This window comes from Ciceribacter azotifigens, assembly GCF_048159625.1.
GTDB lineage: Bacteria > Pseudomonadota > Alphaproteobacteria > Rhizobiales > Rhizobiaceae > Allorhizobium > Allorhizobium azotifigens.
Genome location: NZ_JBLQTA010000007.1, coordinates 1 through 57,187, shown reverse-complemented (window position 1 = coordinate 57,187; position 57,187 = coordinate 1). Strand labels below are relative to the sequence as shown.

At 62.0% G+C, this 57,187-nt stretch carries 51 protein-coding genes and 3 pseudogenes (1 of these 54 cut by a window edge); 19 read left to right on the top strand and 35 right to left on the bottom strand.

Features of this window, described 5'->3' with window-relative positions:
• The 7 genes from ACM6UT_RS12135 to ACM6UT_RS12105 form a co-directional block, all read right to left on the bottom strand.
• Positions 1–497 carry the beginning of a BMP family lipoprotein gene (locus ACM6UT_RS12135; protein ID WP_416797604.1) on the bottom strand. The gene continues 532 nt to the left of window position 1, outside the view, so 497 of the gene's 1,029 nt are visible here — the first part of the coding sequence; its start codon is at positions 495–497; its stop codon lies off the left edge, out of view.
• A gap of 339 nt (positions 498–836) precedes the next feature.
• Positions 837–1,913 (bottom strand): ABC transporter ATP-binding protein, encoded by a 1,077-nt coding sequence (locus ACM6UT_RS12130; RefSeq protein ID WP_416797603.1) that lies wholly within the window; start codon positions 1,911–1,913, stop codon positions 837–839.
• A 4-nt stretch (positions 1,914–1,917) separates the two neighbouring features.
• Positions 1,918–3,006, bottom strand: a complete 1,089-nt coding sequence (locus ACM6UT_RS12125) for an ABC transporter ATP-binding protein (protein ID WP_416797602.1) — start codon at positions 3,004–3,006, stop codon at positions 1,918–1,920.
• Between the two features lie 8 nt (positions 3,007–3,014).
• Entirely contained in the window at positions 3,015–3,860 is an 846-nt protein-coding gene (locus tag ACM6UT_RS12120; protein ID WP_416797601.1) for a carbohydrate ABC transporter permease, read from the bottom strand.
• Positions 3,861–3,863: 3 nt separating this feature from the next.
• The gene (locus tag ACM6UT_RS12115) at positions 3,864–4,739 is read right to left on the bottom strand and encodes a carbohydrate ABC transporter permease (RefSeq protein ID WP_416797600.1); all 876 of its coding nucleotides are present in this window, start codon (positions 4,737–4,739) and stop codon (positions 3,864–3,866) included.
• Between the two features lie 122 nt (positions 4,740–4,861).
• Positions 4,862–6,391 carry an extracellular solute-binding protein gene (locus tag ACM6UT_RS12110; RefSeq protein WP_416797599.1) on the bottom strand — a complete coding sequence of 510 codons (1,530 nt, stop codon included), beginning with the start codon at positions 6,389–6,391 and terminating at the stop codon, positions 4,862–4,864.
• A 51-nt stretch (positions 6,392–6,442) separates the two neighbouring features.
• Positions 6,443–7,486 (bottom strand): NAD(P)-dependent alcohol dehydrogenase, encoded by a 1,044-nt coding sequence (locus tag ACM6UT_RS12105; protein ID WP_416797598.1) that lies wholly within the window; start codon positions 7,484–7,486, stop codon positions 6,443–6,445.
• Between the two features lie 290 nt (positions 7,487–7,776).
• Here ACM6UT_RS12105 and ACM6UT_RS12100 point away from each other — a divergent pair, with 290 nt between their 5' ends.
• Positions 7,777–9,651, top strand: coding sequence for a sigma-54-dependent Fis family transcriptional regulator (locus ACM6UT_RS12100; RefSeq protein WP_416797597.1), 1,875 nt, complete (start codon positions 7,777–7,779; stop codon positions 9,649–9,651).
• Between the two features lie 58 nt (positions 9,652–9,709).
• Here ACM6UT_RS12100 and ACM6UT_RS12095 read toward each other — a convergent pair whose 3' ends face one another.
• The 5 genes from ACM6UT_RS12095 to ACM6UT_RS12075 form a co-directional block, all read right to left on the bottom strand.
• Positions 9,710–10,471: an SDR family NAD(P)-dependent oxidoreductase gene (locus ACM6UT_RS12095; protein ID WP_416797596.1), complete on the bottom strand. Its 762-nt coding sequence runs from the start codon at positions 10,469–10,471 to the stop codon at positions 9,710–9,712.
• Between the two features lie 3 nt (positions 10,472–10,474).
• Complete coding sequence (locus ACM6UT_RS12090) at positions 10,475–11,293, bottom strand: ABC transporter permease (RefSeq protein WP_416797595.1); 819 nt, start codon at positions 11,291–11,293, stop codon at positions 10,475–10,477.
• Entirely contained in the window at positions 11,293–12,159 is an 867-nt protein-coding gene (locus ACM6UT_RS12085; RefSeq protein ID WP_416797594.1) for an ABC transporter permease, read from the bottom strand. Before ACM6UT_RS12085 ends, ACM6UT_RS12090 begins: the two co-directional genes overlap by 1 nt.
• A gap of 212 nt (positions 12,160–12,371) precedes the next feature.
• Positions 12,372–13,532 carry a polyamine ABC transporter substrate-binding protein gene (locus ACM6UT_RS12080; protein WP_416797593.1) on the bottom strand — a complete coding sequence of 387 codons (1,161 nt, stop codon included), beginning with the start codon at positions 13,530–13,532 and terminating at the stop codon, positions 12,372–12,374.
• 43 nt (positions 13,533–13,575) lie between these two features.
• Positions 13,576–14,649, bottom strand: coding sequence for an ABC transporter ATP-binding protein (locus ACM6UT_RS12075; RefSeq protein WP_416797742.1), 1,074 nt, complete (start codon positions 14,647–14,649; stop codon positions 13,576–13,578).
• Between the two features lie 212 nt (positions 14,650–14,861).
• On the opposite strand from ACM6UT_RS12075, the gene ACM6UT_RS12070 reads away from it, so the two are divergent.
• Positions 14,862–15,656, top strand: coding sequence for a helix-turn-helix transcriptional regulator (locus ACM6UT_RS12070; protein ID WP_416797592.1), 795 nt, complete (start codon positions 14,862–14,864; stop codon positions 15,654–15,656).
• 94 nt (positions 15,657–15,750) lie between these two features.
• Positions 15,751–15,981 (top strand): transposase domain-containing protein, encoded by a 231-nt coding sequence (locus tag ACM6UT_RS12065; RefSeq protein ID WP_416797591.1) that lies wholly within the window; start codon positions 15,751–15,753, stop codon positions 15,979–15,981.
• A gap of 52 nt (positions 15,982–16,033) precedes the next feature.
• On the opposite strand, the gene cydX is transcribed toward ACM6UT_RS12065, so the two are convergent.
• The 5 genes from cydX to cydD form a co-directional block, all read right to left on the bottom strand.
• Entirely contained in the window at positions 16,034–16,168 is a 135-nt protein-coding gene (gene cydX / locus ACM6UT_RS12060) for a cytochrome bd-I oxidase subunit CydX (RefSeq protein WP_416797590.1), read from the bottom strand.
• A gap of 13 nt (positions 16,169–16,181) precedes the next feature.
• Positions 16,182–17,333, bottom strand: a complete 1,152-nt coding sequence (gene cydB / locus ACM6UT_RS12055; protein WP_416797589.1) for a cytochrome d ubiquinol oxidase subunit II — start codon at positions 17,331–17,333, stop codon at positions 16,182–16,184.
• A gap of 4 nt (positions 17,334–17,337) precedes the next feature.
• Positions 17,338–18,939, bottom strand: coding sequence for a cytochrome ubiquinol oxidase subunit I (locus tag ACM6UT_RS12050; RefSeq protein WP_416797588.1), 1,602 nt, complete (start codon positions 18,937–18,939; stop codon positions 17,338–17,340).
• Positions 18,940–19,056: 117 nt separating this feature from the next.
• Positions 19,057–20,730 (bottom strand): thiol reductant ABC exporter subunit CydC, encoded by a 1,674-nt coding sequence (gene cydC / locus ACM6UT_RS12045; RefSeq protein ID WP_416797587.1) that lies wholly within the window; start codon positions 20,728–20,730, stop codon positions 19,057–19,059.
• The gene (cydD, locus tag ACM6UT_RS12040) at positions 20,727–22,424 is read right to left on the bottom strand and encodes a thiol reductant ABC exporter subunit CydD (protein ID WP_416797586.1); all 1,698 of its coding nucleotides are present in this window, start codon (positions 22,422–22,424) and stop codon (positions 20,727–20,729) included. Before cydD ends, cydC begins: the two co-directional genes overlap by 4 nt.
• 717 nt (positions 22,425–23,141) lie before the next feature.
• On the opposite strand from cydD, the gene ACM6UT_RS12035 reads away from it, so the two are divergent.
• Positions 23,142–23,591 (top strand): hemerythrin domain-containing protein, encoded by a 450-nt coding sequence (locus ACM6UT_RS12035; RefSeq protein ID WP_416797585.1) that lies wholly within the window; start codon positions 23,142–23,144, stop codon positions 23,589–23,591.
• A 30-nt stretch (positions 23,592–23,621) separates the two neighbouring features.
• On the opposite strand, the gene ACM6UT_RS12030 is transcribed toward ACM6UT_RS12035, so the two are convergent.
• Genes ACM6UT_RS12030 through ACM6UT_RS12000 form a run of 7 tightly spaced genes read right to left on the bottom strand, consistent with a single transcriptional unit; the run spans position 23,622 to position 31,886 of the window.
• Positions 23,622–24,545 carry an alpha/beta hydrolase gene (locus tag ACM6UT_RS12030; RefSeq protein ID WP_416797584.1) on the bottom strand — a complete coding sequence of 308 codons (924 nt, stop codon included), beginning with the start codon at positions 24,543–24,545 and terminating at the stop codon, positions 23,622–23,624.
• Complete coding sequence (locus tag ACM6UT_RS12025; protein ID WP_416797583.1) at positions 24,535–26,142, bottom strand: ABC transporter ATP-binding protein; 1,608 nt, start codon at positions 26,140–26,142, stop codon at positions 24,535–24,537. Before ACM6UT_RS12025 ends, ACM6UT_RS12030 begins: the two co-directional genes overlap by 11 nt.
• Positions 26,143–26,146: 4 nt before the next feature.
• The gene (locus ACM6UT_RS12020) at positions 26,147–26,974 is read right to left on the bottom strand and encodes an ABC transporter permease (protein WP_416797582.1); all 828 of its coding nucleotides are present in this window, start codon (positions 26,972–26,974) and stop codon (positions 26,147–26,149) included.
• Positions 26,975–26,978: 4 nt separating this feature from the next.
• Positions 26,979–27,950, bottom strand: a complete 972-nt coding sequence (locus tag ACM6UT_RS12015) for an ABC transporter permease (RefSeq protein WP_416797581.1) — start codon at positions 27,948–27,950, stop codon at positions 26,979–26,981.
• Positions 27,947–29,401, bottom strand: coding sequence for a carnitine 3-dehydrogenase (locus ACM6UT_RS12010; protein WP_416797579.1), 1,455 nt, complete (start codon positions 29,399–29,401; stop codon positions 27,947–27,949). The genes ACM6UT_RS12015 and ACM6UT_RS12010 overlap by 4 nt, the downstream gene beginning before the upstream one ends.
• Entirely contained in the window at positions 29,398–30,954 is a 1,557-nt protein-coding gene (locus ACM6UT_RS12005) for an ABC transporter substrate-binding protein (RefSeq protein ID WP_416797578.1), read from the bottom strand. The genes ACM6UT_RS12010 and ACM6UT_RS12005 overlap by 4 nt, the downstream gene beginning before the upstream one ends.
• Positions 30,955–30,998: 44 nt before the next feature.
• Entirely contained in the window at positions 30,999–31,886 is an 888-nt protein-coding gene (locus ACM6UT_RS12000; RefSeq protein WP_416797577.1) for a beta-keto acid cleavage family enzyme, read from the bottom strand.
• 124 nt (positions 31,887–32,010) lie between these two features.
• Here ACM6UT_RS12000 and ACM6UT_RS11995 point away from each other — a divergent pair, with 124 nt between their 5' ends.
• The gene (locus tag ACM6UT_RS11995) at positions 32,011–32,955 is read left to right on the top strand and encodes a GlxA family transcriptional regulator (protein ID WP_416797576.1); all 945 of its coding nucleotides are present in this window, start codon (positions 32,011–32,013) and stop codon (positions 32,953–32,955) included.
• 674 nt (positions 32,956–33,629) lie between these two features.
• The gene (locus ACM6UT_RS11990; RefSeq protein ID WP_416797575.1) at positions 33,630–33,869 is read left to right on the top strand and encodes a DUF4387 family protein; all 240 of its coding nucleotides are present in this window, start codon (positions 33,630–33,632) and stop codon (positions 33,867–33,869) included.
• 206 nt (positions 33,870–34,075) lie between these two features.
• On the opposite strand, the gene ACM6UT_RS11985 is transcribed toward ACM6UT_RS11990, so the two are convergent.
• The 4 genes from ACM6UT_RS11985 to ACM6UT_RS11970 form a co-directional block, all read right to left on the bottom strand.
• Positions 34,076–35,137, bottom strand: coding sequence for an ABC transporter ATP-binding protein (locus ACM6UT_RS11985; RefSeq protein WP_416797574.1), 1,062 nt, complete (start codon positions 35,135–35,137; stop codon positions 34,076–34,078).
• 2 nt (positions 35,138–35,139) lie between these two features.
• On the bottom strand, positions 35,140–35,988 hold the full coding sequence (locus ACM6UT_RS11980; protein ID WP_416797573.1) for a carbohydrate ABC transporter permease: 849 nt from the start codon (positions 35,986–35,988) through the stop codon (positions 35,140–35,142).
• On the bottom strand, positions 35,981–36,862 hold the full coding sequence (locus tag ACM6UT_RS11975) for a carbohydrate ABC transporter permease (RefSeq protein WP_416797572.1): 882 nt from the start codon (positions 36,860–36,862) through the stop codon (positions 35,981–35,983). Before ACM6UT_RS11975 ends, ACM6UT_RS11980 begins: the two co-directional genes overlap by 8 nt.
• Before the next feature lie 64 nt (positions 36,863–36,926).
• Positions 36,927–38,198, bottom strand: a complete 1,272-nt coding sequence (locus tag ACM6UT_RS11970; RefSeq protein ID WP_416797571.1) for an ABC transporter substrate-binding protein — start codon at positions 38,196–38,198, stop codon at positions 36,927–36,929.
• A gap of 216 nt (positions 38,199–38,414) precedes the next feature.
• Here ACM6UT_RS11970 and ACM6UT_RS11965 point away from each other — a divergent pair, with 216 nt between their 5' ends.
• Genes ACM6UT_RS11965 through ACM6UT_RS11945 form a run of 5 tightly spaced genes read left to right on the top strand, consistent with a single transcriptional unit; the run spans position 38,415 to position 45,322 of the window.
• The gene (locus tag ACM6UT_RS11965) at positions 38,415–39,173 is read left to right on the top strand and encodes an IclR family transcriptional regulator (protein ID WP_416797570.1); all 759 of its coding nucleotides are present in this window, start codon (positions 38,415–38,417) and stop codon (positions 39,171–39,173) included.
• Entirely contained in the window at positions 39,154–40,239 is a 1,086-nt protein-coding gene (locus tag ACM6UT_RS11960) for a Gfo/Idh/MocA family protein (RefSeq protein ID WP_416797569.1), read from the top strand. The genes ACM6UT_RS11965 and ACM6UT_RS11960 overlap by 20 nt, the downstream gene beginning before the upstream one ends.
• The gene (locus ACM6UT_RS11955; RefSeq protein WP_416797568.1) at positions 40,236–42,128 is read left to right on the top strand and encodes a thiamine pyrophosphate-dependent enzyme; all 1,893 of its coding nucleotides are present in this window, start codon (positions 40,236–40,238) and stop codon (positions 42,126–42,128) included. Before ACM6UT_RS11960 ends, ACM6UT_RS11955 begins: the two co-directional genes overlap by 4 nt.
• A gap of 10 nt (positions 42,129–42,138) precedes the next feature.
• Entirely contained in the window at positions 42,139–43,578 is a 1,440-nt protein-coding gene (locus ACM6UT_RS11950) for an NAD-dependent succinate-semialdehyde dehydrogenase (RefSeq protein ID WP_416797567.1), read from the top strand.
• Positions 43,579–43,588: 10 nt separating this feature from the next.
• A complete protein-coding gene (locus tag ACM6UT_RS11945; RefSeq protein WP_416797566.1) occupies positions 43,589–45,322 on the top strand; it encodes a dihydroxy-acid dehydratase in 1,734 nt (577 codons plus the stop codon).
• 118 nt (positions 45,323–45,440) lie between these two features.
• Here ACM6UT_RS11945 and ACM6UT_RS11940 read toward each other — a convergent pair whose 3' ends face one another.
• The 7 genes and pseudogenes from ACM6UT_RS11940 to ACM6UT_RS11910 form a co-directional block, all read right to left on the bottom strand.
• A complete protein-coding gene (locus tag ACM6UT_RS11940) occupies positions 45,441–45,683 on the bottom strand; it encodes a type II toxin-antitoxin system VapB family antitoxin (protein WP_416797565.1) in 243 nt (80 codons plus the stop codon).
• A gap of 111 nt (positions 45,684–45,794) precedes the next feature.
• Positions 45,795–46,048: pseudogene (locus ACM6UT_RS11935) on the bottom strand (type II toxin-antitoxin system RelE/ParE family toxin).
• Positions 46,049–46,094: 46 nt separating this feature from the next.
• Positions 46,095–46,370, bottom strand: coding sequence for a ribbon-helix-helix domain-containing protein (locus ACM6UT_RS11930; protein ID WP_416797564.1), 276 nt, complete (start codon positions 46,368–46,370; stop codon positions 46,095–46,097).
• Positions 46,371–46,692: 322 nt separating this feature from the next.
• A complete protein-coding gene (gene arsK, locus ACM6UT_RS11925) occupies positions 46,693–47,919 on the bottom strand; it encodes an arsenite efflux MFS transporter ArsK (protein ID WP_416797563.1) in 1,227 nt (408 codons plus the stop codon).
• Positions 47,916–49,319, bottom strand: a complete 1,404-nt coding sequence (locus ACM6UT_RS11920; protein ID WP_416797562.1) for an FAD-dependent oxidoreductase — start codon at positions 49,317–49,319, stop codon at positions 47,916–47,918. Before ACM6UT_RS11920 ends, arsK begins: the two co-directional genes overlap by 4 nt.
• A 59-nt stretch (positions 49,320–49,378) precedes the next feature.
• Complete coding sequence (locus ACM6UT_RS11915; protein WP_416797561.1) at positions 49,379–49,699, bottom strand: ArsR/SmtB family transcription factor; 321 nt, start codon at positions 49,697–49,699, stop codon at positions 49,379–49,381.
• Between the two features lie 392 nt (positions 49,700–50,091).
• Positions 50,092–50,550, bottom strand: coding sequence for a universal stress protein (locus ACM6UT_RS11910; protein ID WP_416797560.1), 459 nt, complete (start codon positions 50,548–50,550; stop codon positions 50,092–50,094).
• Positions 50,551–50,648: 98 nt separating this feature from the next.
• Between ACM6UT_RS11910 and ACM6UT_RS11905 the strand changes: the two genes are divergently transcribed.
• From ACM6UT_RS11905 to ACM6UT_RS11870, 8 genes and pseudogenes are all read left to right on the top strand, one after another.
• Positions 50,649–51,104: a MarR family winged helix-turn-helix transcriptional regulator gene (locus tag ACM6UT_RS11905; protein WP_416797559.1), complete on the top strand. Its 456-nt coding sequence runs from the start codon at positions 50,649–50,651 to the stop codon at positions 51,102–51,104.
• Positions 51,097–52,185, top strand: a complete 1,089-nt coding sequence (locus ACM6UT_RS11900; protein WP_416797558.1) for an HlyD family secretion protein — start codon at positions 51,097–51,099, stop codon at positions 52,183–52,185. Before ACM6UT_RS11905 ends, ACM6UT_RS11900 begins: the two co-directional genes overlap by 8 nt.
• A 237-nt stretch (positions 52,186–52,422) precedes the next feature.
• Entirely contained in the window at positions 52,423–52,878 is a 456-nt protein-coding gene (locus ACM6UT_RS11895) for a MarR family winged helix-turn-helix transcriptional regulator (RefSeq protein ID WP_416797557.1), read from the top strand.
• Positions 52,871–54,157: an HlyD family secretion protein gene (locus ACM6UT_RS11890; RefSeq protein ID WP_416797556.1), complete on the top strand. Its 1,287-nt coding sequence runs from the start codon at positions 52,871–52,873 to the stop codon at positions 54,155–54,157. Before ACM6UT_RS11895 ends, ACM6UT_RS11890 begins: the two co-directional genes overlap by 8 nt.
• The gene (locus tag ACM6UT_RS11885) at positions 54,144–54,752 is read left to right on the top strand and encodes an MFS transporter (protein WP_416797555.1); all 609 of its coding nucleotides are present in this window, start codon (positions 54,144–54,146) and stop codon (positions 54,750–54,752) included. Before ACM6UT_RS11890 ends, ACM6UT_RS11885 begins: the two co-directional genes overlap by 14 nt.
• A pseudogene (locus ACM6UT_RS11880) lies at positions 54,733–55,485 on the top strand (MFS transporter); the annotation flags it as partial. The gene ACM6UT_RS11885 and the pseudogene ACM6UT_RS11880, both read left to right, overlap by 20 nt.
• Positions 55,486–55,771: 286 nt before the next feature.
• Positions 55,772–56,713 (top strand): MFS transporter, encoded by a 942-nt coding sequence (locus ACM6UT_RS11875; RefSeq protein ID WP_416797554.1) that lies wholly within the window; start codon positions 55,772–55,774, stop codon positions 56,711–56,713.
• Between the two features lie 111 nt (positions 56,714–56,824).
• A pseudogene (locus ACM6UT_RS11870) lies at positions 56,825–56,956 on the top strand (IS5/IS1182 family transposase); the annotation flags it as partial.
• Positions 56,957–57,187: the final 231 nt, after the last annotated feature.

The following is a 57,187-nucleotide window of genomic DNA, read 5'->3' as shown; positions in this document are numbered from 1 at the left end:
ATCGTCACCGGCGGAATGTTGATGCCTCCGAAGACGCCGATCGTGCCGGACTTCGAAACGCCGGCGGCAAGGTAGCCGGCGAGAAACGCTGCCTCGTCGGTGGCGTAGACCTGGCCCACCACATTGTTGAGTGGCGGATCATAGGAAAAATCGACGATGGAAAACTTCTGTTCCGGATTGGCCTCCGCGGCCTTCTTGGTTGCATCACCAAGCAGGAAGCCAACCGTGATGATGACATCGCACTGCCCGCCAAGCAGGGAATTGATATTGGCTTCGTAGTCGGTTTCGGCCTGCGATTCCAGGTATCTGGCTTCGACGCCAAGCTTCTCCTTCGCGTCCAGGACGCCTTTCCATGCGGTCTGGTTGAAACTGTTGTCATCAATTCCGCCGGTATCAGTCACTTCACAAGCTGTGAACGCCGCAGCAGCAGAAACGGAGCCCAGCAATAACGATGCCGTTACCGCAGCACTCACGAAGAATTTCTCACTGTAGAGCATGATGGTAACCTCCCTGGTTTGATCGCACGATCGAGATTGTCATCGGTAAATGCAATTGTATCGGAAGAATTTCATCTTGTTAGAAATAGCATCATTCGAGATGCACGACTTGATACATATCAATGAAGAGTGCGCATGGTTGCTGCTTTTTTTCGCGAAGTAAGCAGCGCTCACTTTAACTCTGGTACAACCTACTTAGGTGCTCCACGCAAGCGTCGAGGAAATCTCCATGTTTCCGCTCCCTTCGGAGTCCGAAAAAGGCAAGCTCTGCTGGTGAAGCGTTTCAAGGAGAAGGTTACCGCCGGCAACGCCGAGGCTCTCTTTGCATAAGAGTCCGGCTCAACCCACCAGCCAATTGTCCCTGTAGAAGCGCACCTTGTCGCACTCGAAAACAAGATGAGTTGGGGCGCCGACGGCCGGAGCGCGATCGGGCGTGCGGAGTTTCACTATAGTGCCGTTGCCGAGGTCGACGCTGACAATCGCGAAGCAGCCCATGTCCTGCACATCGGTGACGGTTGCGGGCAATGTGCCCGCTTGCGGGGTGTTGACGAGCGTGACGAATTCCGGGCGAATGCCGACCACCACCTCGCTCAGCGAACGGCCTTCGGCAGAACGGAGCGTTCCGACCTCACGTCCGAGGATCGACACTGTGCCCGCCTGGACAGTGCCGTCGAGAAAATTCATCGCCGGCGAGCCGATGAAATAGCCAACGTGCCGATGCACTGGTTCCTCAAACAGAATCTGGGGGCTCCCGATCTGCACGACGCGACCATGATCCATGACCACGACCTGTTCGGCCAGCGTCATCGCCTCGTTCTGGTCATGCGTCACATAGACCAGCGTGTGCCCGTGCCGGGCGCTGATGTCCCGCAGCTTGCGCCTGAGGCTGAACTTCAGCTGAGGATCGATCACGGTCAGCGGTTCGTCCATCAGAATGACCGCGACGTCGTCGCGCACCAATCCGCGCCCGAGCGAGATCAGCTGCTTAAGGTCCGGTGTGAGCTTTCGTGCAGGCTTCCGTAGCACTTCGTCCAGATTGAGCAGGCTTGCCACCTCGTTGACGCGCCGGTCGATCTCGGCTTTCGGCCTGTTGCGGCAGCGCAACGGAAAGGCGAGGTTCTCGAACACCGTCTTCGACGGATAAACCACCGGAAACTGGAAGACCTGGGCGATGTTGCGCTTCACCGCGCCGACCGAGGTCATGTCAACACCGTTGATCAGCACCCTGCCTTCGCTAGGCGTCAGCAGGCCGGAAATGATGTTCAGCATCGTGCTTTTGCCGCAGCCTGAGGGGCCCAGCAGGGCATAGGTGCCGCCGTCCTCCCAGGTCAGGTCGAGCGGATGGAGGGCATAGTTCGGCTTGCCGTCGACGGTATTGTAGGAATGCCCAAGGCCCCTGAGTTCGATCTTCGCCATGCAATCAATCCTTCTGGCCGGAGACGCTTCTGCGCGGCGGGGCGGCGATCAGCGTGCCCCTCGTCGCATCGAAGGCGTAGAGGCGTGCGCTGTCCGCGGCGAAACCGATCCTGTCTCCGGGCTGGAAGAGATGTACGCCCTCCTCCTCCAGTACGAGATTGCGACCGTCGAGATCGAGATGCAGCACGGTCAGCGAGCCGTTGACCTCGGCGAGCGCCACGGTTGCGGAAAAGTCTCCGTGAAGTGCCACGTCCGCCGCCCTGAGGCCGAAGGTGTAGCGACCCGGCGCAAGCGTCGAAAAATGCTCCGGCAGCGGCGTGTTGAACGATGGCCCGAGGATCAGGCGCCCGCCCGCGATCTCGCCTTCGAGCAGGTTCATCGGCGGATCGTTGAAAACCTGTGCTGCGATCGTGTTGGCGGGATAATGGAAGACGTCGCGGTAGTCGCCCGTCTGGATCACCTTGCCTTCGTGCAGGACGATGACATGCCCCTGTAGGATCATCGCCTCGGCAGGCTCGGTCGTCGCGTACACGACCAGCCGGTCCTTGCTGTCGCGGAAGATGCGGCGGAACTCGTCGCGCAATTGTTCGCGCAGCTTGTAGTCGAGGTTGACCAGCGGCTCGTCGAGCAGCAGGAAATCGGTGTCCTTCACCAGCGCCCGGGCAAGCGCCACGCGCTGCTGCTGGCCGCCGGAAAGCTCCGCTGGGCGCCGGTCGAGATAGGGGCGAAGGCCAAGCAAGTCGCTCACATAGGTGAGTTTCGCCTCGATTTCTGACGACGTGCAGCCGCCCCGCTTCAGCGGAAAGACGATATTGTCGCGCACGTTCAGGTGCGGATAGTTGACGAACTGCTGGTAGACCATGCCGACCCGGCGCTTCCAGGCGGGGATTTTCAGGAGATCGACCCCGTCACGCACGAGGCTGCCCGAGCGCACGGCCTGCAGCCCGGCCAGCACCTTGAGGAAGGTCGTCTTGCCGGAGAGCGTGCGGCCGATGACGGTGACGACGCCGGAGGCCGGCAGATCGACGTTCAGCCCGTCGACATGGATGGCACTACCCTCTGCGACGGTCAGATTGCGTATTGCGTAAGTCATCATACCTCCTATTTCCGTGCGCCGGCGAGGCTGCCTTCTTCGAGGTAGCGCTCCACCAGGAAGGCCACCACGACCAAGGGCGCCACCGAGACCAGCGCCGAGGCGGAAAGGCTCCACCAAGGCGTCACCGAGGCGTTGAGCGAGACGATTGCCACCGGCAGCAACTGCGTCTCGGTGAAGGTCAGCGTGAAGGCAAAGAAGAAGTCGTTCCAGCCGAAGACGATGCAGAAGATGCCGGCGACCACCAGGCCGGGCAGCGAATTCGGCAGGATCACCCGCCAGAAGGTCTCGATCGGCGTGCAGCCGTCGATCATCGCCGTCTCGTCGAGCTCGCGCGGAATATTGTTGAAGAAGTCGACCATCACCCAGACGGCGATCGGCAGGAGCAGGGCGATGTAGACAATGACCAGACCGAGGATCGTATCGAGCAGGCCGAAGAAACCGAGCATCAGGAAGAACGGGATGGCCAGCACCACCGGCGGCATGATCCGCTGCGAGACGAAGAAGAAAGTGAGGTCGTTGTTGCCGATCGGCCCCGCCTTGTAAACGAAGCGCGACAGGCCATAGGCGGCGAGCGTTCCGAGGATCAGGCTGATCGCGCTGGCCGACAGTGTGACGATCATGCTTGCGGCGAACGGCTGGACGATGTCAATGCTGCCGGCACCTGATCCGAACAGACCTTTCCAGGCGGCGAGCGAGGGCTCGTAGTCGACATAGGGCAGATAGGTCGGCCCGGCAGTAACCCCGTTGGTGGTCTTGAACGAGGTTGTCAGCGCCCACAGGAAGGGCGCGATGACGAAGGCGCTCCATGCGAGGATCGCCGCCGTCTTGATGATGCGAAGAAGGCGCGGCATGGGTCAGGCTCCCGATTTGACGAGGTATTTGGCGAGAAGCTTGGCGATGACCGTCAAGAGTACGATCATGATCACCAGATAGGTGATCGACAGCGCCGCCGCGTAGCCGATCTGGAAGTCGCGCAGCCCCCGGATGAAGATGTAGTAGCTCGATGTCTCGGTGGCCGTACCGGGTCCGCCGGAGGTGACGACGTAGATCGTTTCCATGATTTTCGAGGCCTCGATCAGACGGATGATGACCGCGCCCGCCGAAATTGGCGCCATGGCCGGAAAGGTTACGTTGAAGAAGGTTCGGATCGGTCCGGCGCCATCGATCGCGGCCGCCAGGAACGGCTCCTTCGGCAGGGATAGCAGGCCCGCCATCAGCAGCAGGAACATGAACGGCGTCCACTGCCAGACATCGACGAGAATGACGACCACCGTCGCCCAGCCGGCGCTTGTCAACCAGGCGACACTGCCGATGCCGAGAAGCTGCATCAGGTCATTGGCCGGACCGAGGGATTCGTGGAAGATCGTGCGCCAGATCACCGCCATGACCACCGGTGTCGTCATCATCGGGATGAGAAACAGGACGCGCGTCAGCCGCCTCAGCCGCACCTGATGCCAGACGAGCAGAGCGAGCGCGAAGGCGATGACATATTCGAGCAGCACGCAGGCCGTGGCGATGAAGCCGAGCCGGACGAGGGATTCCCAGAAGCGGGCATCGCTGAAGATGCGTCCGTAGTTGCCGCCGCCGATCAAGTTCAGGCCCGGGCTTGCGGCATCCCATCCAGAAAAGCTCACGCGGATGGTGAAGATCAGTGGAAACAGGATGATCGCCAGCAGGGTGAGAAGTCCCGGCAGCAGGAAGAAAAGTTTGTAGCGCGACAGCCCATACACGCGGTTCGTTCCTTCAGTTCGCGGTCACGTCCGCTCCCGGTCGACGGACACGGGACCACGGCATGCCTTTTCCAGGAGAAGGGCGCACCGCTTCCGATGCGCCCCCTTCGACGATCCTGGAGTTACTGGTTGTCTTCCAGCGCGACGACGCGGGCATAGGCCTCGCGTACCTTGTCGACGCCGATCCGGTCGACGATGTCCTTCCACTCCTTGGCCACCTGGTCGAGCGCCGCCTGCGGTGTTGCCTGACCGGCGATCGCGGAGGCGACGCCCGTTGCCATGGAGGTCATGAACTGGTTGACGCCTGGAACGCGCAGGTCGAAGACGCGATTCTGGCTGGTGTCCATGCCTGACAGCGTTTCGACATAGCTCTTGGCAAGATCGGCATCCCAGCCGAGCTTGTCGGTCCACATCGCCGGATCGAAATGGCTGGTGCGGTAGGGATTGACGCCGAAGCGACCGACCTGGAGGTCGGACAAGGTGTTGGCTTCATTGGAAAAGAAGCACAGATAGTCGAAGGCCATGTCCTGGTTCTTCGATTTTGCCGACACTGCCGAGGTCCAGCCCCAGGTGATGTAGGGCGCGCGGTTTGGCTCCTCGAACTTGTCCCACTGCTTGGTCTTGCGGTTCCAGACCTCGCGGGCGCCCGGAAGCGGAGCCGCGGCCACCTTGTTGCGGATCGGACTGTCGGCCTGCTGCGCCTGGACGAACGCATCGTCCCAGGAATAGCTCATCAGCGACTGACCGCCGCCGAAGGCAAAGATTTCGTCGCCGAGGCCGAAATTGGCGCCGCCCGGCGCCCAGTCCTTCGAGGCCGCGACGAACAGTTCGAGGCCGCGCACGAAGCCGGGCGAATTGATCAGCGGTTCCATGGTCTCGAGGTCGAAGAAGAAGCCGCCCTTGACGTTCGGGTTCTTGGCATAGGGAGCCGCGCGGCTGATGAAGGCCGAGAACATCAGGTCGTCGCGCTTGGCGACTTCGGCCGAACCGAAATTGGGATTGCCGTCGCCGTCCCAGTCCCAGCCGGAGAATACCTTGGCAACTTCGTTATATTCTTCCCAGGTGGCGGGCACGGTCAGGTCGCGACCTGTTGCTTCCTTGAACTTCGCCTGCATCTCAGGGTTCTCGAACATGTCGGCGCGGTATTTCAGATAGTGGCGGTCGCCGTCGATCGGGTATTGCACCATCTTGTCGCCCCATTTGGCGACGTCGATGTAATTGCGGGTCACGTCCTTCATACCTGTCGACTCGCGATAGGCATCCGGAACGGGGGCGAGGAAGGGATTGAGGTCGCCGATCCACAGCGAGCCGTAGAACAGAACGTCATAGGCATTCTGTCCCGTCTGGAATGGGATCAGGATGCGCTGAAACAGGTCGCCGAACGGCACGTGCACGACGCTCACCTTGGCACCAGTCAGTTCCTCGAACTGTTTGGCATGAAGCGCCGTCGGCTCGCCGATCACCGGAACGGCATGGGTGATAATGTTGAGTGTGCGGCCGGAATAGTCCTTGGCGTCGATCGCCTCGTAGGAGCATGTTCCCGGCAAGTCGGACGGAATGCCGAAGCGGCTATAGTCCGCCGCCATAGCGGGTGCCGCGGCCGCCGCCAGTGCGAGCGTGCTGGCGGTCAGAAGCAAGGTCTTCAATGTCATTTTTCTCTCTCCCAGGTTTAAGAATTCACGCCGGCAAAAGCCGGCTCCTCCTCAAGGAATAAGCACCGCGCGGCCATGAATCTTGCCGTGGTGAAGGTCGAGCAGGGCGCGGTTGGCATCGGCCAGCCGGTATTCCGCCGTCGCAAGATGGACCTTGCCCTGATCGGCAAGTGCCATGAGTTCGACCAGTTCGGGATAGGTGCCGACGAGATTGCCGATGATGCGCTTTTCCGAGGTGATCATGTCGATGGTGGGAATTTCGAGCTTTCCACCATAGCCGACGATGTAATAGGCGCCGTCACTTCGCGTCATTTCCAGACCTTCGGTAATGGCGCTGCCCTCGCCGACGAAGTCGATGACCGCCTCCGCCCCCCAGCCGCCGGTCAGCGCCAACACCTTGTCGACCTGTTCGCCGTTGGCGAGCACCAGTTCGTCGGCGCCGCACTTGGCGGCAAGTTCCAGCGCTTCCTTCGACCGGTCGACGGCGATGACCTTCGCCGCACAAAGCGACTTCAGTACCTGGACGCCGATATGACCAAGCCCACCGACGCCGATCACTACGACATATTGGCCCGGCAGCAGATGTTGAGCGGCCTTCTTGCAGGCGCGGTAGGCGGTGAGGCCGGCATCGGTGTAGGGTGCCACATCCTTTGGCGCGAGCGTCTTCGGCAGCTTGATCAGCGAGCGTGCGCCGGTCCGCAGGTATTCGGCATAGCCGCCATTGGCGTTGATGCCGGGAAAGGAACTCTCCTCGGCGTGCATGTCGTTGCCGCGCCGGCAGGCGAGGCAATGGCCCGAGGTGACCAGCGGATGGCAGATCACCGCATCGCCCGGCTTGAAGTGTGTGACGCCCGGACCGACCTCCTCGACCCATCCGGCGTTTTCGTGCCCCATGATATAGGGCAGCTGAACGTCGGAATTGTTGCGCCACAGACCTTCGATGACGTGCAGGTCGGTGCGGCAGACGCCCGCCCCGCCGACCCGCACGATCACATCGTTTGGCCCCTCGATACGGGGATCGGGAACATCCTCGTAAACTACGAATTCACTCTTCTCGAGCTTCTCGTCATATTCGTGCAGAACTGCTGCCTTCATTCCTAAGCCTCCTCAGTCGGCGCATTGTCATTTCGCCTTTCTCACTGCAGTTGCCGTGCCAACTGCCTGTTCATCTGAGAGAGATGAGCAAAATCAAAGAGATGAGGTTTTTGTGCAGCGCACTCGCGGCTGCGCGTGATGTTCAGGCCCGCAACACCGGCGAGACTTCACCTGTTCAAATCATGAACACTTGCCAGCGGGAACGAAAATTGGTCCACTGAGGTCCGGACAGAAAGGGATAAAACCCTTGAAAAGCCTGAGGAGAGGCCTTGTCCGGGGGGAACAGACAGATGCTTTCACGGACTGAGCGCCTGAAGAGGCTCAGGATCACGTTGATGCAGGGTGGTCAGGTCGACGGCAATCTCGTCAACCCGCAGATCGCCGAGAGTTGGCAGCGCTGCATCGAATCCGGGCTCGATCCGCGGGTGACGCCGCCACCGATCCAGATTGGCACGCGAGAACTCAAGCAGTTGCGCGAGCGCGAGGAGCTGACCCATCGCTTTGCCGTGGCCGAAATGCACTCGCTCTATCAGCAGATCGCCGGGAGCAATTTCCTGATCGCCTTCGGCAATGCCGAAGGAACGGTTCTCGACACCATTGCCGACGGCGAGTTTCAATCCAGCAGACCGGGCAGGGGAATCGTGCCAGGCGCCGTCTGGAAGGAAAGCCTGCGCGGCACCAATGCGCTCGGGACTTGCGCGGCTGGTCGCCAGCCACTGATCGTTCACGGCGAGGAGCACTTCTTTGCCGCTTATTCCGACGTCAGCTGCTTTGCCGCGCCGATCCTGCATTCCGACGGTGAACTTGCTGGCGTGCTGGACGCCTCGTCCGATTGCAGTGCGCGCCACAGCCATACCTTGGCGTTGATGCGCATGGCTGCCACCCATATCGAAAACTCGCTGTTTCTCGCCCAACAGGAAAAGCACATTGTCGTGTTGTTTCATTCGCGCTGGGAACTCTTGAATTCCGTGAGCGGCGGGCTTGTTTCCTTCGACGCCAACGGACAGCTGGTGGCGGTCAACAAGCGCGCACGGGAAATCCTGCGCGGTATCTCGCTACGCCCCGGCACGGAATTCAACGCCATTTTCGACACCCCGTTCGACCTGGCTCTGGCGGAGATGTCGAACAGCCGGCAGCCGACGCTGCGCGATGGTTTAGGCAGCCGTTACGCCGTCCACTGGCGCAATCGTCACAGTTTTGAGAGGCGCTTGCCCCAGGCCGGAAAAACAGCCAGCGCCAACACTGCCGGCGGGGGTCTGCTACCTCCGACGAAGCCCGATTTCATCGCCACCGACGCTGTCGTGCGCCAGCAACTGGACAAGATAGCCCGCGCCGTCCGCTTCAAGCCACCTTTCCTGATCCGTGGCGAAAGCGGCACTGGCAAGGAAATGCTGGCCCGACACATTCACAAGGTGAGCCGCCGGCAAGGTGCCTTTGTTGCAGTCAATTGTGGCGCCTTGCCGGAAAATCTCCTCGAAGCCGAACTGTTCGGCTATGTCGGCGGTGCCTTCACCGGAGCACAGCGCGCGGGCTCGGAAGGGCTTGCGGTGGCCGCTGATGGCGGCACGCTGTTCCTCGATGAGATCGGTGACATGCCACCGTCTAGCCAGGTCGCGCTGTTGCGCTTCCTCGACAGTTCCGAGGTGCGCCCAGTTGGCGGTTGTCAAGTACGAAAGATCGATACACAGATTGTGGCTGCCACCAATGTCAACCTTGAGGAGGCGATCGCCGCCAGGCGCTTCCGGGAGGATCTGTTCTATCGTCTTGGCGTCATACGGCTGGAGTTGCCGCCGCTGCGCGAACGGACCGATTTCGGCGCGGTGCTCGACAGCATGCTGGTGGAGATTTCGCCGGGGGCGCAGATCGATCCCGCCGCCACGACGCTGATGGCGGCATTCGGATGGCGCGGAAACATGCGCGAATTGCGGTCCGCCCTGCTGCAGCTGGTGATGGCCGCAGACGGAAACAGGATTGCACCTTCCGATGTTCTCGATTTGCTCGGCCACCCAGTAGAAGACGTCGGCCGCCAGACCAATTCCCTGCGCACCAAGATCGGCCGGGAAGTCACGGAAATGCTACGCAGCAACGGCAACAATATCAGCCTTACGGCACGAACGCTCGGCGTCTCGCGCAACACCGTCTACAAATACGCCAGAGATTTCTAGACAAGTCCGCAACCGGACTTCTTCCGCTGCGGTTTCGTCACCATGCGCGCGCTTCTCGTCAGACGACGGTTTCGCCGCCGTCGACCACCAGGATCTGGCCGGTCATATAGGAGGAGCGCGACGACACGAGAAAGAGGATGGACTCGGCGATTTCCTCGACACTCGCCCAGCGTCCCATCGGCACCTTTTCTCGGACATAGGCTTCGATCGCCCCCCTGCCGCCCATCTGTTCGATGAAGGGTACGTTGAAGGGCGTGTCGACCCAACCGGGACAGAGCGCGTTGACGCGAATGCCGAAGCGCGCGTAGTCGCCGGCCATCTGGCGGGTCATGGCGATCACGGCGTGTTTGGTGGTCGTATAGGCGATCATCTCGCGGTCGAAGAGCACGCCGGACGATGACGAGGTATTGAGAATGACGCCGGATCCCTGACGTTTCATCATCGGCATGACCAAGCGAGCAGCCATAAAGTGCGCCCGGACATTGAGGCTCCACGAGCGGTCGAAGCCCTCGATCTCGACCTGCTCGAGATCGCCGGCCACCTGTGCGCCGGCGTGATTGTGCAGGATGTCGATGCGTCCATGACGGGTCATGAACGCCGACAGGCCGGCTTCAAGGGCGACATCGTCGGTCACGTCGAGCCCGAGCGCCTCGGCGCTGCCACCCGTCGCGCGGATTTCGGCTACGACGATCTCCGCAGCGTCGGCGTTGCGGTCGACGACGCAGACATGGGCGCCTTCGCGCGCCATGATGGCGGCACCCGCCCGGCCGATGCCGGAGCCGGCGCCGGTGACGATCGCGACGCGGTCTTTCAGGATCATGGTTTACTCCACGGCATGCGTTTTTTTGTCCCGCATCAACGTGCGGGCTGTCAGGATGAGGAACAGCGAGGCGACCAGCACCAGCGTCGCAATCGCGTTGATCTCCGGCGTGACGCCACGGCGGATCGATGCGAAGACATAGATGGGCAGGGTGGACTTGGAGCCGGCCACGAAGAACGCGACGATGAAATCGTCGAAGGAAAAGGTAAAGGCGAGCAGGAAACCGGCAAGGATCGAGGGCAGGATCTGCGGCAGGACGATCTCGCGGAAGGTGGTGAACGGGCTCGCGTAAAGATCGCTTGACGCCTCGACGATGTCGCGGCCCAGGCTGGCGATCCGCGCCTTGACGATCATCGTCACCAGCGCCAGTGAAAAGAGACCGTGGGCGGCGATGATCGATCCGTAGCCAAGTCCGAGCTGCGGCGGCTTTTCGCCGGGCCAGATCGCAGCGAGCGCCGGGTTGACGAAGGAGAAGACCTCAACCAGCGCAACCAGGGTGGCGATGCCGATCACCACGCCCGGCACGACGATGGCCGCGGCGAACAGGCCGTCGAAGATGGCGCGCCCGCGTGGGCCGAGCCGTTCCATGCCGAGTGCCGCCATGGTGCCGAAAACGGCGGCCAGCCCGGCACTGGTGAACGCGATCAGCAGGCTGTTTTGCAAAGCCGAAATCAGGAAGGTGTTGGAGAGCGCCTTGCCGTACCAGATGGTGGAGAAGCCGGTGAACTCGGAAGCATTGCGGCCCGCATTGAACGAGAACAGCACGACGAGCGCGATCGGTGCATAGAGGAACAGGTAGACGAAGGTGACGAGCGCGCGCATCAGACGAGATCCACCTGTCTTGAGCCGGAGATCCTGAAGGCGATGCGCATGGCGACGGTGAGAACGATGACGACGACGACCACCAGCGTCACGGCAATCGCCGAACCGAACGGCCAGTTTCGCGATTGCAGGAAGAGGTCGACCAGGGCATTGCCGATGAAGAATACCTTGCCGCCGCCGAGCAACTGCGGGATCAGGTATTCACCGAGAAGCAGGATGGTGACCAGAGCGACGCCGGTCATGACGCCCGGGAGCGATAGCGGCAGAGTGATGCCGAAGAATGTCGAGACCGGTTTTGCGCCGAGATCGGCCGAGGCCTCGAGCAGCCGGCGGTCGAGTTTTTCCAGGCTCACATAGATCGGCATGATCATCAGCGGCAGGTAGCCGTAGACGATGCCGAGCAGCACGGCGCCCGGCGTATTCAGCAGCCGCACGTCCTCGATGCCGATCATCGACAGGAGGTTCGGGATGCCGCGCGAGCCGAGGATATACATCCAGGCATAGGTGCGCACCAAAAGGCTCGTCCAGAATGGCACGACGACCAGCGAAACGAGCAGCAGCCGGTATTGCGGACTGGCCTTGATCGCCAGGTAGTAGGCGACCGGATAGGCAACAATCAGACAGAGGAAAGCCCCGAGGGGGGCGATCAGCATCGTGTTGCGAAAGGCGGCCGCGCGTGACCCGAGATTGGCGAACTGGGCGAAGGTGAAGGCGGCCTGATAGCCGCCTTCGGGAGCCCGCTCGCCGACCGAGAAGACGACGACGGCAATGAAGGGCAGGACGAGGAAGACGAACAGCCAGATCGCCGCGGGGGCGACCAACGTGGCGGTGACCAGTCTCTTTCGTGTGTCCGTCGTAAAGGCCATGCCTTGGTCCTGGTTGCGTTCAAACATTGGGCATGAAGCGAGGATTACCCCTACCCTGGCCCTCCCCTGCAGGGAGAAGAGGGGATCTTGAAGCCGGGCGCATCCAATGACCTGGAACGCGCTGTCGGCTGCCTTTTCATTCTCCCCGCCAGCGGGGAGAATGAAAAGGCAGGCCGGATGGGGGGTCTTACATTCCCATCCGGCCAAGACCGTCAGGCCGATTTGAAGCGGGCCATCAATTCGGCACGGGCCGGGTCGGTGAGCGTCACGGCCGCACCGAACTCGAGAGGGGTGAGCGAGGCTTCGTCGGGATAGACGATCTTGTTGGACGTCACGTCGGCCGGCAGCAAGGCGAGTACCCGGCTGTCGGTCGTCGGGGCGCCGTTGGCGATGTGTTCCTTGACGGCATTTTCCGGCGTCATCAGGAAGTCGAGCAGGGCATAGCCCGCCGGCTTGTTGGCGGCGCTCTTCGGGATGGCATAGAAGTCGGTCCAGATCTCGCCGCCGTCGGAGCCGAGGCTGAAAGCGATTTCCGGCATGTCGCGGCTTAGCTGCGCGCCGTCATTGGTCCAGCACATGGTCATCCAGGCGTCGGTAGCGCGCATGCCGGGCTGATAGTCGCTGTTGATGCCGTAGAGATGGGGCTTGACCTTGATCAGCAGTTCTTCGGCCTTGGCAAGCTCGTCGGGCTTGACCGAATTGAAGGAGTAGCCAAGTGAGACCAGCGCGCTGCCGATGGTCGTCAGCTGATAGTCGTGAACCATGGCGCGGCCATCGGCCTCGGTCATTGCGACCTCGAAGAAGTCCTTCCACGAGGTGATCTTGCTCTTGATCTTGGCCGTGTTGACGGCCATGCCCGTCGTACCCCAGTTCTTCGGCAGGGCGTAGGTCACGCCGTCGACGGCGCCTTGCGAAGTGAAGCGCGGCGACTGGCTGGCCTGTGAGAAGGCCGGCACCTTCGACATGTCGAGGGGATCGATCAAGCCGAGCTTCACATAGGTCGAAATGGTGTAGTTGGTCGGTACGAAGAGGTCCCATCCGGTGCCGCCGGCCTGCAGCTTGGCGAGCATCTCCTCGTTGGACCCGAAAACGTTGACTTCGACAGCAACGCCGGTCGCAGCGGTAAAGGCTTCGAAGGTCGCCGGATCGTGATAGTTCGGCCAGGTGGCAAGCGACATGGTCGTGCCGAGGTCTTCGGCATAGGCGTTGGCGTTGAAGACGCCGGGCTGGCGGCCGAGCACCGCTGCAGCAAGGCCCAGGCCGGTGACGCCGAGGAAGTGACGGCGCGAAACCGAACCGCGTTTCAGGCGCATCCATTCGTCGCTCAATTGTTCGGCGGTCACCGGGGCATTTTCTCTGTACCACTTTGTCATGACGCTGTTCCCTTTTTTTTGTCTTGACGAGTACGACCGTTCCTCAGGCCGGAAAAACATGCATTTTGCCGGGATCGAATTTCAGAACGACCCGTTCGCCCGGTGCGACGAGATCGCTTTCCTGCACGCTGCGCCGGTCGGCCGTTACGAGAAAATCGCCCAGTCCGTCGACGTTGATCTGATATTCGGCGGTCGAGCCGAGAAAGATGCGGTGAGTGACGGTGCCCGCGAGTCCATCATCATGCATCGGCTGTTGGCGAACGAGGTCGATGGCCTCGGGGCGCAACGCAACAGTCACGGCACCGGGTGCCATCGCTCCCTTGCCGTCGCGTGCCAGCGCCGTGCCGTTCGAGAGGCGGATCGTCGTTCCATCGGCCTCCAGAGTGGCGGTGATGCGGTTGGTCTTGCCGACGAAATCGGCCACGAAGAGATTGGCCGGGTGGTCGTAGATTGCTTGTGGCTTGTCCACCTGGACGATGCGGCCGGCGTTCATCACGCAGACCATGTCGCTCATCGACAGCGCCTCTTCCTGGTCATGGGTGACGAGAACGAAGGTAATGGCGAGCTCGCGCTGCAGGGTCTGCAGTTCGATTTGCATGGCCGTGCGCAGTTTCTTGTCGAGAGCCGCCAGTGGCTCATCGAGAAGCAGTACCGAGGGCTTGTTGACGATGGCGCGGGCCAGCGCCACACGCTGCTGCTGACCGCCCGACATTTCGTGCACGCGGCGTTTCTCGAAGCCGCCGAGGCGCACCATTTCCAGCGCTTCGCGCGCCCGGCTGGCGATCTCGGCGGCGCCAAGCCTCGGCCGCAACTGCCTCAAGCCGTAGGCGACGTTCTGCTCGACGTTGAAATGCGGAAACAGCGCATAGTGCTGGAAGACCATGTTGACGGGGCGGCGATAGGGCGGCACGCCGTTCATCTCGCGGCCGTTGATCAGCACGGTGCCCTCGCTCGGTTGCTCGAAGCCGCCGATCATCCTCAGGCACGTGGTCTTGCCGCCACCCGACGGTCCGAGCAGGGCTACGAACGCACCCTTCGGCACGGCCAGATTGATGTCCGAGACGGCCGTCACGCTGCCATAGCGCTTGGCGACCGAACGGAACTCGATGTCATTCATCGAAGGCGCTGTCACAACATATTCCCCGCGGTTGTTTTTGATGCCGGGCCTTCTCGCGATCGCCCGGCTTCACACCGTCTGCGTCAAGCCTATTCAAGCTGGTCGATTGCGGTATATACCCCGAAAGAGGTATTCCAAGCCGTTTCCGGATGTGGAGGGTGTATACCCCGGGAGCATTTGCTGCTCTTTTTTGCAATCGGGTGAATGTCGGCATGGATCTTGAAGCCTTGTTCAAAGCCATGGGGCGGATGGTGGGCCAGAGTGCGCCGCGCGATGCGGCGGCGGGCCCCGCCTTCCATGCGCTGATGAAAAGCCTGCTCCGCTTCGATTATGTCGTCGTCTTCGCCTATCGCGGACAGGCACGGCCCATCGATCTATACAGTACGTTCACCGACAAAGAGCACGTCGTCTTCGTCAGCATGTACCAGGCCGGTCCGTATCTGCTCGATCCGTTCTACAGGGCAGCGCGGGAGCCGAAGCCCGGCGTCTGGCGCATGCGAGAGCTGGCGCCAGACCGGTTCTTCTCGAGCGAATACTTCCGCAGCTACTATACCCAGACGGGACTGGCCGAAGAAGTCGGCTTCTTCGTCGCGCTCGACAACGGCATCACGGTCGTTCTCTCGCTGATGCGGCGCGAGCAATCCGGGGTATTCTCCGCTGCCGAATTTGCCCTGCTGAAGAAGGCGGAGCCGGTGGTGGCCGCGCTGGTCCGCCATGCGTGGCCCGATCTCGGTCGCCGCTTCGACATGGCGATTGCCAAGCGCAGCGGAAGGGGGCGCAAGGCTGCCCAACCCGCCGCGGAACGGGTGTGGCGCGATCTCAATCTGACCGACCGTGAAGCCGCCATCGTCGAACTCGTCCTGCAAGGGCACTCGTCGGAATCCGTCGGTCTTCGGCTCGGCATTTCGACGGGAACCGTCAAGGTTCATCGCCGCAACGTCTATCGCAAGCTCGGCATTTCCTCGCAAACGCAATTGCTGTCGATCTATCTCAAGAGCTTGGGGTAGTCGCCCGGCTCTTTGAGATTCGCCCGAGCCTCCAAGCGACGGTGCCGGCAGCAATCGACCACCATGACCGCATCGCCGCATCGTTCCGTTCATAGTGGCGGAACATGCAGCTCTCTACATAAGCGGCGGATCGAATACTCGCAGGATCAGGTCGCGCTGGTGCGCAGGCGTGGGCGCCTTTTCTCTCACCGAAGCCGTTACGCTGGACGGTATCGACCCAGAGACCTACCTGCGCGGCGCCCTCGCCCGCATCGCAGACCATCCGATCGTTCGGTTCGATCACCTGTTGCCCTGGAACTGCCAGGTCACGCCGAAAGTCGCCTGAGAGACGCTTGCTGCGAAAGCGGGACGGCAGGCGCCGTCCCGCCCTCAGGGCATCACAGCGTGGTTTCCGCGTCTTCGGGCGAGTTGCCCATGATCGCACGGTCTTCCTGCATTTCGAGCCACATGGCGTTGACGACCGCGAAGATCGCGGCGAGCGGCAGGCCGAGAAGCCAGGCGAAATACCACATCGTTCTTTCTCCCTCAGTAGACGGTGCTGCTGTTTTCGGTCACGTCCGCTTCGGTCACCTTGCCCCACAGGACCTTGTAGACCCATGCGGTATAGGCAAGGATGATCGGCACGAAGATCACGGCCATCACCAGCATGACGAAGAGAGTCTGGTGCGACGACGACGAATTCCAGACCGTCAGCGACGACTTCGGATCGAGCGAGGACGGCAGGATGAACGGGAACATCGTCAGGCCGACCGAGGCGATGATGCCGGCGATCGAAAGTTTCGAGAACAGCAGCGTTGACACCTCGCGACCGGCCCGGAAGCCGAGATACACGAGGATCGCGCCGGCAAATCCCAGAACCGGAGCAACCGCAATCCACGGCCTCACAGCGTAGGCCGCAAACCACGACGGCGAACGCGCGACCTCGCCGAGCAGCGGGTTGGACGGGCCATCGGTGACGGGGACGCCAACGGTTGCGTAACCGGCGATCCCCGACGTCATCCAGGCGCCGGCGGCCGCATAGGCGACAATCGTCACGACCGCGGCGACGGAGCCGTACATGCGGGCACGCTCCCGCACTGGACCCTCGGTCTTGAGCTGGAGCCAGGCGGCACCGTGCATGACGAGCATCGCCAGCGATACGAGGCCCGCAAGCAGCGCGAAGGGGTTGAGCAGACCGAAGAAGGACCCTTCGTAGAAGATCATCAGGTCCTCGTTGAAGCGGAACGGCACGCCCTGAAGCACGTTGCCCATGGCAACCCCGAAGATCAGGGCCGGCACCGCGCCGCCGACGAACAGCGCCCAGTCCCACGCCGACCGCCAGGTCGCGCTGTCACGCTTCGACCGGTATTTGAAGCCGACCGGCCGCAGGATGAGCGCCGCAAGCACGGCGAACATGGCGAGATAGAAGCCGGAAAAACTGACGGCATAAAGAGGTGGCCAGGCCGCGAAGATCGCCCCGCCGCCGAGGATGAACCAGACCTGGTTGCCTTCCCAGACCGGGCCAATGGTGTTGATGGCCACACGCCGCTCCGGGTCGGTCCTGCCGACGAAGGGCAGGAGGGCGCCGACCCCCATGTCAAAGCCGTCGGTGATCGCGAAGCCTCCGAGCAGCACGCCCAGCAGCACCCACCACATGACGCGTAGCAGTTCGAAGTCGAGGAGTTGATAGAGGATCATGATCTTACTCCGCAGGTTGGGTGAGAGCCGACGAGCTTGTCAGCCGATCGCGGTGTCGTCTCTGCCACTGATCCGTTTCCGGCACGTCGAGGTAGGGTCCCTTGCGGATGTATTTCAGCATCAGGCCCATCTCGATGACGAAGAGCACGGTGTAGAACAGCACGAAGCCTGCGAGCGTGATCGAAAGCTCCGTCACCGAGAGATGCGAGGCGGAGAGCGCCGTCGGCAGCACACCGTCGACGGTCCAGGGCTGGCGGCCGAATTCAGCGACGAACCAGCCGAGCTCCGCGGCAATCCACGGCGTCGGGATGATGATGACCGCGAGCCACAAGGCGACACGCGGGAACTGCATCCTGCGGAAGGACGCCATCCAGAAGAACCAAGCCATGACCGCGATGAAGGAGAAGCCGAGGGCGACCATCAGGCGGAAGGCCCAGAAGAGCGGCCAGACCGTCGGCACGGTGTCGTTGGCCGCCATCTTGATCTGGTCGTCGCTCGCCTGGCGCGGATCGTCTACGTAGCGCTTCAAGAGCAGGGCGAAGCCGAGATCCTTGCTGTGCTCTTCGAAGGTCGTACGGACTTCATCCGAAACCACACCCTTTTCGGCGCGGTAGGTCATCAGCGCGTCATAGGCGATCTGACCGGAACGGATACGATCTTCCGCCTGCTGCACGAGCTCGGAGATGCCGGGGATTTCACCGGTCAGCGAGCGCGTGCCGATCAGGCCCATCACATAGGGGATGTGGAGGGCGTAATGGGTTTCGCGCGCTGCCTGGTCGGGAATGCCGACGAGCGTGAAGGATGCCGGCGCCGGCTGGGTTTCCCACATGCCTTCAATGGCCGCGAGCTTCATCTTCTGGTCATGGGTGACCGAATAACCGGATTCATCGCCGAGAACGACGACGGAGAGTGCCGAGGCGAGGCCGAAGGAGGCCGCAACCGCGATCGACCGGCGGGCAAGGTCCGTGTGACGCCCCTTCAGCAAGTACCATGCGGATACGCCGAGCACGAAGACCGAGGCGGTGACATAGCCGGCGGAGACGGTGTGGACGAATTTCGCCTGCGCGACCTGGTTGAAGACAACATCGAAGAAGGAGGTCATTTCCATCCGCATCGACATCGGGTTGAACTCAGCGCCGACGGGGTTCTGCATCCAGCCATTGGCGATGAGGATCCAGAGAGCGGAAAGGTTCGAACCGATGGCTACAAGCCAGGTGACGACCAGGTGGGCACGCTTGGAGAGTTTGTCCCAGCCAAAGAAGAACAGTCCCACGAAGGTCGCCTCGAGGAAGAAGGCCATCAGCCCTTCGACCGCCAGCGGCGCACCGAAGATGTCACCGACATAGTGGCTGTAATAGCTCCAGTTCATGCCGAACTGGAATTCCATGGTGATGCCGGTGGAGACCCCCAGCACGAAGTTGATGCCGAACAGCGTTCCCCAGAACTTCGTCATCTGTCGCCAGATCGGACGGTTCGTCATCACATAGACCGTTTCCATAATCGCGACGATGATGGAAAGGCCGAGTGTGAGGGGGACGAAGAGGAAGTGGTACATTGCCGTCATCGCAAATTGCAGGCGTGACAGCTCGACTACGTCGATTTCCATGATCTTGCTCTCGGTTGACTAGAACATTCAGCTCAGAAGCATGGTAGGCATGATATGTGTGATCCGAGCGGTACCGTCCATGAGGTGGATCAACGTCGTTTATCGGCCGGACCGCTGCTATCGAAGTGGATTCGGAGGACCGATTTCAAGCTGGCGATCGGCCCAGGCACGTTCCTCCGCACGATGGGCAGCGACCACTATCGCGGCCCGCGGAAATGCCGAACGCAGCCGTGCAAGTATATCGCACGCGGTCTCGACGTCCAACCCTTCGGTCGGCTCGTCCAGAAGGATGATCGAGGGCCGGCGCAGCAGCATCCGGGCGAGTGCGAGGCGGCGCCTTTCGCCGCCCGAAAGACCCTGCCCGCCCTCGCCGAGCGGATACCGCAGCCCACCTTTGGCAGTCACGACCTCGTCGAGGCAGGCGATCCGCAGGCTCTCCCAAAGCATGTCATCACCGGCCGCGGGCGCCGCAAGGCGCAGATTGTCGGCGATCGCGCCACTGACGAGTGCGGCGCGTTGCGGCAGGTAGCCGATAAAGCCCGCGCGCTCCGCCTCCCCGCAGGCGGCTATCGGCCGACCCTCCAGACTAACGGTACCTTCCGTGGGTTCGACGAGGCCACGGATGATGTTGAGAAGAGTGGTCTTTCCAGAGCCGCTTTCGCCGACGAGCGCCAGCGTCTCGCCGCGGCCGACGGAGAAATCCAGACCTTCGAAAAGCGCGCGGTTCCCCCGGCGATAGACCAGTTCGTGGCCTGAAAGTACCGCCGAGTCGCTGGAGACGACCGGCGACGACGCCGGTTCTCGCGGCACTGCCCGGGGCGCCCCCGCGAACTGGGCCTCGATCCGCCGCGCCGCTTGCGTCATCTTGCCAAGCTCGGCGATGCCGCGCGCAAGCGGGGCTGCGGTCTCCACCAGCGCGAGTGCCACAAAGAAACCCAGCGCCGCGCTCGCCGGATCGATGCGTCCCTGCCCCGCAGCCAGACCACCGACGAGCAGTGCGCCGCCAGCCGCGACGCTGCCCGCGAAACCGAGAAGCAGTGTCGACGTCCGCTCGACCACATCGATCCGCGATTGCGCATGCTGCATCCGGCGATGGGCATCGAGGACGGATCGGCGATAGTCCTCCAGACGGCCGCTGACTGCGAGCTCGGTGCGGCCGCGCATCATGTCGATGAAACGCATGCGCAAGGCTTGCGCCGATCGCTGCCCGAGCCGGGAAGGCTTTCGCGAAGCGCGTGCCCCGACGATCAGCGCGGCGGCCAGACCGACGAGATAGCTACCGATCTCGAGAACGGCGACCGACGAGAGGACGAGCCGGTCGATCAGGAAGAAGGTGGCGGCAAGCACAAATGCCGCCGCGACCGCCGGCATCACGAGCCGCAACGCGACGCCGTCAAGGGCGTCGACATCGATCGTCAGGTGGTTGAGCCGCTCGGAGCCACGCAGACGGGACAGAAGAATGGCCGGCTTGCGGAGCATGGCCTCCAGCAGGGCCACACGCAGATCGGCAAGCCCCTTGAGGGTGGCATCGTGCGTCGCAAGCCTCTCGCCGTAACGAGCGACCGCACGTCCAAGCGCGAGAAAGCGCACGCCGGCACTCGGCCGGAACACATCGAAGGTCAGTCCGGCGCCGGCCAGCCCCGCCATGCCGGCGGCAGTGATGAACCAGCCGGAGAGACCAAGTAGCGCCAGACCGGCTGCGAGCACGCAGACGGAAAGCAGGATGCCGACGGCGAGAGAGCCCATGCGATCTCGCCAGACGCGCCGAAAAACCCTGATTAGTGCCGTCATCTTCCGGCCTCCAGGGTAATCACTCGGTCGAACCGGGCGATGAGACGCGGATCATGGGTCGCAATCACGAGCGTCGCACCCTGCCGGCCGATGTTTTCCAGCGCTTCGGCGATCCGGCCGGCCGTCGCGGTGTCGAGGTCGGCAGTCGGCTCGTCGGCGAAGATCACCTTTGCGTCCGCATAGACGGCACGGGCGATCGTCAGACGACGGGCCTCCCCGCCCGAAACGCCGCTGCCGTTTTCGCCGAGACGGGTGTCGGCGCCCCGGGCCAGGGCGGCCACGACACCATCGGCAGCCGCGTCGGCGAGCGCGGCATCGAACCGGTCTCTGTCGATCCGGTCACCTGCCAAGGCGACGTTGGCGCGCAGGCTTGCGTTCAGCATATGCGGATGCTGGCCAACGAAACCGGTCATGCCTCTCCACGCATCAGCCAGATCGTCATCGAGCAGATGCCCGCCGATCTCGACGCGGCCTGAGGATGGGCGCGCGAGTCCGCAAAGCAGGCCGATGAAGGTCGTCTTGCCGGCCCCGCTCGGGCCGCAGATCGCCACCTTCTCGCCCGGCATGATCTCAATGTCGGGGAAGGCTATCTCCCGTCCGCCTGCCTCGTAACGGAGCCCCCTGGTTGCGATCGTCAACGCACCCGCGAGACGGCTGTCGGCTCTTGCTCCGCGTCCGAGGATGCGCGGGCGCGGATTGATTTCGCGCTCGGCGAGCTCGCCCGCGACTGCCAGTGCAGCGGCCTTGTCGTGCCAGGCGGCGGCAAGATCGCGCAACGGCTGGAAGAAGTCGGGAGCCAGCAACAGGATGAGGATACCTTCCGCCACCGTCAGAGGCGTTTCGTAGGCACCGAACGTAAAGGTTCCGAGCAGCGCGAAACCGACATAGACGGCGACCAGCGCAATGCCGATCGCCGAGAAGAGTTCCAGGACGGTCGAGGAAAGGAAGGCGATCCTCAAAACCCCCATGGTCTTCGCCCGCAATGTCTCGGCCGACTGGCGGAAGCGTTCGACAGTCAATGCCTCGGCGTTCAGCAGGCGGATGTCCGATGCGGCATTCAGCCATTCGAGCAGCGTGGAATTGAGGGTGCCGGTGGCGGCCATCTGTTTCTCGCTCGCCTGCCTTGCCGCGATCCCAATCAGCGCCATGAACACCGGGATCAACGGTCCGGCGACGAGAAGCACCACGCCGGCGAGCCAGGACATCGACGCGGTGACGACCAGGATGACGGCAGGGACCGTCGCGACCTTGACCGCGGCGAGACGATAGCGGCTTGCCCATGGCAGCAGGGCGTCGAGCTTGCCGGCAAGCAAGGTCGCGAGAGCCGCCGACGTCTGGCTGCTGCCCGCAAGGGGCGACGCGAGGCTCTCCCGTTCGACGAGGTCGATCCGCTCCCGCTCGATCAGTCGTTGCCCGATACCAAAAGCCCGCCGCCCCGCCAGAGCGTCGAGGAGGTGACGCATAAGCCCGAGAGCAATGAAGGCGCCAGTGGTGACGACCGGGCCCAGGCCCGGCGTTCTCCCCTCGACCAATGGCGCCAGGAACTGACTGACCAGCCATGCCTGCGGCAGCCAGAGCAAGGCCGCCAGAACAGACAGACTGCTGGCTGTCGCCATGGCACCGCTATCGCGGCGCGCCATTTGCATCAGCCGCCCGCGGGCGGGGTCGCTCTTGATCTTCTCGGTTCTGGACAAGGCGCGCCTAAAGGGAGGTCTAGGATGCGTTCTCGCGGCAGACTACCGGCGTAGCTGATCATGATCAAATTCCAAATTGTCGCGCTGCGGCAAATGGAGTGCCAGGCGAGCATGCCAGCGGAAGGGGAATTGGTGTAATACAACACTCGCCATCCGGACCCATCCGGCAATCAGGGCCTTGATGTTCTGCGCCTTCAATGCGCATGTCACCATACGCAAGCTGGGCATCGCCGATTTGCATCCCTCTCGGAGATTAACGTCGGTGCCGTCTCTCGGATTATCGACGCCGATCTTCCCTTCGCAGAGTGTTTCAACCCCACCATCACCCGCCCCCTGGTCGACAGCTGCTGGTTACGCAATGCCATTCACGACGCGGTGGAGGCCTTTTATGCATCACTCGACAAGATGCGCCTGTCCGATCTGGTCGAGGGCAATGACGGCCTTGTTGCGTTTGAATGGCTAGTGCGGTCCGCAAAGTGATGCACTGACCTTCCTGCCGGCACCTTATGCAACGGAAGTCGGTTCGCGACGCGCTATCTAGAAGCGGACTTTCTGCCCCTACTCGCCGAAGCAACTGTTGTCGACAAAAAAGGCGGCTCAAAAGGTTAATGCACTCGCTGCAGTTCCATATTGATCTGTCGCAAAACCGCTAGGTGATTTCTATGCGAAAATAATAAATAAATAAGTGACTAGCCGGGCGTTTGAGAGGAGTAGGCGATGGATTTCAAGATCCCTGAGCCGCTGCAAGCAGAGCACGCCGAGCTTCACGCGGAGCTGCTCGACGCGACGAGAGCAGGCGGCCGTATCGGTGAAGCGGCGGCGGAGGTCGCGAAACGGCTGCATCCGCATTTCGTTCGTGAGGAAGAGATCGCTCTACCTCCACTTTGTCTGCTTGCGCCGTTGGCGTCGGGAACTGTCGTGCCGGAGATGGCCGATGTTCTCGCCCTAACAGATAGGCTTGAGGCCGAGCTGCCCAGCATGCTGGCCGAGCATAAGCAGATCGTGGAGGCGCTCGGCGATCTGGTGGCTGCCGCGAAGGTCGAGAAGAAACCCAAGTACGCGCATTTTGCCGAGAAGCTGATCTCGCACGCCCACACCGAAGAAGAAGTCCTCTACCCGGCCGCCCTCCTCGTCGGCCGCTATTTGAAGCTCAGACTTGGAAAGTAGGCGCGCTGGAGGCAGCAATTTTTCCGCTGATCAAACCTCCAGGACGAACTCACACTTCCGGTCCGCTTTCCGTGTGTCCGCGGACACAGCAAACCGACTGATCTCCGCGATGATGGCGTGAAAGCTGCGGCGGGCCCGATCACTCGTGGTCCGCGCACGCAGATAGCCATGCGGCAGCTGGGGTTCATTGCGCCAGCTTGCCGGCACACGCGCCGCTGAAAGCCGTTCGGCATAGGCCTTGCCGTCATCACGCAGAGGATCGACGTCCGCCGTTACGATGAAGGCAGGGGCCAGCCCGGACAGATCGGAGGCCATGAGGGGCCGCGCGACCGGATCGGTCACGGGCGCGCAGCCAAAGAGAATGTCCCTATAAGCAAGCACGTCGCTTGCACGCAGCAACGGCGCTTCGGCGTTCTCTCGGTAGGACGGCGCATCGCCCTCGCCGCCAAGTCCTGGATAGATCAGCACCTGGCCAAGCGGTTGCCGCTTGCCCTTCTGCGAAAGACAAAGTGCTGCGGCCAGCATACCGCCAGCACTGTCGCCGACCACGACGGCGGCCCGGTCGAGCGCGCGCCAGACCGCCTCCACGTCCTGGATCTGGGCGGGCCAAAGGTGTTCAGGCGCAAGGCGGTAATCCACGGAGACGACCTGCAAGCCGACTGCATCGGCGATTTCCGCGCAGACATCGTCGTGGCTGTCGAGCCCGCCGACGACAAATCCGCCGCCATGTAGATAAAGGATGCAGACGGGCGTCTCGGAGCCATAAAGCCTGCACGGCACGCCACCGATCCGGCGATCCGTCACAATCATGCCGTCCGGACGCGGTGCACGGAAGCGCGCGCACATGGCATCGTAATAGGCACGGTTTTCAGCCGCACCGGCTGTGTTTGCCTCCGGCGGATAGCTGGCTTCGGTCGCGGCGATAAAGGCCAGGACCTGGCTATCATCGATCATGCCGCATGCCCTCGATGTGGCGCTTCAGCCAATCCGGATCCATCTGCGGGACAGAGGCGAGCAACTGGCGTGTGTAGTCGTGGCGCGGCGGATCCATGACCTCCCTCTTGCTGCCCTTGTCCTGCACCGTGCCGCCCTTCATCACCACCACCTCGTCGGCAATGGCGCGCACGGTATCGATGTCGTGCGTGATGAACATGTAGGAGACGCCAGTTTCATCCTGAAGGCGGCTGAGCAGGCGCAAGATCCCCTCGGCCACAAGCTGGTCGAGCGCGCTCGTCACTTCGTCACAGATGATGATTTCCGGATTGGCCGCCAGCGCCCGGGCGATGCCGATGCGCTGTTTCTGCCCGCCCGACAGTTCGCCAGGCCGCCGATCGAGAAACTGTTTTGGCTGAAGCTCGATCTGCTCCATCAATTCGAACAGGCGTCGTTCCCGTGCCTCCCCCTTGAGCCCCAGGTAGAATTGCAGCGGGCGGGACAGGATCTGGCGAATGGTCTGGCGCGGGTTCAACGCCGTATCGGCCGTCTGATAGATCATCTGGATCTTGCGCAATTGCTCGCGCGATCGGTGAGTGAGGCTCGGCGGCAGCACCTCGCCGTTCAGCGATATCGAGCCGATGCGCGGCGGCAACAGACCGGTTACGACACGGGCCGTTGTCGATTTGCCGGAGCCGGATTCCCCGACGACCGCCACCGTTGCACCACGGGGAATGGCAAAATCGACGTCACGCAGCACGTCGAGCCGGCCATAGCCCGCCGTCACGTTGCTGATGCTGACGACCGGCGCTTCCATATTTCTCAGGCGACGCTCGGGGCGCCTGAATTCGCGCACGGCCCAAAGTGAGCGGGTATAGTCCTTGATCGGCGCCTCCATGATCTGCCGGGTTGGAGCCTCCTCGACCTCGAGACCATGGCGCATGACCTTGATGCGGTCGGCCATCTGCGCAACGACGGCCAGATCGTGTGTGATGTAGATTGCAGCGGTACTGGATGTCTCAACGGCTTCGCGGATGGCAGTCAGAACGCCGATCTGGGTGGTGACGTCCAAAGCCGTGGTCGGCTCGTCGAAGACGATCAGGTCGGGCTTGCAGGCCATGGCCATCGCGACCATTGCACGTTGCAGCTGACCGCCCGAGACTTGGTGGGGAAAGCGAAGCCCGAAATTTGCCGGATCGGGCAATTGCATGCTGGCATAGAGCTGGCGGGCGAATATCTCGGTGTCCGACCGACTGGCCGTACCGTGGATTGCCGGGCCCTCACAAAACTGGTCAAGGAGCCGCCAGGCCGGGTTGAAGCTGGCGGCTGCCGATTGTGCGACGTAGGCGACACGCCGTCCGCGATAGGCTGATCTCTCCCGCTCCGACAGGCGCAGAAGATCCACGCCCTCGAAGAGGACGCGCCCGCCGGAGAAGCGAAGGCCTGCCTGGACAAAGCCCATCGCGGCAAGGCCGAGCGTGGACTTGCCGGCACCGGATTCGCCGATGAGGCCGACGACTTCGCCGCGTCCGATCTCGAGGTCGACGCCGTGCAGGATCGGAGACCATCCCGCTTCGCCCTTCGCTTCGACCTTCAGGTTCTCGATCTTCAACAACATGGCGTCAGTCTTTCAGCCCAGAGGCGCGGTGCAACATCCAGTCCACCACGAAATTGATCGCGACGGTCAATGTTGCGATGCAGGCGGCGGGCAGAAGAGGCGTGATGTCGCCGAAGGTGATCAGCGCGGCATTGTCGCGCACCATGGCACCCCAGTCAGCCATCGGCGGCGGCAGGCCAAGGCCCAGGAAAGCGAGCGCCGAAATGGTCAGGAAGACGAAACAGAAGCGCAGGCCGAACTCGGCGACGAGCGGCGCCGCGATGTTGGGTAGCACTTCCCGGATTATAATCCATGCGGTGCCGTCGCCGCGCAGCTTCGCCGCCTCGACATAATCCATCACCATGACGTTTGCCGCCGTCGCCCGGGCCAGACGGAAGACGCGTGTGGAATCGAGGATCGCAACGATCAGGATCAGGTTGACGACCCCCGGCCCGACCGCCGACAGCGCCAGCAAGGTGAGGATCAACGGCGGCACGGCCATCATCACATCGATGAGACGCGAGAGAACAAGATCGAACCAGCCGCCAAGAGCGGCGGCGAGAAGTCCGATCACGGCGCCGAGCGAAAAAGCCATGACCGTCGTGATCGTGGCAATTCCGACCGTGTTTCGCGCGCCCCAGACGAGGCGCGAGAGCATGTCACGTCCGAGCGCATCGGTGCCCAGAGGATAGGTTGCGCTCCAGGGTTCGAACTGCGCGCCGACAATTTCGGCCTGGCCATGCGGCGCAATCAGCGATGCAAACGCCGCGATGAGGATGTAAACGGTGACGACGAAAAGGCCGATGAGGGCGCCTGCCGGCATGGTTCTGATGGTTCGCGTGAGGCTTGCCATGACGTCACCTCGGGTGAAGGAGGCGCGGATTGGTGGCGATCGCCAGCACATCGGCCAGGAGATTGAGCAGAATATAGACGCAGGCAAAGATCAGGGCACAGGCCTGCACCACCGGCATGTCGCGATTGGTGACACTGTCGACCATCAGCTGACCCAGACCGGGATAGACAAAGACGACCTCGACGATGACCACGCCGGTGATCAGCCAGGCGATGTTGATCGCAATGACATTGGAAATCGGGGCAAGGGCATTGGGGAGCGCATGCCTGGTAATGGTCCGCCAGCGCGAAGCACCCTTGAGACGCGCCATCGTGATATAGGGCTCCGCCAGCACGTTCAGCACGGCAGCCCGTGTCATGCGCATCATATGCGCGGTGACGACGAGGACCAGCGTCATGGCGGGAAGCAGGGCGCGGCGCAGCATGTCGAGAAGGTCGGGCGCGGCACCGGGATCGGCAATCGACGGAAGCCAGCCCATATGGACCGAGAGCCAGAACATCAGGATATAGGCGATGAAGAACTCGGGAAATGAGATCGCCGACAGGGTAAGGGTGTTGGCCAGCCTGTCGAACCAACTGCCACGCCACAACGCCGTCAGAAGCCCCAGAAGGACCGCCAGTGGTATGGCGATGGCCGCCGCGTAGGCGGCCAGAAACAAGGTGTTGCCAAGACGCGCCGCAAGCAGCTCCGACACCGGCCGGCCATTCGCGAGCGAGTGGCCGAAATCGCCGGTCAAGACACCGCCTATCCACGTCAGGTAGCGAAGCGCCAAGGGTTGGTCGAGGCCGAGCTCGCGCCGGAATGCGGCAACGGTTTCCGGTGTTGCCGATTGTCCGAGAACCTGCTGGGCGATATCGCCCGGCAGCAGGCTGACGGCAAGAAAGATCAGGACGGAGATCACGAGCAGAGTGAACAGGCCGAGACCCAGGCGCACGACGATCATGCGCAGAATGGGCCGCCCTCCCCCGCTTTTCATGCCGACGCCTCCTTCAGCCTCACGGCGCGTATGCCGACGCCCGCGTGACCGGGATGCGGCGCGTGATCCTGCGCGATGATCGCTTCGAGCGCGCGCATCAACTCCCTCGGCATTGCTACAGTGCGGTTTGCCCTGGTGTCGACGTGGAGTAGCATATGCTCTCCGGTTGCGACTGTCTCTCCACTGTCGTTCATGATCGCATGGTGCAGGCGCAGCCGCTTCTCGTCATAGCCGAGAAGCCGCGTTTCCACGATCAGCCGCATTCCCCCCTTCACTTCGCCCAGGTGCCGGATATGGGTTTCGACCGTGTAGGCGGAATGGCCGCCGGCGCGGTACTCTGCGTCGAGCCCGATATGGATGAGGAATGCGTCCGTGGCATCGCCCAGGACCTGGAGATAGCGGAACTCGGTCATGTGTCCGTTATAGTCCAGCCAGCCGCCGGTCACGCGCGCTTCGTGCAGCCGGAGCGGATAGCCGGCAGCTTTCTTGCCCTCTCGCGCATAGAAGCGATTTTCCATGGTGCTGACGGTCTTGCCGACGCCCCAGTCATTGGCCTTCAGCGCGTGGAAGATGCCGATCAGGTTGCTATCCCGGATGCGCTCCAGCTCGCGGATCGAATAGGCACCCGATTGCAGGTCGGATTGCGCCGCGATGCGATCGACGAGGTCGTCATCAAGATCGGGCACGTCCATGAGCTTGGTCCAGGGCCATTTGAGCGCCGGGCCGAACTGACCAAGGAAATGGCGCATGCCGGCCTCTCCTCCGGCGATGCGATAGGTTTCGAAGAGGCCCATCTGAGCCCAGCGCAGGCCGAAACCGTAGCGGATGATGTCGTCGATCTCCTGGGTGGTGGCGATGCCGTCCTTGATCAGCCACAGGGCTTCGCGCCAGACGGCCTCCAGCAACCGGTCGCCGATATGGGCATCGATTTCCCGGGCGATCTGCACCGGCTTCATGCCGACGGATTCCAGGAGTGCCGATGCCCTTTGTGCGGCCTCACCGCCACCGACAATCTCCACCACCGGCAGAAGGTAAACCGGATTGAAGGGATGCGCGACGAGCATGCGCTCGGGGTGTATGGCTCCCTCGCGCAATTCAGACGGCTTGAACCCGGATGTGGACGAGGCGAGGATCGCCTGCGGCGGTGCCGCAGCCTCGATCTCGGCGATGATCCGGTGCTTCAGGTCCAGCCGTTCGGGAACACTTTCCTGGATGTAGTCTGCATCGGAGACCGCCTCGGCGATCGAGGCCGCCCAGCTTATCGTTCCTGGCGGGGGAAGCGGCGCCTGGTAGAGCCGTTCCCAGGCGTCGCCGGCATTGGCCATCACCTCCCCCACGATGCGTTTGGCCTCGGGATGAGGGTCGAAAACCGTGACGTCATGACCAGCCAGAATGAAGCGAGCGATCCAGCCACCGCCGATGACGCCGCCGCCAATTGCTGCGATCTTCATGCCTGCCACCACCGTTCAACGATCTTCCAGCCATCGAAGAAACGGTTGTTGGCGACGGGGCCATGGGCAACCTTGTCGTTGGATACATCGATGTAGTTGACGAAAATCGGGATGATCGTACCGCCATCCTCGCTGACCAGACCCTGCATCTCATGATACATTTCTGCGCGCAGCTTTTCGTCCAGCGTCGTGCGGGCCTTGACCAGAAGCGAATTGAAACGCTCGTTGTCCCAGTGGCTTTCATTCCAGTCGACACCCTTGGCGTAGACAAGGCTGAACATATCGTCCTCGGTCGGCCGTCCATTCCAGTAGCTGACGCAGAAGGGTTTCTTGAGCCAGACATTCGACCAGTAGCCGTCATCGGGCTCGCGCTTGATGCCGAGGTCGATCCCGGCCGCCTTCGCCGACTGCTGAAACAGCTGCACCATGGCGAGCGACCCGACGGAAGCCGCGTCCGAGGCAGCAATTTCGACTCTCAGCGCCTCCATGCCGGCCTTCTTGAGATAGTGCTTCGCCTTGTCGGGATCATAGGCATGCTGGGGCAGGTCAGCTGCATAAAACCGGTTGGCGGGAGCAATGGGGCTGTCATTTGCAATCTGACCATGCCCATGCAGAACTTTTTCCAGCACTTCCTTGCGGTCGATGGCGTATTTGAGCGCGAGGCGAACATTGGGGTCGTTGAAGGGCGCGACGTCGCAGAACATCGGCATGGCGTAATGTGCGGTGCCGGTTACCTCCGTGACCTGAATCCCCGGACGACGCAGCAGCAGGGGAAGGGTTGCGAGATCCGGTGAGTTGATCACATCGACTTCGCCCGTCATCAGAGCGTTCTGACGCGCCGTGGCATCGTTGATGGTCGACAGGACGGCTTCGTCGAACCAGGCGCGATCCGACTTCCAGTAATCATCCCGGCGCTTCAACGTAATGCGAACGCCCGGTTCGAAATCCGCAAGCGCATAGCCGCCGGTGCCGAGTTTTGACTGCCAGTTCAGCGTGCCGTCGTCATTGGCGGGCATGATGACGAAGTGGTAGTCGGATGTCAGATAGGCAAAATCCGCGTTGCCGGATTTCAGCTCGAAGATGACCACGTGATCGCCATCGGCGCGGATGTCCGCCAACTGCTCGAGAGAGCCCTTTGCACCGGACTTGGTATCCTTGCCGCGATGATGGTTGAACGAGGCGATGACGTCTTTTGCGGTCAGCTTGCGGCCATCGGAAAATGTCGCCGTCTGACGGAGCTTGAAGGTCCAGACGCGCGCCTCCGCATCGGACTCGAAGCTTTCAGCCAGTTCCGGCACCGCTTTACCTTCAGCATCGATCTCCACGAGATTGTTGCAGACCGCGAGCATCGCGGTCACGACCGGACCGGCCGCAAATGTGGCGGGGTCGAGCGTGTCGGACGTTGCGCCACCGAGATGGCCGATGCGCAAGGTGCCTCCGCGCTTGGGGTCGGCAGCTCTTGCCCCGCGAGGCAGGACCAGCCCGGCGGCAGCGAGACCTGCTGCCCCGGCCAAAAGGCTGCGACGCGTCATATCAAATAGTGCTGTGCTCATTGCAACTGTTCCTCTCTTTATGATTGTTGTCGTTGAGATGCCGGCTAGCGCCGGCGTAGTTTAAGCTTTTCGCGGACCTCCTGTGGACCGAGGATGCGGCAACCCATCGCCGTGAGGATGGTCGCCGCGCGCTCGACCAGATCGCCGTTGCGTGCAAGCACGCCCTTTTCCAGCCAGATATTGTCCTCCAGCCCGACACGAACATTGCCGCCGGCCAATGCCGCCTGTGCGACATAGGGCAGTTGCATGCGCCCGATGGAAAACATCGAATAGATCCAGCCCGGGGGGATGTTGTTGACCATCGCCATCAGGCTGTTCAAATCCGCCGGCGCGCCATAGGGAATGCCCATGCAGAGCTGGATCATCACCGGATCATCGATCAGGCCTTCGCCAACGAGCGCCTTGGCGAGCCAGAGGTGGCCGGTGTCGAAAACCTCGATCTCCGGACGCACGCCGGCGGCCTGAATGCGCCGTGCCATCGCCCGCAAGGTTCCGGGTGTGTTGGTCATCACATAGTCCGCTTCCGCGAAATTCATCGTGCCGCAGTCGAGCGTGCAGATTTCCGGCAGCAACTCCTCCACATGGATGAGCCGCTCGGTGGCCCCGACGAGATCGGACTGGGGGGAGAGAGGCAGCGGTGCTTCTGCCGATCCGAGAACGATATCGCCGCCCATGCCTGCAGTGAGGTTCAGGACAACGTCCGTGTCTGCGGCGCGCACGCGCTCCACCACTTCACGATAAAGGGCGGGGTCGCGTGCCGGTGCGCCTGTCTTAGGGTCGCGGACATGGACATGGGCAATGGCCGCGCCCGCCTTGGCAGCCTCGATACAGGCGTCGGCGATCTGCGCGGGCGTAATCGGTACGAGGTGCGATTTGGTGTGGCTCTGTCCGGAGCCGGTAACAGCGCAGGTTATGAAGACATCGCGGTTCATGAAAAACTCCGGGAGGGGACCAATTTCGAGCGGAGTGTGACAGTAATTTTTCTGTCGCGATGTGCAAAAAACGCGCTAGACTGTGCAAATGTCGCCAAAATCGCCATTTCACCTGACGTTTTTGTTGTTTGAAGGTTTCTCCAACATGGTGCTGGCAAGCGCCATCGAGCCGCTGCGTGCGGCGCGAGACTTGTCAGGGCGACGGCTGTTTTCCTGGCAATTGTGCTCGCTCGACGGCGATGCGATCGCCAGCTCGTCACGCGCGCTGATCGGCGCCGATCTGCCACTCGCCCGTGTGGGTGCGACCGATGCGCTGATCCTCGTGGCGGGATATGGAATGCGCAATCACCTGAACCACGATTCATCCGCCGCGGTCAGGCGCATGGCCCGCGGCCTGCCGATGGTTGGCGGTCTCGATACAGGTGCATGGCTCCTCGCGCAGATGGGCCTTCTCGGCGGGCGCCGGGCAACCATTCACTGGATGGAGAGACAGGAACTCGCCGAGAATTTCCCCGAGCTTGAGGTCATCGATGCGCCCTATGTCGTCGATGGAAACATCGTGACGTGCGGCGATGCGCAAAGCGTTCTGAGCTGGTCGCTCGATCTTATCGGAACATACGCCGACGAAGCGCTGCGCTTCGATGTTGCAAACATGTTCGGGCGCGTCGAGAGCCTTGATGAGAGGGCAACGGCACACGGCCTTGCCGGTCGACTGAGCGATCAGCGGCTCCCCATCGCCTTGCAACGCGCAATCATCTCCATGCGACAAACGGCGGAACAGCCACTGAGATTGCCGGATATTGCCGAACGTGTTGCGCTCTCGACACGCGGGATGGACCGCCTGTTTCACACCTATCTCGGTGTGCCGGCAGGAGAGTACTATCGCCAGATCAGACTATCGCACGCCCGCGCCCTGGCGCTTGAGACGAACCTTTCCCTCTACGAAATCGCTTCCCGGACCGGTTTTTCGTCGCCGTCGACCCTGGCGCGTGCCTATCGCATCAAATTCGGCGAAACGCTCCGCCAGAGGAAAGCCGGCGATACGTCGAGTTCCACAAGCCGGTTCTAGCCGAGGCAAAGCTGCACGAGGTTTGCAGGAGGCGGATGACTGTGCCTGGCATTGAAGCGATCATCTCGTTCACCGATGTCTCGACGGTCGATATCTCAACAGGTCTCGTCATCCTCGAACGGTCGGAGGGATGTTGGGTCTTACATTCGTACTGAATTGTCCGACGAAGGGAGCCGGTTCAGCCAAGTCTCTCTACGCGGGAATGCGATAGTGCGAAAGCCGCTCTACGAGGCCGCTCAGTCGATGATGAAGCGCGTGGCGAAATTGGTGCCGGTTGAAGGCAGGGGCAATGAAAATTGCCAGGCGACACGGCAGTAAGAAGGCAGAAGTCGCATCGGCACGCCGTCGACCATGCATCGGATGCTGTACAGATTAGTCCTCATGGGAGGGTTAAACGCCGGTCCCGGAGAGAAGCACGGGCCCCGAAAAGAGGTTGAATGCTAGACGAACTGGACGCGGGCTCTAGGTGTATCCCTGGTGGAGAGACGGTTTCGGGACCGAATGGGCCAACAGGAGACATCGCTGGCATCGCGAACCTCTTTTGTTCTGCGAGGTTGCAAAAGTCAGGAAAACAATTGCCGCTTTCCTCGGGATTTCCGCGACACGAAATCCTCTTTGAAAGCCGCTCTTGACATTGACACGAGGCTTATTCGCGTTGCGTGTTATCGTTTTTCATGAAAATGCGCATCAGTCATCATTTTTCACGGACAAGAATCGAATTTCATGCGACTTGGTCGGCAGAAGCCTTTTTCATCGATCGGGCACGGTTGACCGATTTCGTCGAATATGATCCGGCCTATGCCATCAAGTTCACGATCCTGCGCCTGCGCCCGAGCGGTAGCACCGGCGACGCCGACGTTTTCGGGGCGCAGCAATATGCTCCCTTCCTTGACATCGACGTCAGGGGAACCTGATCCGGAAGCTGCCCGGGCCCACCTCTGCCTCCCGCGGTCCGGCTGCGGGAGGTTCTTCGCATGTCCGTTTCATACAAGGCTTGCTTCGTAGAGCGGTGGTCGAGGGCCTCGCTGGGAAGACGGCAACGGCGGAGTGGAGTGATCGTCCGGCTGCGCTGATGGGCCGACCGACTACCTCTCCCGATCGCCGGGTGAAGACCGAGCTCCTAGTCCTTCAGTGCCACACCCTGTTTGTCGAAGACGTGGACCCTGTCGCCGAGGGGCTGCATCGCCACGATATCGCCTGCAGCAACGTTGCATTCGTTCGGAACCGCCAGTGTGATCGGATCGCTCGCCCCTTCTGCGTTTATATAGGCGTAGGTCTGCGCCCCAAGGCGTTCGATCAGTTCGACCCTCCCGCGAATGCCGCCCTCCTCGGGCGAAAGGATCGTCAGGTGCTCGGGCCTGATGCCGGCTGTGACGGGACCTGAAGCGTTGAAGCGGCGTGAACGCGTGACGGCCGTTCCGAGAATGGTCAGCTCTCCGCCTTCCAGGGCAGCCGGCAGGAAGTTCATCGATGGGGCACCGATGAAGCCGGCGACAAACATGTTCGCGGGGTGCTCGTAGAGCTCCATCGGCGCACCGACCTGCTCGATTTTGCCCTTGTTGAAAACGACGATGCGGTCGGCGAGCGTCATGGCCTCTGTCTGGTCGTGCGTCACGTAGATCATCGTGGCGCCGAGGCGAACGTGAAGGCGGGCGATCTCGAGCCGCATCTGGACCCGCAGCGCCGCGTCGAGATTGGACAGCGGCTCGTCGAAAAGGAAGATCTTCGGCTGGCGGATGATCGCCCGGCCGATCGCGACGCGCTGGCGCTGTCCGCCGGAGAGCTCACGCGGAAGGCGCGCGAGAAGGTGGCCGATCTGCAGGGTCCTGGCGACATCATCCACCCGGCGGGAAATCGCTTCCTGTGCGAGCCCTGAGAGCTTGAGGCCGAACCCGATGTTTTCCGCGACCGTCATGTGGGGGAAAAGCGCATAGGACTGGAAGACCATGGCGATCTCGCGCTTGGCCGGTGCGGTCGTGGTCACGTCCCGCCCAGCAATGCCGATTGCCCCGTCCGTGACGTCCTCAAGGCCCGCAATCATGCGCAACATCGTCGATTTGCCACAGCCCGAGGGACCGACGAAGACGACGAACTCTCCTGTCTGAACATCGAGATCGACCCCGCGGATGACCTCCAGGGCCCCATAGGATTTGCGGATCGCGCGAAGTGAAAGCTGTGTCATGATCAACCCTTTACCGCGCCCATGGTCATGCCCTTGATGAAGTAGCGCTGGAAAAACAGAAAGACGAGAAGCGTGGGCAGGCTGGCCACAAGCGAGAGAGCGCCCTGAACGCCCCAGGCAACGGCGTACTGACCCTTGAGATTGACAATGCCGATCATGATCGTCCGCTTGTCGTCGGACTGGGTGAAGATCAACGGCCAGAGGAAATCGTTCCAGATCCAGGTGAACTGCAGGGTCGCCAGCACCGCAAGCGCCGGCAGGCTGAGCGGCAGCACGACGCGGGTCAGTACCTGCCACTCGCTTGCGCCTTCCAGGATTGCCGCCTCGCGCAGCGCCGTCGGAACGGTCGCGAAGAAGTTGCGCATCAGAAGCGTGCAGATCGGGATGCCGAGTGCGGTGTGGACAATGAAGACCGGCCAGAGCGTATCGATCAGACCCATACCGTTGAACAGCCGGAAGAGCGGCACGAGAATGACCTGCGGCGGGAAGAACATGCCGGCCACGAGCACGAGGAACAGCATGTTGGAGCCGCGAAAGGGCAGCTTGGCGAACACATAGCCGGCCAGAACGCCGAGCGCTGTCGACGTCAGGGTGCCTGGTACCGTGACCAGGAGCGTGTTTAGGAAATAGCGATGCACAGCGGGGTTCGACAGCACCTCGACGAAATTGCCGAGATAGAAACTCGTCGGGAACGACCACAGGCTGCCGAGCGCGATTTCGCGCGTCGTCTTGACCGACGCGAGCAGCACGCCGAGCGTTGGCAGGAGGAAGAGGATCGCCAATGCCAGCAGCATGGCGAAGATCGCCCCGCGCCACGGATTGAAACGACGGACGGCGGAGTAATTAGCCATAGATCCGGTCCACCTTCTTCAACTGGCGGAAATAGATGCCGATGATGGTGAGCGCGATCAGGAACAGCACGACGGAAATGGCGCTGCCATAGCCCATCAGGTATTTGCGGAAGGACTCGTTGTACATGTGCATGGCAAGCGTATCGGAACTGTTGAACGGGCCGCCGCCGGTCATGATGTAAAGGATGTCGAAACCCTTCAGCGAATTGATCACCGAAAGCGCGATGACGACGACTGTGGAAGGGGTGAGCAATGGCAGGACGACGAAGATGATGCGCTGCCACAGTTTCGCGCCCTCGATCTCGCAGACCTCCAGGAGGTCGTCGGGGATCGCTGTCAGGCCGGCAAGATAGATCACCATGGAAAGGCCGGTCTGCTGCCAGGACCAGGCGAGGATCACCGATCCGAGTGCCGTGTCCGGCTTGGCGAGCCAGGCATAGCGGATCTTTTCGCCGGTGAGACCGGAGAGGACGGTGTTGAGCAGGCCCCAATCGGGCTGGTAGATCCAGATCCAGATCTGTCCGACGATCACGGCCGAGAGGCAGATCGGCAGGTAGAATACCGTCTTGAAGGCGCGCCCGCCCGGCACCTTGCCGTCGAGGAGAAGCGCAAGCGCAAGCCCGCACAGCGTCGGCACGACGATCGCCGCAATCATCCAGATCGTCGTGTTGATCGCCGCATTCATGAACAGCTTGTCGGTGAGGATCCGGGAAAAGTTGTCGATGCCGACGAAGTCGTAGTCGGAACCAAAGCCATTCCAGTTGGTCACGCTGTAGAAGAACGAACTCAACAGCGGCCAGATGACGAAGACGGCGAAAACCGTCAATGGCGGTGCCAGCAGCGCCACGCGCCAGAAGGTATTATGCCGCTCCATCGGTATTCCTTTCCAAAGGACCGCGGCCCGGTTGGGCCGCGGTCCTCGTTCCGTTTGCCCCGGTTTATTGCTTGAATGCAGCCTTGGCATCCGTTGCCACGGCCTTCAAGACCTCGTCCAGCTTGGACGGATCGTCGATGAAGCGCGTGAACATGGAAAGGCCGACCTCGGCGACCGGCGGCGTCGTGGCCAGGTCGTAGTTGAAGGCAAAGGCCTCCGCGTCGGCAACCGTCTTGGCAGCGCTCTGCATGACGCTGTTATAGGTCTTCGGATCGACATTGACGTTTGCCGACAGCGCGCCCTGCGCTTCTGCCCACTTCGCCTGGACATCCGTGTTGGACATCATGAAGGCAAGGAACTTCTCCGCGCCCTCGGGATTGGCGGCATTGGCGGAAATCACCAGACCGTCGACCGGGCCGACGGCGGCATTCGGAATGCCGTCCTTGATCTTCGGGAACGGGAAGAAGTCGTAGTCTTCGCCGGGTTTCAGACCGACGCCGTTCCAGTAGCCGGTGATCCAGGTCCCCATCAGCGTCATGGCCGCATCGCCGCGCGCCACCTTGTCGGCCGCGTCGGTCCAGTCGTCAGCATTGGCGTTTTCGACGAAGAAGCCCTGATCGAGAAGCTCCTTCCACATGGTCATGGCGGCCACAACCTGCGGGTCGTCATAGGAGGCCTCACCCGCCATCAGCTTGGCGCGATAGTCGGGACCGGCCGTCCGCAGCAACAGGTAGTCGAACCAGAACTGGGCCGGCCAGCGGTTCTTCGAGCCGAGCGCGACGGGGGCTATGCCTTTTTCCTTCAGCGTCTTGCAAAGCGCGATGAACTCGTCCCAGGTCGCCGGCGGCGTGGTCATGCCGGCGTCGGCAAGCACCTTCTTGTTATAGAACATGCCGGCATAGTGATAATTGAAGGGCACGAGAAAGCGCTTGCCGTCATAAAGCGTTGCGCTGTCGGCGATCGGCTTGGCGACCACGCTGTCGAAGTTCTCGCTCGCCCACATGCCGTCAATCGCGTGCAGGCTGTTGGACTTGACGATGAAGTCGACACGCGCACCGGCCCAGTAACTGAAGACGTCCGGAAGGCTGTTGCCCGCCGCCCGCACAAGAATGTCCGTCTTGAAATCCTCGTGACCGACCGGGCTTTCCTTGACCTTGATGCCGGACGCCTCTTCGAACTTCGCGACCTGCTCGTTGAAGGCCTTCAGGCCGAGCTCGCCCGTGAAATAGTGGCTGATGGTAATCTCGTTGGACTGCGCGAAGGCGGGACCGGACAGCCCCGCCGCAGACGTCATGAGCGCTGCAAGCATGAGCGAGCGCCGCGTGATGGAAAACATGAAAACCTCCCGTAGAGTTTGCGATTGTTAAACTTATATCCTCGCAAACCCAGAATTTGGCAATTTTGTTGCCGCTGTCAACATAAAAGTATTGCATTTCGCAACAAAACCGGCAATTCATCCGAATACAGGTGCTCATTACTCATTCTGTTGCCATATGCTGTACTTCTGTTTAGCATGGCGCAAATGAATGATGCCCCTGAAGGAGTTTTACCGATGCGCCTCTTGCAATCTCTCACGCGCGGCCTCGAAGCCCTCGATTTCCTCGCGGCAAGCCGCGAACCCGTCCGGCTGACCGATGTTGCCGAAGCGCTGGGCGTCGACAAGTCGAACGCCTCACATCTGATGAAGACCCTCGTCGCCGCCGGCTATGCAAGCCAGGATTCGTCTCGCCGCTACCAGCCGACGGACAAGATCGCCCGCGCTGCGGCAAGCAGCCATTCGCTGATCGACATCGTCTCCGTGAAGGAGGCGTGGCGCCCGGTGCTCGAACAACTCGTTGCCAAGACGGGCGAATGCGCGCACATGGCCGTGCTTGTCGGCAACCGCGTCTGGTACATCGACAAGATCGATTCCTCCCTGCCGCTCAAGGTGGACCATCCGATCGGGGCGCTTGCGCCGCTCTATTGCACGGCACTCGGCAAGGCTTTTCTTGCCTTCGGCAACGCCCAGGTCGAAGGGCCCTTTCCGTCGTTCACGCCGCGTACCCTGACCACCCGCCGCGCGCTCGACGACGAGATCGCAAGGACCCGGGCACGGGGCTACTCCATCGACAACGAGGAATTCGCGCCGGGCATCCGCTGCGTCGCACGCCCCGTCTATGACCAGCATGGCCGCATGATCGCCGCCATCGGCGTTTCCGGCCCTTCGGTCCGCATTACCGACGAGCGGCTTGCGGAGCTCGGCCGCATCGTCACCTCCGTTTCCATACCTGCATCACAGAAAGGCCCATTGCATGAGCACCAACCCGATTAGGGTCGCCGTCGTCGGCACCGGTCGCATCTCCGATCTTCACGCGATCGAGTATCTTCAGAACCCGTCGAGCCAGATCGTCGCGCTATGCGATCGGGATGCCGCCCTCGCCGGGGAAAAGGCAAGGCAGTGGGGGATCGAGAACGTGGCCATCGAGACCGATCTCGATGCCGTTCTGGCTAGGCCCGACGTCGACCTCGTGGAAATCCTCCTGCCGCATCATCTGCATCTTGGCGCCGCGCTGAAGGCGATGCAGGCCGGCAAGATCATTTCCCTGCAGAAGCCGATGTGCGTATCGCTGGAAGAGGCAGACCAGCTCGTTGCTGCCGCCGAGGCCTATGACCGGCCGGTCAAGATCTTCGAGAACTTCATCTTCTATCCGCCCGTCCTCAAGGCGCGTGACTTGATCGACCAGGGCGCGATCGGCACGCCTCTGTCCATCCGCATCAAGTCCAATCCGGCGCGCAGCGCCACGGCCTGGGATGTGCCGGCGGCGGCGAACGCCTGGCGCCAGAAGCACGATCAGGCCGGCGGCGGCCCCCTGGTCTTCGACGACGGGCACCACAAGTTCGCGCTCGCCTGGCATTTCATGGGCGAACCGGACGAGGTGCACGCCTTCATCGGCGACACCGAAGGTCCAGGCGGCATCCGTTTCGATGCCCAGTCGCAAATCTCCTTCCGCTTTCCCGGTAATCGCATTGGTAATCTCGAGATCGTCTATTCGCCCGAAATGGAACTGGCGACGCGACACTATGCGCAGGATGATCGCGTCGAGATCACCGGCACCAAGGGCGTCATCTGGATCAATGGCGGGCACGGACGGCTTGCCGACAGCCCACCGGTCGTGCTCTACAGCGACGCCAGGCTCACCGAATTCCGCGACATTCCGACCGGTTGGGAGCAGAGCTTCGTTCTGTCGACCCGACACTATCTCGACGCGATCCAAACCGGCGGCGCGCCCGTGCTGACGCCGCGTCAGGCCCGGCAAATCCTTCGCTTTGCCCTCGCCGCCGAGGAATCGGCTCGCATCGGCCGTCCGGTGGATCTCAGAAACGGGAGATCCGAATGACCCGTCCGACCTTTCCCGATGGGCCGACGCATACGGCTGCCGACCGCGCCGCTTGGCTGAATGCCGCCGGGGGCCTGAGGGCAGCGATCGATGCCGGCCGCCTCACCATACCCGTGACCATTCCATTGGTAGAAGCGCTGGTCATCGGCCTGATGCGCCAGGGCGTGACCAAATATCTGGCGATCTTCGGCCATGGCAGCACGGCACTTGCCGATATCCTTGATGCCTATGAGGCCGAAGGCCTGGTGCGCTGCTGGCAGTTCCGCAACGAGGTGGAAATGGCGCATGCCGGCACGGCCCTCTCCTGGGTTTATGGCGAAGTCGGCGCAGTCGTCACCTCGATCGGGCCGGGCGCTTTCCAGGCCATGGCCGCATCCCTTGCCGCCGCCTCCAACGGTGTCGGCCTCTATCACCTCTACGGTGACGAGACGACCCAGGGCGAAGGCTACAACATGCAGCAGGTGCCGAAACCGGCACAGGGCGTCTTTGCCCAGATCACCTCCCTTATGGGAAGCGCCTATACGCTGCATACGCCGGGCGCGCTGCGGGATGGATTGCGCAAGGGCGCGACATGCGTCTTCCACCCGTGGCGGCCCGGTCCCTTCTACATGAACCTGCCGCTCAATACCCAGCCGGCACCGGTCACCCTTCGCCTCGACGCATTGCCGGACCGCCCGGTATTTCCGGCGCTCGCGCCCGCGGACGACCACCCGCTGCGCACAGCCGCGGACAGCATCGAGAATTGTGCAAAGGTGGCAATCAAGCTCGGGGGCGGCAGTCGCATGGCCGCGCAATCCGTGCGGCAACTGGCCGAGGCGGCCGGAGCCCTCGTCGTCACCAGCCCCGGCGCCAGCGGCGTGATGCCGGCCGACCATCCGCAGGCCATGTGTGTCGGAGGCTCCAAGGGCTCGATCAGCGGCAACTGGGCGATGGACGAAGCCGAACTCCTCATCGTCATCGGCAGCCGCGCGGTCTGCCAGGCCGATTGCTCCGGCATCGGCTGGCCCAAGGTTCGCCAGGTCATCAACATCAACGCCGATCCGATCGATGTGCAGCACTACAACAATACGATTGCGCTCACGGGCGACGCGTCGATCGTTGCGGGACGGCTCGCCGCCATGCTCTCCGGCCGCAGGACCGATCCCGGCAAGGCGGAATGGCTGAAGGCCGGCCGTGCCAAGCGTGCGGAATGGGACGGGTTTCTCGCCCGGCAGACCTCCTCGCCGCCGCTCTACGATGCCGTCTGGCAAAGGCCGGTCATGACCCAGCCGCGGGTCATCCGGCTTGCCGCCGAATTCTGCCGCCGGCACGGCGCGCTGAAGTTCTTCGATGCCGGCGACGTGCAGGCGAACGGCTTCCAGATCGTCGAGGACCAGGCACCGTTCGAAACCTTCACCGAGACCGGCGCGTCCTACATGGGCTTTGCCGTCAGCGCGCTTCTGGCCGCCGGGATTGCCGACAAGGGACGCTATGGCGTCGCCTTCACCGGCGACGGCTCCTTCATGATGAACCCGCAAGTGCTGATCGACGGCGTCGAGCACGGCGTGCATGGCACGATCCTGCTCCTCGACAACCGGCGCATGGCGGCGATCAGCCACCTCCAGCACGCGCAATACGGCCGCGACTTCCGCACCAATGACGGCGTCGCCGTCGACTATGTGAGGCTTGCAAGTGCGGTCAGCGGCGTGCGTGCCTTGTCCGGCGGCGAGGATGAGGCGAGCCTGATGGCAGCGCTCGAGGAGGCGCGTTCCTGGCCGGGCCTCAGCCTCGTCCATGTGCCTGTCTATTTCGGCGAAGACCCGGCCGTGGGCCTCGGTGCCTATGGTCAGTGGAATGTCGGCAACTGGGTCGATGACGTCCAGCGACAGTATGCCCGCACCCTGATTTGAGAGAACGACCATGTATGAAGAATTCGGACTGCTGATCGACGGTCAATGGCGCGGCTCGTACAGCGGGCAGACCCGGCCGGTCATCGATCCCGTTGATGAGGAAATCATCGGCCACCTGCCTTCGGCCGATGCCGCGGACCTCGACGATGTGCTCGCGGCGCTTGCCCGCGAGGCCCCGCGCTGGGGCAAGGTCTCCGGCTGGGAACGCAGCGCCCTTCTCCGCCGCATCGCCGCCGAAATGCGCGCCGTCTCCGACCGTGCAGTGCGTGACATGAGTTCGGAAACCGGAAAGCCGATCGCGGAGGCTGCCGGCGAATGGAATGCCGCCATCGATCAGTTCGACTGGTATGCCGACGAGGCGCGCCGCATCTTCGGCCATGTGCTGGATGGCCGGGACCCCGGCGTGCGCCTCAATGTCCGCTTCGATCCGGTCGGCCCGGTGGCGGCCTTCACCGCCTGGAACTTTCCGGCCCTGCTTCCGGCCCGCAAGATCGCCGCCTCGCTCGCAGCCGGTTGCCCCGTCGTGGTCAAGCCATCAGAGGAAGCGCCCTCCAGCACACTCCACATCGCTTCCGCTGCCATCAGGGCCGGGCTTCCGGCCGGTGTGCTCAACGTGGTCAGCGGCAGGTCCTCCGATATTTCCGCCCACCTGATCGCCTCGCCCGTCATTCGCAAGGTGTCGCTGACCGGCTCCGTACCGGTCGGCAAGCTGATCCTCCGGCAATGCGCCGAAACGGTGAAGAAGGTCTCGATGGAACTCGGCGGTCATGCGCCGGTGCTGGTTCTGGAAGATGCCGACCCGGTTGCGGCCGCCACCGCCTGCGCCCGCGCCAAATTCCGCAATGCCGGCCAGGTCTGCATTTCGCCGAGCCGTTTCTACGTCCACCAGTCGATCTACGAGCCCTTCGCCCGCACCATGGCTGATTTCGCCAACGGCCTGAAGATTGGCCGCGGCAGCGACGACGGCATCGAGATGGGGCCGATGGCCAATGCCCGCGGCCGCGAGCGTATCGTTGAAATGGTTTCAGACGCGCTCGGAAAAGGCGCGACTCTGATTGCTGGCGGAGAGATCCCGTCGGATCGCAATCGCGGCTTCTTCTATCGGCCGACGGTCCTTGGCGACGTGCCGGACAACGCCACCGTGATGAGCGAGGAGCCGTTCGGGCCGGTCGCCCCGATCGCCCGCTTCACCGACCTCGACGATGCGGTGAGGCGTGCCAATGACGTGCCCTTCGGACTTGCCGGGTATGTGTTCTCACGCTCGCTCGAGGGTGCGAACAAGGCGGCGGAGGCGCTCGAAGTCGGCATGGTCGGCGTCAACGACATGCTGCTGGCCGCCGCCGAAATTCCCTTCGGCGGCATCAAGGAGAGCGGCATGGGGCGCGAAGGCGGCCAGCTGGGAATCTTCGACTATCTCGAAGCCAAGTACATCAAGATGCGGTTCGCGTGAGGAGCAGGCCATGAGCGAGGACGACAAGACCACCAACAAGGCAAAGGGCTTTGCGCGCGGCCTGACGAACTACGGCGACCGCGACTTCAGCATCTATCTGCGCCGCTCCTTTGCCAGCTCGATGGGCTACAGCCGCCAGATGCTCGACCGGCCGATTGTCGGCATCGCCCATTCAGCAAGCGGCTTCAACAATTGTCACCGCCACTTTCCCGAGATGATCGAGGCGGTGAAGCGGGGCGTGCTGGCCGCGGGCGCCCTGCCGGTCGAGTTTCCGACGATTTCGCTTGGCGAGGTTTTCCTTAGCCCGACCAGCCTCAAGTTCCGCAATCTGATGTCCATGGATGTCGAGGAGATGGTCCGCGCCCAGCCGATGGATTCGGTAGTTCTGCTCGGCGGGTGCGACAAGACGGTTCCCGCCCAGCTGATGGGAGCGGCCTCCGCCGGCCTGCCGTCGATCCAACTCGTCGCCGGGCCCATGTCCACCAGCCGCCATCGCGGCGAACGTCTCGGCGCCTGCACCGACTGCCGCCGTTTCTGGCAGCGATACCGTGCCGGCGACGTGGATGACCAGGGGATTAACGAGGTCGAGAAGCGCCTTGCCTCGACAAGCGGGACCTGCGCGGTGATGGGTACCGCCAGCACCATGGCCTCGCTTGCCGAGGCGATCGGCATGATGCCGGCTGGCTCGGCCGCCATACCGGCCGTCGATGCCGATCGCCTGCGCATGGCCGAGGAGACCGGTCGCATCGCCGTATCGCTGATCGGCACGGAGAAAACTCCGAAAACCATTATAACGGAAGAGGCTCTGGAGAACGGCCTGCGCGTCCTGATGGCAATCGGCGGCTCGACCAACGCAATCATTCACCTGGCAGCCATCGCCGGCCGCCTCGGGCTGAAGATCGATCTCAAGCGCATGAACGAGATCAGCGACACGACACCGGTGCTCGTCGACCTCAAGCCGACCGGCAGTGCCTACATGGAGGACCTCCACGCCGCGGGCGGCATTCCCGCCGTCATGCGCGAATTGCGGCATCTGCTGCATCTCGACTGCGAGACGATCACCGGGGAGACGATCGGCGACCGGATCGAGGCTGCAGATCCCTGGGTGGATCGAAACGTCATCCGGCCGATCGACGCACCTGTGCGCGAGAATGGCGGGCTGCTCGCCGTTTTCCTCAACATGGCTCCGCGCGGCGCCATCATCAAGCGCTCGGCGGCAGACCCGAACCTCTTTGAAAAGACTGGCCGGGCCGTCGTCTTCACGTCGCTGGAAGATCTGGCTGCCCGCATCGACGATCCCGATCTCGACGTGATGGCAGACGACTTCCTCGTGCTCCAGAATGCCGGTCCGCTCAGTGATGCCGCCATGCCGGAGGCGGGCTATATCCCGATCCCGGCAAAGCTCGCGCGTGCCGGCGTCAGGGACATGGTCCGCATTTCCGACGCTCGCATGAGCGGCACCGCTTATGGAACGATCGTGCTTCATGTCGCACCGGACGCCGCGTCGGGCGGGCCGATCGGCCTTGTCCGCAACGGCGACCGGATCGCTCTCAGCGTCAAGGACCATGCGATCCGTCTCCTCGTATCCGAAGAAGAACTGGACAAGAGGCGGGTCGAGCGGAAGATCGAGAAACGGCCGGCACCGCGCGGTTACGATATGCTCTATCGCGATCATGTCCTCCAGGCGGACGAAGGCTGCGACTTCGACTTCCTCCGAAATTCGGGGGACGGCATCATTCGATGATCCAGGGCGATGAAGCTGCGGAAAAGATTGCCGGCAATTGCGTTGCCGTCACGCGGAACGCGCTACGCTTCCGGCTCGTCGGAGAGAAGCGCGATGATGGCGCAGGCATCGACGAACGTCAGCTTTCCCATAATTCGTCGAACGCTTCGCGCGGAAGCGGGTGTCTCGCTGCGGCGCTGAGCTCGACTCCATGCTGTTCGCGCAGCCGGGCTGCGGTCTGCAGCGGGGTCTCTGCGTGACGGCGACGTTCGATCGCCTCCTTCATGGCAATCACGATCGCATCGGTAATGCTGACGCCGGCCATATGCGCGAACTTGCGCGTGAGCGCGTCGGCTTCCGGATTGTTGACGTTGATCGGCATGGGTTACTCCATGTAGATAGATTTGAGAAATACTGAAGATCGCCTTGCGCCTAATCGCAAGATTCATGCAACGAGCGACGAAGAACGTCGCACGATCGGATGGAACGCAGCTCACCGTTCCAGCCTACCATCGAAGCCTATTGCCGCGACGACGATACGGCGATCTTGCTCTGCAGGTAAGAACCAAATAGCCGCCTTGTCCCGCCGGAAAAACCGGATCCCCGGATGAATGTCGGACCGCAGAGCCCCTATATAAGGCGTCTCGCAAGTCGATCGATCTCGAGGTGCAATTTGCAGGTACGCTCAGCGGCTCGCTCCAGAGCTTCGCTGGCCGTGTCCCCGATTGCGATATATGCGTCGAACAGATGATCAAAGAAAAGCTCAACGTCGCCTACTGCATCTGCGGAATGTTCAAGAGCCCGTACGAACCGACCGCCGCTTCCGTTCGATGATGCCCGCGACGCGTCTTTCCATTTCCGTCGCCGGTATCATGGAGCCCTTCAAGCGCCGCTCGATCAATGCGCGAAGCGCTTCCGTTTCGACGGCCTCAGCATCGATTTTTTGGCGAAGCAGTTCCAGACCCTCCTGAAGAACGGAACTCATGCTTGAGTACCGGCCGCTGTCCACGAGCGAACGGGCAAAGGCGTCCTGCTGGTCACTCAGCGAGATCGACGATTTTACACTCATTACCTCTCTCCTCTGAATCAACTTTGCCACTCGGTAGCACCCATTGTCGATCCGCCTGAATGGTTCGTGACTGCGGCGACGTCATCGAACGAGGTCAGGTCGTCGAACGCGACGGACAGCCCCGGCGGACGCCTGCCCGACACCTACGAGCAGGCGGCCAATCAGGCGATCGTCCGCACCCTTAGGCTCGACACCGGCACGCCGCTGACTGTGACCGACACCCTGCGTACGGCCGCTGGCCACCGGTTAATCGGCTCTCGTTGGCTGAAAGATCCCCCTGCTCCGGCCATGCGAGGGCATGTCGGGATGCGATCGCCAGAGGTCAGGGATTCGGTCGCGACGGTATAACCGCCGACCCGGCCGACGCCCTCAGGGTCAGGGGGATCAATGCGAACGCGCCTGCACCCGCCAGCCCCGCTGCCGTGACGACCCAAAGCGCGCCGTGTACGCCGATTCCTGCCATCGATATCGACATCATGACCGGCGCAACGGCCGACGTCATTTGTTTGGCCGTCATGCACCATCCCATCCTGCGGCCGTAGCCTTTGCGTCCGAAGAGTTCGAGAGGCAAGGTTCCGCCGACAATGCTCGTCAGGCCGGACCCAAGTCCCATGCAGACGGCGAAGATCACCGCTCCCGCGAACCATGGCGTGGTGGAAAGGAGTATCACGATCCCGATCGGCACCAACACGGCCGCGATGACTGCGAGCCAGGTCTGGGAGAGACCCCCGCCGAACAACAGGTTTATCAGGCGACTAGCGACCTGCGCAGGGCCGAACAGCGATGCGATCAGAAGTCCAGCCGCCCCGAAGCCCAGCGCTTGCGTCAGCGGCACCATATGGACCAGCATGGCCGAGAGTGCGTATCCTTCGATAGCAAAGCCCAGGAGCATCAGGAGGAAGGTCAGCTTTCCGTTCCCTGCCGGGCTCGTCGGCTCTTCAGAGGAAGCCGCACGCGCCGCGACCACGGCGCCGGACGTAAGGCGGGCAATGCCGAGATGCACGGGAAGACAGACCAGAACATGCATTGCCGCATAGAGCAGAAGGACTTCCTGCCAGGACATCCGAGCATGCAGCCATGTCGTCAGCGGCCAGAATAGGGACGATGCGAATCCCGCGATCAACGTGAGATGCACGATGGATGTCTGTGCCCTTCGTCCTCCCGCCTGTACGATCGCCGTGAAGGCGGTCGAATAGAGGACGCCTGTGGCGACGACCTGCGTCATCGTGAGCGCAAGAGCGAAGCTTACAGGCCCGCTCGAAAGCGCAGCCAGGACCAGGGTGAGCGCCGCCCCGCACGAGCCGGCGGCCATCACCCTCCCCGCGCCCCATCGGTCGGCAAGCTTGCCGGACATCGGGGCCGCGAAGGCTCCGATGAGCAGAGCGACGGAGAACATCCCGTAGACCCTTTGTTCCGACACCGCGAGATCGCGCGCGATGTCGGGGACGAGAATGCTCAGGCAATAATAGAGCGTGCCGTAGCCGATGACCTGTGTTGCGCCCAGTCCGGCAAGCGCCCGGACTGGCAGTTTTACATCGGATATTCTCACAGGCTTTCGACCACCGTCTCCAACGAAGGCTTCGGGCCGCAGCCGCAGCCTGCCTTGTCCTCGTCCTTCGCCACCGCATCTGCCACGCAGCATGCGTCTTCGCGCGCTGTCGACGGTCCGCCGCAGCAGACGGACGACACGGCTGACTTGACGCCGGCGGAACAGACGCCCGTTTCCGGAAGTACCAGTTCCACGCGCCGGGCTGCCTCGTGGTCGCCCACGATCTCCGCGACAATGGAGCGAACCTGCTCATAGCCGGTCTTCATCAGGAACGTGGGCGCGCGTCCGTAGGATTTCATGCCGACAATGTAGAAGTCCTTTTCGGGATGGGAAAGCTCCTCGACGCCGTGCGGCGGGACAGTGCCGCACGAATGCAGGTTCGGGTCGATGAGCGGGGCAAGCGCCGGCGGCGCCTCGATCGTGGGATCGATCTCGATGCGGAGTTCGCGAAGGAAGTCGAAGGTCGGCCGAAACCCGGTCGCCACCACGATTTTGTCCACGACCAGCCGGATCTCCCGTCCTCCGGCCGTCGCAAGCACCGTCACATGCTCTCCATCCTCTTGAATGGCACGGCCGGCAAATCCCGTCAGGATGTTGAGCCTGCCCTCGTCCATGGCCTTCTTGGCAGCGAGCCCGAGGGCGCCGCGTTCGGGGAGCTGGTCGTTCAGGCCGCCGCCGAGCAGACGGTCGACGCCGTCTTGACGGAGTGCCCAGAAGATTTCCGTTCCCGGGGCGACCTGCTGGAGCTCCATGAGCGCGAGCGCCGTGTTGATCGCCGAGTGGCCGCTGCCAACGACGAGGGTTCGTTTTCCGGCGAACTCGCTGCGGCGTGCCCCGGTGACATCCGGAATGCCGTAAGAGACCCTGGGCGATCGGCACTCCCCGGGAACGGGGAGCCCGTCCACACCCATCGGGTTCGGCTGGTTCCACGTGCCGGAGGCGTCAATGACGGCGCGGACAGCCACCTCCCGCTCGATGTCACCGTCGAGGTATCGCACGACAAATGCGGCCGCGTCCCGCCCGCGTGAGGTCGCCTTGTCCAGTCCCTTTCGCGTTATCGCCGTCACCGTTGCGCCCAGCCTGAGGCCCCGGCGAATGGCAGCGACTCTCGACAGAGGCACGAGATAATCCTCGACGATTTCCTTTCCATTCGGCAGATCGTCCTGGTCGGGGGCTTTCCAATCTTCAGCGTCGAGAAGGCGGCGGGCGGCCTCATCGACATTGTATCGCCACGGGGAGAAGACCCGGACATGGCCCCATTCCAGCAGAGAAGCGCCGACAGAGCCGCCCTTCTCGAAAACGACGGGCTCGATGCCTCGTTCGACGAGGCGTGCTGCCGCCGCAAGCCCGACGGGTCCCGCACCTATGACCGCCACAGGAAGCCCCGATTTGTCAGACACCTCGCTCTCCCTTTCTGTATTTCTAGAAGGATCGAATTCCTGAGATAAAAAAAGAGGCGTCACGCCGCCTCTTCCTTCTGCTCGCCGCAACATTTCTCGTCCGCGCAGCACTCGTCCACGAGGAAGCCGATCAGCGACTGCATGGTCGGATAGTCCGCCCGGCAGATCAGCGTCGTCGCCTGTCTCTCCTGTGAGGCCAGGCCCGCCTCCACCAGCCGCTTGAGGTGGTGAGACAAGGTCGACGCCGGGATGCCGACGCGCTCCTGGAGATGACCGACGGCGATGCCGTCGCGCCCCGCCCTGACGAGCGTCCGGTAGATGTTCAGCCGGGAGGGATTGCCAAGCGCTTCCAGCTGCGACGCGGCTCTTTCGATAATCATGGAAATAGGCTACGCAGCCCGACAGGTGCTGTCAACAGCTATTTCCATGGTCGTGGAATAGACCACTCGAGCGGCCGGATCCTCGCGACCGAGGCGATGAAGACCGCAACCATGGACGCATCGGAAAGCGCGTCGCATTGAAATATGAAGTTGGCCTCGGTCAACGCACCTCAGCCTTAACAGGAGGCGCGGACCTGCGGCGATTGGATGGGCAACATCTGTGGGCATTTCTCCAACAATACCCGGTAAGGGAAATTGAAGTAGTTTGGATTGAAGCGGTTAGCGCGGATTTGCCTGAACCGTTCGAAAGGGCGGTCGTGCCGCCCCGACAACAAACCGGCAGGGGCCATGCACCCACTGCCGCTTTGCACGACGCTGTGGTTTTGCAGCCCTCAGACCTTTGGAAAAAGGTCTTTATCCTCGACGGCCTTTTGTGCCAACAGCAGGCTGCAGCCAAGGCTGTCGCTCAGCTCGGCAGCAACCGACCGGCTCAGCCAACGAGTCCAAAACCCGTGGCGATGGTGTCCGACAACGACGAGATCCACCACTGTCTCAGCAGCCACCTTGCTGATGCTCGCGACAGGGTCACCGAACTCCATCCGAATGCGGGGTGCGAGTCCCATGGCTGTGAGCCTTTGTCGTCCCTCGTCCAGGATCGACCGCAACTCATCTTGCTGATGGCTCAGTACGCTGGCATCCGCCGCTTGCGCCAAAGCATTTCCCGACACGGTCTCAACGACAGCCAAAAGAGTCACCCCGGCACCCGTGATCTGGGCGAGCCGCGCCCCTTCACGGAGCGCCAACCGCCCTTCTCGTGAACCGTCGTAGCAGAGCAGGATGTTGGTGTACATCAGGGGGCTCCCCGTCCTCGAAATGGTGCTTGCCATATAATTTTCTCTACATTAATTAGGTAGCTAGTTATTTTCAAGTTACCTTGTGGCGAGGATTGATGGCTGGTGCCCCGGACCTGAACGAGTCCTTCACCCGATCACTGGCGATGGTGTCGCGTCAGTGGACGAGGCACGTCGATCTGCAGTTTCGTGAACTTGGCTTGTCACAGGCTCGCTGGAGAGTGCTTTTTGAACTCTCTCGGCACCAGGATGTGACGCAGATTGAACTGGCCCATTCGCTTGGGATCGAAGGGGCTACCCTGGTGCGCCTGCTGGACAGGCTGGAAGCCGTCGGCCTTGTGGAGCGCCATCCCTGTGAAGACGACCGGCGGGCCAAGAGGCTGCGCCTGACCGATGGCGCCAAGCCCCTGATTGACAAGATGAAGAAGATTGCAGCCGACAGCAGGGCTGAACTCCTCGCGGAAGTATCACCCGAGGACCTGCGAACCGCCACCCGGGTCCTGAGCCAGATCGAGGCCCGGCTTGGATTGTGGAGAAGTGAGCAGAATGGATAGCATGAAGGCGAATAATCCCGATATCGGCAACGCTCCTTCCGATCGGGCAGAAGATTTCTCCCCACCCAGGCGCAGCCGGGTGAAATGGTTCAAACTGCTTATTATCGGGCTTTTGGTTGGAAGCGTCGTCTGGCTGAGTGCACCTTGGCTACGCGCGCGGTTCACGCAAATCCACATTGATGACGCCCGGATCGCGGCCAACATCGTGACGATATCAAGCGAGGTTGCCGGACGTGTGACGGCCTTGCCCGTTGTTGTCGGCGATTCTGTCGCTGCAGGCGACATGCTTGCCGCTATCGATCGGGAATCGTCAGAGCCGCAACTGTCGGCGGTTCTTTCAAAGCTCGCAAGCACCGACGCACAATTGGCCGAGACCAGGACGCGCAAGGTAATGCTTGAGAAGCAACTCGCCGCACGGCGCGAAGCCGCCGTAGCCAGCATTGCGGTGGCCAACGCGAACCATGAAGCAGCATTGGCCGCTCTCAGGAACGCTCAGAGCCGACACGACCGGGTGACCAAACTCGCTGGGCAAAACGTCTCGTCGCAGCAGAATCTGGAAGACGCGCGTGCGGCCATGGACGCGTCGGTACAACAGGAACGTGCGGCCCGCGCCGCGATCGAGAGCGCAAGAGCCGATCTGGCGATCGTTGAGGCGGACGCCGCGCAGATGGATGTGCTGGACTCTCAAATCGCTTCGGCTCTGGCCGGGCGGACGGGAGCCGAGGCGGAACGCAGTCTGAAGGAGATCGACCTCGCTCACCGTACGATCAGTGCGGCCTTCTCAGGTATCATCGATGCCACTTTCGCTGATGTCGGCGAATACGTGACACCGGGAACGCGGCTGGTGATGTATCATGCCCCTGATGAGGTATGGATCGATGCCAACGTCAAGGAGACCAGTTTCGGCAGCATCCAGGTGGGATCGAAGGCTCGCATCACCGTCGACGCCTTCCCTGGCCGGAACTTTGAGGGCAAGGTGATCGCAATGGGCGGCGCGGCGACCAGCCAGCTGGCGCTTCTGCCAAGCCCAAATCCATCTGGTAACTTCACGANCAATCGCGTGGCTTGCGCCGCTTCTTGACCGGCTCCGCCGTCAAAATCTCAAACGCTCGAGGCTGATTCACCGTGCCGCTCATAGGATTCCCCGCATGATTCATGCGAAAAATGCCCTCTCGGCACGCTCAAAGATACGTGGGGTGGCCTACGCGCTTACTGTGTACATCAGCGGCTCCTGTCCTCGAAATGGTGCTTGCGAGATAATGTGCTCTACATTAATTAGGTGGCTAGTTATTTTCAAGCTACCATATGGTGAGGATCGATGGCTGCTGCCCCGGATCTGAATGAGTCCTTTACCCGTTCACTGGCGACGGTGTCGCGTCAGTGGACGAGGCATGTCGATCTGCAGTTTCGTGAACTCGGCTTGTCACAGGCTCGCTGGAGAGTGCTTTTTGAACTCTCCAGACGTCAGGATGTGACGCAGATTGAATTGGCTCATTCGCTCGGGATCGAAGGGGCCACCCTGGTGCGTCTGCTGGACAGGCTGGAGGCCGACGGACTTGTGGAGCGCCAACCGTGTGAGGAGGATCGGCGGGCCAAAAAGCTGCACCTGACCGACGGCACCAAGCCACTGATAGACAAGATGAGGAAGATTGCAGCTGCCAGCCGGGCTGAACTCCTCGCGGACGTGTGTCCCGACGATCTGCGAACCGCCACCCGGGTCCTGGGCCAGATTGAGGCCCGGCTTGAACTGTTGAGAAGTGACCAGAATGGATAACATGAAGACGAACAATCCCCATATCGGCAATCCTCCATCCGATCGGGTAGAAGATTTCTCCCCACCCAGGCGCAGCCGGGTGAAATGGCTCAAACTGCTTATTATCGGGGTTCTGGTCGGAGGCACCATCTGGTTGAGCGCACCTTGGCTACGGGCGCGGTTCACGCAAATCCACATCGATGACGCCAGGATCGCTGCCAACATCGTGACGGTATCAAGCGAGGTCGCCGGACGTGTGACGGCCTTACCGATCGTTGTCGGCGATTCTGTCAACGCGGGCGATATGCTCGCCACCATCGATCGGGAGTCCTCCGAACCCCAGCTTTCGGCGGTTCTTTCGAAGCTTGATGCAACAGACGCACAACTGGCTGAGATCAGAACGCGCAAGATGATGCTTGAGAAGCAACTTGCTGCACGTCGTGAAGCCGCGGCAGCCAGCATTGCGGCTGCCAATGCGAACCATGAAGCAGCATTGGCCGCTTTCAGGAACGCACAGAGTCGACACGACCGGGTGACCAAACTGGCTGGTCAAAACGTCTCCTCGCAGCAAAATCTCGAAGATGCCCGTGCGACGCTTGACGCGGCTGTGCAACAGGAACGTGCGGCCGCCGCCGCGATCGAGAGCGCAAGAGCCGATCTGGCCATTGTTGAGGCGGACGCAGCGCAGATGGATGTGTTGGACTCCCAGGTCGCTTCGGTACTGGCCGGACGGTCAGGAACTGAGGCGGAGCGCAGTCTCATGGAGATCGACCTTGCAAACCGCACGATCAGCGCTGCCTTCCCCGGTATTGTCGATGCCACTTTCGTTGATGTCGGCGAATATGTGACACCGGGAACGCGGCTGGTTATGTATCATGCCCCTGATGAGGTTNTCGACCTCGCTCACCGTACGATCAGTGCGGCCTTCTCAGGTATCATCGATGCCACTTTCGCTGATGTCGGCGAATACGTGACACCGGGAACGCGGCTGGTGATGTATCATGCCCCTGATGAGGTATGGATCGATGCCAACGTCAAGGAGACCAGTTTCGGCAGCATCCAGGTGGGATCGAAGGCTCGCATCACCGTCGACGCCTTCCCTGGCCGGAACTTTGAGGGCAAGGTGATCGCAATGGGCGGCGCGGCGACCAGCCAGCTGGCGCTTCTGCCAAGCCCAAATCCATCTGGTAACTTCACGAAAGTCACCCAGCGCCTGCCGCTCCGGATCTCCATCAATCCCGAAGAGGTGCAACTGCGTCCCGGCATGATGGTCGAGGTCTATATCGATGTCGCAGATTGACCGCTATTTCGAGCACCACGGCCCTGCCTACAAATGGTATGCGACCGGGACGATCATGGTTGCGACCATTTCCGTGGTGCTATCCACCACGATCGTGAATGTCGCAATTCCAGCTGTCATGGGTGCATTCGGGATCAGCTCGGTTCAGGCGCAATGGATTTCGACCGGCTTTCTGGCAGCCATGACGGCGACGATGCTCCTTGCTGATTGGGCGGATCGTGCGTTTGGCATGCGGCTGACCATGAACGTGTCGATGGCGATCTTTCTTTTTGGTTCGGTTGTCGGGGGATTGGCGCCGAATGAAACGATCCTAACCCTTGCACGCGTCGTGCAGGGCGCGGCGGCCGGCATCGTGCAGCCCCTGGCGATGATCATGCTATTCAAGGTTTTCCCGCCCGACAAACGCGGAGCCGCAATGGGAATTTACGGCGTGGGCGTCGTTCTTGCCCCGGCGCTCGGACCTTGGATCGGCGGCGTGCTTATGGACGCGTTNAAAGTCACCCAGCGCCTGCCGCTCCGGATCTCCATCAATCCCGAAGGGGTGCAACTGCGTCCTGGCATGATGGTCGAGGTCTATGTCGATGTCGCAGATTGACCGCTATTTCGAACGCCATGGCCCTGCCTACAAATGGTATGCGACGGGGACGATCATGGTTGCGACCATTTCCGTTGTGCTGTCCACCACGATCGTAAATGTCGCTATCCCTGCTGTCATGGGCGCATTCGGGATCAGCTCGGTTCAGGCACAATGGATATCGACCGGCTTTCTCGCAGCCATGACGGCGACAATGCTTCTTGCGGACTGGGCCGATCGTGCATTTGGCATGAGGCTGACCATGAACGCGTCGATGGCGGTCTTTCTTCTCGGTTCAATTGTCGGAGGACTGGCGCCGAATGAGACCATTTTAACCCTCGCGCGCGTTGTGCAGGGTGCGGCGGCCGGCATCGTGCAGCCGCTGGCGATGATCATGCTGTTCAGGGTTTTCCCCCCCGACAAGCGCGGCGCCGCGATGGGGATTTATGGCGTGGGCGTCGTTCTTGCCCCGGCGCTCGGGCCGTGGATTGGCGGCGTGCTTATGGACGCCTTCAACTGGCGGTTCGTTTTCTATCTCGGCCTGCCCTTTGCGGGCATCGCCATCCTCCTGTCGAACCTCTTTCTTCCGGGACGGGAGGAGAGGGGACCCCTGCCCGCCTTCGATTTCGTCGGCATCGCAATCTTGTCCGTTTTTCTCGCTGTCCTGCTTAGCACGCTGTCGAACGCGCAGCGTCTGGGATGGGATTCGAATACGATTCTGCTGGGGTTCGTCGTTTCATTAGCTGCGGCATTGGCTTTTGTCGCATGGGAGGCGCACACANAACTGGCGGTTCGTCTTTTATCTGGGCCTGCCCTTTGCGGGCATTGCCATACTTCTTTCGAACCTCTTTCTTCCCGGCCGGGAGGAAAAAGGCCCCTTGCCGGCGTTCGATTTCGTTGGAGTTGCCATCCTCTCCGTCTTTCTCGCTGTCCTGCTGAGCACGCTGTCGAGCGCGCAGCGTCTGGGATGGGATTCCAATACGATTTTGCTTGGGTTCGTCGTTTCGATAGTGGCCGCTTTGGCTTTCATCGGATGGGAAATGCACACGAAAAAGCCCATGCTGGACATGCGGCTCTTCGCCAATTTCGCCTTTTCCTCCGCCTCCCTCGTCTCCTTCATCATGGGAGCCGGCCTCTTCGGCTCGACCTACCTCCTGCCNTTAGCTGCGGCATTGGCTTTTGTCGCATGGGAGGCGCACACAAAAAAGCCCATGCTGGACATGCGGCTCTTCGCCAATTTCGCCTTTTCCTCGGCCTCGCTCGTCTCCTTCATCATGGGAGCGGGCCTCTTCGGCTCGACCTACCTCCTGCCGGTCTTTGTGCAGCAGATCCAGGGAATGACCCCGACGGAGGCAGGCCTTCTGCTGATGCCGTCAGGATTTGCCATGCTCTTCGTCTTCCCGGTCGCCGGCCGATTGTCCGACAGGGTGGCGCCTGCGATCATGATCGGGGTCGGGATGGCGATCTTCGCCTGGTCCTCGTGGCTCATGTCCGCATCGGATGTCAACACAGCCTTCTGGACGCTGGCATGGTGGACCGTGATCTCGCGCGTCGGATTGGGCCTCGTGTTCCCGGCGATCTCGTCCGGGTCGTTGAAGGTCCTGCCGCGCCATCTTCTCGGCCAGGGATCCGGGACGGTCAACTTTATCCGGCAGCTCGGTGGCGCCTTCGGCGTGAACCTGCTGACAGTGTTTATCGAGCGGCGCACGATTATGCACGCCGATGCGTTCGCAGCGACGCAGACCAGCGACAATTCTACCACCACGGAGTTCCTACGCCAGGTGGCTGGTCTGGTGCAGGCATCCGGACTACCGGAGAGCCAGCTTTTGCCTACGGCGGCCTCCTTTCTGGGGCAGAGCGTGGTGGCTCAGGCAACGAATGCCGCATTCCAGGACGGCTTCCTTGTTGTCTTTGGGATATTCCTTCTCGCATTATTACCGACCTGGTTCATGTGGCGCGCCAAACCACCTACGTCCCCATAACGGAAAACATCTGTTTTCCGCCGCAGCAAGAATCCCTTAGGACGTAAACTCATAAAATCGTTTGGTGTTTTCGCGTGTCGGGATTCAAGGCTTCCGAATAAGGGAGCCTCCATGACGCGTCGCCGCTACGAACTCACCGATCACGAATGGTCGATCCTGTCGCCGTTGTTGCCCAACAAACCCCGCAGCGTTCCCCGCGCCGATGACCGGCGGGTGCCAAATGGCATCCTTTGGCGGTTCCAGAAGGATGCGGCGGAGCCGGGACCGGCGCAAACCAGAGCGAAGGCCGCGGCCGCCATCCGGTTTCGGATAGCTACGGAGACCACCCGACCCGCCAACTACGCTGTAAGGGCCGCTTCTGACGGAAAAATTTGGGCAAACGGCTGTTTCGAGCCGTTTCAGCGGTCGAAGTCCCGATAGGTTGCGAATGTGTAGAGCGACAATCTGGATGAGATCAGCGCGACAATCTGGATG

What these genes read in the sequence shown, in the direction of transcription:
- ACM6UT_RS12130 (WP_416797603.1), bottom strand. Translation starts at nt 1,913, where the DNA reads ATGGCGAAGATCGAACTCAGGGGCCTTGGGCATTCCTACAATACCGTC.
- ACM6UT_RS12125 (WP_416797602.1), bottom strand. Translation starts at nt 3,006, where the DNA reads ATGACTTACGCAATACGCAATCTGACCGTCGCAGAGGGTAGTGCCATC.
- ACM6UT_RS12120 (WP_416797601.1), bottom strand. Translation starts at nt 3,860, where the DNA reads ATGCCGCGCCTTCTTCGCATCATCAAGACGGCGGCGATCCTCGCATGG.
- ACM6UT_RS12110 (WP_416797599.1), bottom strand. Translation starts at nt 6,391, where the DNA reads ATGACATTGAAGACCTTGCTTCTGACCGCCAGCACGCTCGCACTGGCG.
- ACM6UT_RS12105 (WP_416797598.1), bottom strand. Translation starts at nt 7,486, where the DNA reads ATGAAGGCAGCAGTTCTGCACGAATATGACGAGAAGCTCGAGAAGAGT.
- ACM6UT_RS12100 (WP_416797597.1), top strand. Translation starts at nt 7,777, where the DNA reads ATGCTTTCACGGACTGAGCGCCTGAAGAGGCTCAGGATCACGTTGATG.
- ACM6UT_RS12095 (WP_416797596.1), bottom strand. Translation starts at nt 10,471, where the DNA reads ATGATCCTGAAAGACCGCGTCGCGATCGTCACCGGCGCCGGCTCCGGC.
- ACM6UT_RS12090 (WP_416797595.1), bottom strand. Translation starts at nt 11,293, where the DNA reads ATGCGCGCGCTCGTCACCTTCGTCTACCTGTTCCTCTATGCACCGATC.
- ACM6UT_RS12085 (WP_416797594.1), bottom strand. Translation starts at nt 12,159, where the DNA reads ATGGCCTTTACGACGGACACACGAAAGAGACTGGTCACCGCCACGTTG.
- ACM6UT_RS12080 (WP_416797593.1), bottom strand. Translation starts at nt 13,532, where the DNA reads ATGACAAAGTGGTACAGAGAAAATGCCCCGGTGACCGCCGAACAATTG.
- ACM6UT_RS12075 (WP_416797742.1), bottom strand. Translation starts at nt 14,649, where the DNA reads ATGAATGACATCGAGTTCCGTTCGGTCGCCAAGCGCTATGGCAGCGTG.
- ACM6UT_RS12070 (WP_416797592.1), top strand. Translation starts at nt 14,862, where the DNA reads ATGGATCTTGAAGCCTTGTTCAAAGCCATGGGGCGGATGGTGGGCCAG.
- cydX (WP_416797590.1), bottom strand. Translation starts at nt 16,168, where the DNA reads ATGTGGTATTTCGCCTGGCTTCTCGGCCTGCCGCTCGCCGCGATCTTC.
- cydB (WP_416797589.1), bottom strand. Translation starts at nt 17,333, where the DNA reads ATGATCCTCTATCAACTCCTCGACTTCGAACTGCTACGCGTCATGTGG.
- ACM6UT_RS12050 (WP_416797588.1), bottom strand. Translation starts at nt 18,939, where the DNA reads ATGGAAATCGACGTAGTCGAGCTGTCACGCCTGCAATTTGCGATGACG.
- cydC (WP_416797587.1), bottom strand. Translation starts at nt 20,730, where the DNA reads ATGACGGCACTAATCAGGGTTTTTCGGCGCGTCTGGCGAGATCGCATG.
- ACM6UT_RS12035 (WP_416797585.1), top strand. Translation starts at nt 23,142, where the DNA reads ATGGATTTCAAGATCCCTGAGCCGCTGCAAGCAGAGCACGCCGAGCTT.
- ACM6UT_RS12030 (WP_416797584.1), bottom strand. Translation starts at nt 24,545, where the DNA reads ATGATCGATGATAGCCAGGTCCTGGCCTTTATCGCCGCGACCGAAGCC.
- ACM6UT_RS12025 (WP_416797583.1), bottom strand. Translation starts at nt 26,142, where the DNA reads ATGTTGTTGAAGATCGAGAACCTGAAGGTCGAAGCGAAGGGCGAAGCG.
- ACM6UT_RS12020 (WP_416797582.1), bottom strand. Translation starts at nt 26,974, where the DNA reads ATGGCAAGCCTCACGCGAACCATCAGAACCATGCCGGCAGGCGCCCTC.
- ACM6UT_RS12015 (WP_416797581.1), bottom strand. Translation starts at nt 27,950, where the DNA reads ATGAAAAGCGGGGGAGGGCGGCCCATTCTGCGCATGATCGTCGTGCGC.
- ACM6UT_RS12010 (WP_416797579.1), bottom strand. Translation starts at nt 29,401, where the DNA reads ATGAAGATCGCAGCAATTGGCGGCGGCGTCATCGGCGGTGGCTGGATC.
- ACM6UT_RS12005 (WP_416797578.1), bottom strand. Translation starts at nt 30,954, where the DNA reads ATGAGCACAGCACTATTTGATATGACGCGTCGCAGCCTTTTGGCCGGG.
- ACM6UT_RS12000 (WP_416797577.1), bottom strand. Translation starts at nt 31,886, where the DNA reads ATGAACCGCGATGTCTTCATAACCTGCGCTGTTACCGGCTCCGGACAG.
- ACM6UT_RS11990 (WP_416797575.1), top strand. Translation starts at nt 33,630, where the DNA reads ATGAAAATGCGCATCAGTCATCATTTTTCACGGACAAGAATCGAATTT.
- ACM6UT_RS11985 (WP_416797574.1), bottom strand. Translation starts at nt 35,137, where the DNA reads ATGACACAGCTTTCACTTCGCGCGATCCGCAAATCCTATGGGGCCCTG.
- ACM6UT_RS11980 (WP_416797573.1), bottom strand. Translation starts at nt 35,988, where the DNA reads ATGGCTAATTACTCCGCCGTCCGTCGTTTCAATCCGTGGCGCGGGGCG.
- ACM6UT_RS11975 (WP_416797572.1), bottom strand. Translation starts at nt 36,862, where the DNA reads ATGGAGCGGCATAATACCTTCTGGCGCGTGGCGCTGCTGGCACCGCCA.
- ACM6UT_RS11970 (WP_416797571.1), bottom strand. Translation starts at nt 38,198, where the DNA reads ATGTTTTCCATCACGCGGCGCTCGCTCATGCTTGCAGCGCTCATGACG.
- ACM6UT_RS11965 (WP_416797570.1), top strand. Translation starts at nt 38,415, where the DNA reads ATGCGCCTCTTGCAATCTCTCACGCGCGGCCTCGAAGCCCTCGATTTC.
- ACM6UT_RS11960 (WP_416797569.1), top strand. Translation starts at nt 39,154, where the DNA reads ATGAGCACCAACCCGATTAGGGTCGCCGTCGTCGGCACCGGTCGCATC.
- ACM6UT_RS11955 (WP_416797568.1), top strand. Translation starts at nt 40,236, where the DNA reads ATGACCCGTCCGACCTTTCCCGATGGGCCGACGCATACGGCTGCCGAC.
- ACM6UT_RS11950 (WP_416797567.1), top strand. Translation starts at nt 42,139, where the DNA reads ATGTATGAAGAATTCGGACTGCTGATCGACGGTCAATGGCGCGGCTCG.
- ACM6UT_RS11945 (WP_416797566.1), top strand. Translation starts at nt 43,589, where the DNA reads ATGAGCGAGGACGACAAGACCACCAACAAGGCAAAGGGCTTTGCGCGC.
- ACM6UT_RS11940 (WP_416797565.1), bottom strand. Translation starts at nt 45,683, where the DNA reads ATGCCGATCAACGTCAACAATCCGGAAGCCGACGCGCTCACGCGCAAG.
- ACM6UT_RS11930 (WP_416797564.1), bottom strand. Translation starts at nt 46,370, where the DNA reads ATGAGTGTAAAATCGTCGATCTCGCTGAGTGACCAGCAGGACGCCTTT.
- ACM6UT_RS11915 (WP_416797561.1), bottom strand. Translation starts at nt 49,699, where the DNA reads ATGATTATCGAAAGAGCCGCGTCGCAGCTGGAAGCGCTTGGCAATCCC.
- ACM6UT_RS11910 (WP_416797560.1), bottom strand. Translation starts at nt 50,550, where the DNA reads ATGTACACCAACATCCTGCTCTGCTACGACGGTTCACGAGAAGGGCGG.
- ACM6UT_RS11905 (WP_416797559.1), top strand. Translation starts at nt 50,649, where the DNA reads ATGGCTGGTGCCCCGGACCTGAACGAGTCCTTCACCCGATCACTGGCG.
- ACM6UT_RS11895 (WP_416797557.1), top strand. Translation starts at nt 52,423, where the DNA reads ATGGCTGCTGCCCCGGATCTGAATGAGTCCTTTACCCGTTCACTGGCG.